General features: G+C 38.6%; 53 protein-coding genes and 1 tRNA gene (1 of these 54 only partly in view). 28 read left to right on the forward strand and 26 right to left on the reverse strand.

Annotation, left to right across the window (positions count from 1 at the left end):
• Positions 1–2216, reverse strand: partial view of a heavy metal translocating P-type ATPase gene (locus ABIB40_RS13795; RefSeq protein WP_354359962.1) — the 5' portion only. Its footprint begins 169 nt before the window's first position; 2216 of the gene's 2385 nt are visible here — the first part of the coding sequence; it begins with the start codon at positions 2214–2216; its stop codon lies off the left edge, out of view.
• A gap of 28 nt (positions 2217–2244) precedes the next feature.
• On the reverse strand, positions 2245–2646 hold the full coding sequence (locus ABIB40_RS13800; RefSeq protein ID WP_354359963.1) for a Rossmann-fold NAD(P)-binding domain-containing protein: 402 nt from the start codon (positions 2644–2646) through the stop codon (positions 2245–2247).
• A gap of 137 nt (positions 2647–2783) precedes the next feature.
• Here ABIB40_RS13800 and ABIB40_RS13805 point away from each other — a divergent pair, with 137 nt between their 5' ends.
• From ABIB40_RS13805 to ABIB40_RS13835, 7 genes are all read left to right on the forward strand, one after another.
• Complete coding sequence (locus ABIB40_RS13805) at positions 2784–3002, forward strand: hypothetical protein (protein WP_354359964.1); 219 nt, start codon at positions 2784–2786, stop codon at positions 3000–3002.
• Positions 3003–3056: 54 nt separating this feature from the next.
• A complete protein-coding gene (locus tag ABIB40_RS13810; RefSeq protein WP_354359965.1) occupies positions 3057–4247 on the forward strand; it encodes a PAS domain-containing sensor histidine kinase in 1191 nt (396 codons plus the stop codon).
• Complete coding sequence (locus ABIB40_RS13815) at positions 4244–5290, forward strand: response regulator (protein ID WP_354359966.1); 1047 nt, start codon at positions 4244–4246, stop codon at positions 5288–5290. The genes ABIB40_RS13810 and ABIB40_RS13815 overlap by 4 nt, the downstream gene beginning before the upstream one ends.
• A gap of 489 nt (positions 5291–5779) precedes the next feature.
• Positions 5780–6157, forward strand: coding sequence for a hypothetical protein (locus tag ABIB40_RS13820; protein WP_354359967.1), 378 nt, complete (start codon positions 5780–5782; stop codon positions 6155–6157).
• A gap of 126 nt (positions 6158–6283) precedes the next feature.
• Positions 6284–6520, forward strand: a complete 237-nt coding sequence (locus ABIB40_RS13825; protein WP_354359968.1) for a hypothetical protein — start codon at positions 6284–6286, stop codon at positions 6518–6520.
• A 135-nt stretch (positions 6521–6655) separates the two neighbouring features.
• On the forward strand, positions 6656–7036 hold the full coding sequence (locus ABIB40_RS13830) for a hypothetical protein (RefSeq protein ID WP_354359969.1): 381 nt from the start codon (positions 6656–6658) through the stop codon (positions 7034–7036).
• 4 nt (positions 7037–7040) lie between these two features.
• Positions 7041–7478 carry a tetratricopeptide repeat protein gene (locus ABIB40_RS13835; protein WP_354359970.1) on the forward strand — a complete coding sequence of 146 codons (438 nt, stop codon included), beginning with the start codon at positions 7041–7043 and terminating at the stop codon, positions 7476–7478.
• 552 nt (positions 7479–8030) lie between these two features.
• Here ABIB40_RS13835 and ABIB40_RS13840 read toward each other — a convergent pair.
• Positions 8031–8104 (reverse strand) — tRNA-Arg (locus ABIB40_RS13840).
• Positions 8105–8172: 68 nt separating this feature from the next.
• Positions 8173–8400, reverse strand: coding sequence for a hypothetical protein (locus ABIB40_RS13845; RefSeq protein ID WP_354359971.1), 228 nt, complete (start codon positions 8398–8400; stop codon positions 8173–8175).
• 221 nt (positions 8401–8621) lie between these two features.
• On the opposite strand from ABIB40_RS13845, the gene ABIB40_RS13850 reads away from it, so the two are divergent.
• Complete coding sequence (locus ABIB40_RS13850) at positions 8622–9443, forward strand: MBL fold metallo-hydrolase (protein ID WP_354359972.1); 822 nt, start codon at positions 8622–8624, stop codon at positions 9441–9443.
• A 916-nt stretch (positions 9444–10359) separates the two neighbouring features.
• Here the strand turns inward: ABIB40_RS13850 and ABIB40_RS13855 are convergent.
• Positions 10360–10872, reverse strand: a complete 513-nt coding sequence (locus ABIB40_RS13855; RefSeq protein ID WP_354359973.1) for a glutathione peroxidase — start codon at positions 10870–10872, stop codon at positions 10360–10362.
• Between the two features lie 243 nt (positions 10873–11115).
• On the opposite strand from ABIB40_RS13855, the gene ABIB40_RS13860 reads away from it, so the two are divergent.
• The 5 genes from ABIB40_RS13860 to ABIB40_RS13880 all read left to right on the forward strand — a co-directional run bounded on the left by ABIB40_RS13860 (position 11116) and on the right by ABIB40_RS13880 (position 15323).
• Complete coding sequence (locus ABIB40_RS13860) at positions 11116–11625, forward strand: GtrA family protein (protein WP_354359974.1); 510 nt, start codon at positions 11116–11118, stop codon at positions 11623–11625.
• A gap of 82 nt (positions 11626–11707) precedes the next feature.
• Positions 11708–13486, forward strand: a complete 1779-nt coding sequence (locus ABIB40_RS13865) for an aromatic amino acid hydroxylase (protein ID WP_354359975.1) — start codon at positions 11708–11710, stop codon at positions 13484–13486.
• Positions 13487–13546: 60 nt separating this feature from the next.
• Positions 13547–14248, forward strand: a complete 702-nt coding sequence (locus ABIB40_RS13870) for an SDR family oxidoreductase (RefSeq protein ID WP_354359976.1) — start codon at positions 13547–13549, stop codon at positions 14246–14248.
• Between the two features lie 69 nt (positions 14249–14317).
• The gene (locus ABIB40_RS13875) at positions 14318–14701 is read left to right on the forward strand and encodes a hypothetical protein (protein ID WP_354359977.1); all 384 of its coding nucleotides are present in this window, start codon (positions 14318–14320) and stop codon (positions 14699–14701) included.
• Positions 14702–14771: 70 nt separating this feature from the next.
• Positions 14772–15323, forward strand: coding sequence for a C40 family peptidase (locus ABIB40_RS13880; protein WP_354359978.1), 552 nt, complete (start codon positions 14772–14774; stop codon positions 15321–15323).
• A gap of 337 nt (positions 15324–15660) precedes the next feature.
• On the opposite strand, the gene ABIB40_RS13885 is transcribed toward ABIB40_RS13880, so the two are convergent.
• The gene (locus tag ABIB40_RS13885) at positions 15661–16200 is read right to left on the reverse strand and encodes a DUF2892 domain-containing protein (RefSeq protein WP_354359979.1); all 540 of its coding nucleotides are present in this window, start codon (positions 16198–16200) and stop codon (positions 15661–15663) included.
• Positions 16201–16298: 98 nt separating this feature from the next.
• Between ABIB40_RS13885 and ABIB40_RS13890 the strand changes: the two genes are divergently transcribed.
• Together ABIB40_RS13890 and ung are read left to right on the forward strand one after the other, a co-directional pair.
• Positions 16299–16820 (forward strand): TlpA family protein disulfide reductase, encoded by a 522-nt coding sequence (locus tag ABIB40_RS13890; RefSeq protein ID WP_354359980.1) that lies wholly within the window; start codon positions 16299–16301, stop codon positions 16818–16820.
• Positions 16821–16833: 13 nt separating this feature from the next.
• Positions 16834–17514, forward strand: a complete 681-nt coding sequence (ung, locus tag ABIB40_RS13895) for a uracil-DNA glycosylase (RefSeq protein ID WP_354359981.1) — start codon at positions 16834–16836, stop codon at positions 17512–17514.
• A gap of 236 nt (positions 17515–17750) precedes the next feature.
• Here the strand turns inward: ung and ABIB40_RS13900 are convergent, their stop codons facing one another.
• From ABIB40_RS13900 to ABIB40_RS13910, 3 genes are all read right to left on the reverse strand, one after another.
• Positions 17751–18221 (reverse strand): Lrp/AsnC family transcriptional regulator, encoded by a 471-nt coding sequence (locus ABIB40_RS13900; RefSeq protein WP_354359982.1) that lies wholly within the window; start codon positions 18219–18221, stop codon positions 17751–17753.
• Positions 18222–18358: 137 nt separating this feature from the next.
• Entirely contained in the window at positions 18359–20158 is a 1800-nt protein-coding gene (locus ABIB40_RS13905) for a metallophosphoesterase family protein (RefSeq protein ID WP_354359983.1), read from the reverse strand.
• Between the two features lie 260 nt (positions 20159–20418).
• Positions 20419–20898, reverse strand: a complete 480-nt coding sequence (locus tag ABIB40_RS13910) for a TlpA family protein disulfide reductase (protein ID WP_354359984.1) — start codon at positions 20896–20898, stop codon at positions 20419–20421.
• A gap of 210 nt (positions 20899–21108) precedes the next feature.
• Here ABIB40_RS13910 and smpB point away from each other — a divergent pair, with 210 nt between their 5' ends.
• Entirely contained in the window at positions 21109–21561 is a 453-nt protein-coding gene (gene smpB / locus ABIB40_RS13915) for an SsrA-binding protein SmpB (RefSeq protein WP_354359985.1), read from the forward strand.
• A 138-nt stretch (positions 21562–21699) separates the two neighbouring features.
• On the opposite strand, the gene ABIB40_RS13920 is transcribed toward smpB, so the two are convergent.
• The 3 genes from ABIB40_RS13920 to ABIB40_RS13930 form a co-directional block, all read right to left on the reverse strand.
• Positions 21700–22356 (reverse strand): protein-L-isoaspartate(D-aspartate) O-methyltransferase, encoded by a 657-nt coding sequence (locus tag ABIB40_RS13920; protein ID WP_354359986.1) that lies wholly within the window; start codon positions 22354–22356, stop codon positions 21700–21702.
• Positions 22357–22473: 117 nt separating this feature from the next.
• A complete protein-coding gene (gene priA / locus ABIB40_RS13925) occupies positions 22474–24954 on the reverse strand; it encodes a replication restart helicase PriA (RefSeq protein ID WP_354359987.1) in 2481 nt (826 codons plus the stop codon).
• On the reverse strand, positions 24954–25340 hold the full coding sequence (locus ABIB40_RS13930) for a DUF423 domain-containing protein (protein WP_354359988.1): 387 nt from the start codon (positions 25338–25340) through the stop codon (positions 24954–24956). The genes priA and ABIB40_RS13930 overlap by 1 nt, the downstream gene beginning before the upstream one ends.
• Before the next feature lie 89 nt (positions 25341–25429).
• Between ABIB40_RS13930 and ABIB40_RS13935 the strand changes: the two genes are divergently transcribed.
• Positions 25430–26995 (forward strand): DUF3352 domain-containing protein, encoded by a 1566-nt coding sequence (locus tag ABIB40_RS13935; protein WP_354359989.1) that lies wholly within the window; start codon positions 25430–25432, stop codon positions 26993–26995.
• 28 nt (positions 26996–27023) lie between these two features.
• Positions 27024–28436 carry a DUF5723 family protein gene (locus ABIB40_RS13940; protein ID WP_354359990.1) on the forward strand — a complete coding sequence of 471 codons (1413 nt, stop codon included), beginning with the start codon at positions 27024–27026 and terminating at the stop codon, positions 28434–28436.
• 48 nt (positions 28437–28484) lie between these two features.
• On the opposite strand, the gene tsaB is transcribed toward ABIB40_RS13940, so the two are convergent.
• The 11 genes from tsaB to ABIB40_RS13995 all read right to left on the reverse strand — a co-directional run bounded on the left by tsaB (position 28485) and on the right by ABIB40_RS13995 (position 40284).
• Positions 28485–29174 carry a tRNA (adenosine(37)-N6)-threonylcarbamoyltransferase complex dimerization subunit type 1 TsaB gene (tsaB, locus tag ABIB40_RS13945; RefSeq protein WP_354359991.1) on the reverse strand — a complete coding sequence of 230 codons (690 nt, stop codon included), beginning with the start codon at positions 29172–29174 and terminating at the stop codon, positions 28485–28487.
• A 155-nt stretch (positions 29175–29329) separates the two neighbouring features.
• A complete protein-coding gene (gene yidD, locus ABIB40_RS13950; RefSeq protein WP_354359992.1) occupies positions 29330–29560 on the reverse strand; it encodes a membrane protein insertion efficiency factor YidD in 231 nt (76 codons plus the stop codon).
• Positions 29547–29936: a ribonuclease P protein component gene (gene rnpA, locus ABIB40_RS13955; protein ID WP_354359993.1), complete on the reverse strand. Its 390-nt coding sequence runs from the start codon at positions 29934–29936 to the stop codon at positions 29547–29549. The genes yidD and rnpA overlap by 14 nt, the downstream gene beginning before the upstream one ends.
• Positions 29937–30003: 67 nt before the next feature.
• A complete protein-coding gene (gene rpmH / locus ABIB40_RS13960; protein WP_354359994.1) occupies positions 30004–30162 on the reverse strand; it encodes a 50S ribosomal protein L34 in 159 nt (52 codons plus the stop codon).
• Between the two features lie 329 nt (positions 30163–30491).
• The gene (locus ABIB40_RS13965) at positions 30492–31226 is read right to left on the reverse strand and encodes a LytR/AlgR family response regulator transcription factor (RefSeq protein WP_354359995.1); all 735 of its coding nucleotides are present in this window, start codon (positions 31224–31226) and stop codon (positions 30492–30494) included.
• Entirely contained in the window at positions 31223–32266 is a 1044-nt protein-coding gene (locus ABIB40_RS13970; RefSeq protein WP_354359996.1) for a sensor histidine kinase, read from the reverse strand. The genes ABIB40_RS13965 and ABIB40_RS13970 overlap by 4 nt, the downstream gene beginning before the upstream one ends.
• Before the next feature lie 103 nt (positions 32267–32369).
• The gene (locus ABIB40_RS13975) at positions 32370–33152 is read right to left on the reverse strand and encodes a LiaF transmembrane domain-containing protein (protein ID WP_354359997.1); all 783 of its coding nucleotides are present in this window, start codon (positions 33150–33152) and stop codon (positions 32370–32372) included.
• A 204-nt stretch (positions 33153–33356) separates the two neighbouring features.
• Positions 33357–35297: an amylo-alpha-1,6-glucosidase gene (locus tag ABIB40_RS13980; protein WP_354359998.1), complete on the reverse strand. Its 1941-nt coding sequence runs from the start codon at positions 35295–35297 to the stop codon at positions 33357–33359.
• Positions 35290–37926, reverse strand: coding sequence for an MGH1-like glycoside hydrolase domain-containing protein (locus ABIB40_RS13985; RefSeq protein ID WP_354359999.1), 2637 nt, complete (start codon positions 37924–37926; stop codon positions 35290–35292). The genes ABIB40_RS13980 and ABIB40_RS13985 overlap by 8 nt, the downstream gene beginning before the upstream one ends.
• Before the next feature lie 12 nt (positions 37927–37938).
• Positions 37939–38757, reverse strand: coding sequence for an SDR family oxidoreductase (locus tag ABIB40_RS13990; protein ID WP_354360000.1), 819 nt, complete (start codon positions 38755–38757; stop codon positions 37939–37941).
• 18 nt (positions 38758–38775) lie between these two features.
• Positions 38776–40284 carry an SDR family oxidoreductase gene (locus tag ABIB40_RS13995; RefSeq protein WP_354360001.1) on the reverse strand — a complete coding sequence of 503 codons (1509 nt, stop codon included), beginning with the start codon at positions 40282–40284 and terminating at the stop codon, positions 38776–38778.
• Between the two features lie 421 nt (positions 40285–40705).
• Between ABIB40_RS13995 and ABIB40_RS14000 the strand changes: the two genes are divergently transcribed.
• Positions 40706–41404 (forward strand): VIT1/CCC1 transporter family protein, encoded by a 699-nt coding sequence (locus ABIB40_RS14000; protein WP_354360002.1) that lies wholly within the window; start codon positions 40706–40708, stop codon positions 41402–41404.
• A 32-nt stretch (positions 41405–41436) separates the two neighbouring features.
• Here ABIB40_RS14000 and ABIB40_RS14005 read toward each other — a convergent pair whose 3' ends face one another.
• Entirely contained in the window at positions 41437–42099 is a 663-nt protein-coding gene (locus tag ABIB40_RS14005) for a metal-dependent transcriptional regulator (protein WP_354360003.1), read from the reverse strand.
• A 558-nt stretch (positions 42100–42657) separates the two neighbouring features.
• Here ABIB40_RS14005 and ABIB40_RS14010 point away from each other — a divergent pair.
• From ABIB40_RS14010 to ABIB40_RS14030, 5 genes are all read left to right on the forward strand, one after another.
• Positions 42658–43242: a 2,3-bisphosphoglycerate-dependent phosphoglycerate mutase gene (locus ABIB40_RS14010; RefSeq protein WP_354360004.1), complete on the forward strand. Its 585-nt coding sequence runs from the start codon at positions 42658–42660 to the stop codon at positions 43240–43242.
• 3 nt (positions 43243–43245) lie between these two features.
• Entirely contained in the window at positions 43246–43557 is a 312-nt protein-coding gene (locus ABIB40_RS14015) for a hypothetical protein (RefSeq protein ID WP_354360005.1), read from the forward strand.
• 23 nt (positions 43558–43580) lie between these two features.
• Complete coding sequence (locus tag ABIB40_RS14020; protein WP_354360006.1) at positions 43581–44012, forward strand: BT0820 family HAD-type phosphatase; 432 nt, start codon at positions 43581–43583, stop codon at positions 44010–44012.
• Between the two features lie 617 nt (positions 44013–44629).
• Positions 44630–45478, forward strand: a complete 849-nt coding sequence (locus ABIB40_RS14025; RefSeq protein ID WP_354360007.1) for a 3-keto-disaccharide hydrolase — start codon at positions 44630–44632, stop codon at positions 45476–45478.
• 16 nt (positions 45479–45494) lie between these two features.
• Positions 45495–48107: a DUF7133 domain-containing protein gene (locus tag ABIB40_RS14030; protein WP_354360008.1), complete on the forward strand. Its 2613-nt coding sequence runs from the start codon at positions 45495–45497 to the stop codon at positions 48105–48107.
• Between the two features lie 578 nt (positions 48108–48685).
• On the opposite strand, the gene ABIB40_RS14035 is transcribed toward ABIB40_RS14030, so the two are convergent.
• On the reverse strand, positions 48686–50104 hold the full coding sequence (locus ABIB40_RS14035) for a DNA/RNA non-specific endonuclease (protein ID WP_354360009.1): 1419 nt from the start codon (positions 50102–50104) through the stop codon (positions 48686–48688).
• Between the two features lie 828 nt (positions 50105–50932).
• On the opposite strand from ABIB40_RS14035, the gene ABIB40_RS14040 reads away from it, so the two are divergent.
• The 4 genes from ABIB40_RS14040 to ABIB40_RS14055 all read left to right on the forward strand — a co-directional run bounded on the left by ABIB40_RS14040 (position 50933) and on the right by ABIB40_RS14055 (position 55658).
• Positions 50933–52594 carry a ribulokinase gene (locus ABIB40_RS14040; RefSeq protein WP_354360010.1) on the forward strand — a complete coding sequence of 554 codons (1662 nt, stop codon included), beginning with the start codon at positions 50933–50935 and terminating at the stop codon, positions 52592–52594.
• A gap of 4 nt (positions 52595–52598) precedes the next feature.
• Complete coding sequence (locus ABIB40_RS14045; protein WP_354360011.1) at positions 52599–53297, forward strand: L-ribulose-5-phosphate 4-epimerase; 699 nt, start codon at positions 52599–52601, stop codon at positions 53295–53297.
• A gap of 13 nt (positions 53298–53310) precedes the next feature.
• Entirely contained in the window at positions 53311–54801 is a 1491-nt protein-coding gene (gene araA / locus ABIB40_RS14050; protein WP_354360012.1) for an L-arabinose isomerase, read from the forward strand.
• Positions 54802–54911: 110 nt separating this feature from the next.
• A complete protein-coding gene (locus ABIB40_RS14055; RefSeq protein ID WP_354360013.1) occupies positions 54912–55658 on the forward strand; it encodes an NUDIX hydrolase in 747 nt (248 codons plus the stop codon).
• 145 nt (positions 55659–55803) lie between these two features.
• On the opposite strand, the gene ABIB40_RS14060 is transcribed toward ABIB40_RS14055, so the two are convergent.
• The gene (locus tag ABIB40_RS14060) at positions 55804–57474 is read right to left on the reverse strand and encodes a sodium/sugar symporter (RefSeq protein ID WP_354360014.1); all 1671 of its coding nucleotides are present in this window, start codon (positions 57472–57474) and stop codon (positions 55804–55806) included.
• Positions 57475–57671 lie beyond the last annotated feature (197 nt).

The raw sequence follows: 57671 nt of genomic DNA on the forward strand, positions 1-57671 counted from the left end.
ATTTTAACCACTTTTAAGCCATCTTTACTCAGCTGAATAAAATTGGGGAGTAGATTGAGCGAGTCGCCTTTTAAAATGGCATCACAACCAGGCGTAAAATTATTTATATTGTCGGTTAACGCTATGCCGAAGTCACTCTGCTTGAGTGCACCCGCATCATTCAGTCCATCGCCAAGCATTAAAACTTTGTTTCCATTTTGTTGAAGTTCTAAAATGGCATCTAGTTTTTGATGTGGATTTTGTCTAAACCTAATTCTTGTGGAATCTAAAAAAATACGCTTAAGCTCTTTATGATCTTTATCTGTATCTCCAGACAACACCTGTAATTTAAATGGCCGAAGTTTTTGAACGAGTTCAGACAAACCGTGTCGCCACTGCTGTTGAATTTCGAAAAAACCTTTATAAACGTTGCCTATTGTTATATGGACACCACTTTCATTACGCGCCTCAACTGATGGGGGCAACATAGAAGAATGGCCGGCGTAAATATGTTGATTTTCTATCAGTGCGCTTAAACCCTTGCCTATTTTCTCTTTATAGTTGGCCAAGGGAAGAAACCCATCTACATTTAACGCTTTTAAAATGTGCCTGCTAAGTGGATGCGTAGAATTTCTCAACAATGAAGCAACCATATTATTTTCTCGGTCGGTTAGGGTTCCGCTAAACTTAATAATCGCATTTTCTGTGGTGGTTAGCGTGCCTGTTTTATCAAAAACAATAAGATTACATTTAGCCAATTGTTCTACCGCGTCTGTGTTTTTAACATAAAACCCTTTCTTATCAAAAATTGATAAAACAGCAGACAACGTAAAAGGCGTGCTTAAAGCCAATACGCATGGGCACGCCACGATAATTACTGCGGTAAATGCCGCCCAAGCTTTATGGCTGTCTTGTTGAGACAACCAATAGGCAGCGGCAGAAAAGGAAATTAAAAAAACAACAATGCTGAAATATTTTGCCATACTGTCGTTGAAATTTTGTTTGTCTGCATTGCTTTTATAATGTTCGTTGTTCCACAGGCCGGTCAAATAGCTTTGAGAAACTGGCTTTACCACTTCCAATTCTATCGCCTCGCCGGTTTGTCTTCCACCTGCGTAAATAATTTCTCCCAATACTTTATGAATGGGCTGAGATTCTCCAGTTACAAAGCTCATGTCCATCCAGGCATCTCCCTTCATTAAAATAGAATCAGCCGGAACAAGCTCGCTATTTCTAATCCATAAACGATCGCCAATACAAAGTTCATTTATGCCAACAGGCTTCTCTTTACCTTCCTGTAGTGTGGTTACCGCTATCGGAAAATATGAACGGTAATCACGATCAAAGGAAATGTGATGGTAAGTTCGCTGTTTTAACCATTTCCCCAATAACAATAAAAATACCAACCCAGTTAAGGTATCTGCAAAACCAGGCCCAGCATTAAAAATAACCTCAAAAGCTGTTCTAAAGAAAAGTACCGCGATAATAAGCGCAAGCGGCGTATCTAAGTTAATGCGTTTGTGTTTTAAACTGGTTATAGCCGACAGAAAATAGTCTTTGCCACAATAAAATGCAACAGGAATAGCAAAAGCCAAATTTAACCAGCCAAACAGCAACTGAAATTGCTTTTCGAAGGTAGAAAGTCCGAAATATTCTGGGAAGCTAAACAACATTACGTTACCCATGCAAAACCCTGCAATGGCAATTTTTAATATTAGTGCCTTATCTACCGAATTGCTGTGGGCCTTAACCACATCTTGCAGGTTTATAGATGGTTCATAACCAATCTGGTTTAAGGTCTCTACCAATTGCCTCAAAGAAATCTGTTCGTGATTGAAACTAATGGTTACTTGTCTTTTTAGAAAGTCGATGCGAGAACTAAATATGGCTGGATTAATTTTGTACAGATGCTCTAACAACCAAATGCAAGAACTACAATGGATTGCCGGAATGTAAAAGGTAATTATACTGGATCCCTCATGCTGGTAATCTAACAACTGACCAATAATTTTAGGCTCGTCTAGATATTCCAAATGATGCTCGCTATTAAATTGTTTCCCCGGATTACTGTTGTAAGTATAATAGTTACATAAATTGTTCTCTGATAGGATTTTAAAAACACCCAAGCAACCCGCACAGCAAAAATCTTTGTCGTAGAGTTGGTATTTAATCTTGGGCAGCGTTTCACCACAGTGGTAACAACCTAATTCAATGTCTATTTTTTTGCTTTCGTCCATAAAAATTTACACCATTATATTTTTAGGCTTAGAGCGAAATTTCTTGACAACATACTTTTTCCATGCATCTGCACGCTGCCCATAAATTTATGTTTGCAATGGTTTGATTAAAGCGATGCTTAGGGTCTAATTCTAAAAACCGCAGATTTGCTACCTCTATCCCCATTCTTGCAGCAGCTTTCAAATCTATATTATTGGTGTTTTCTGCGCTGGTTGCAATATACTTTACGCCAAATAGCGCAAGAATACGTACAATAGAGCTATTGATGACGGAATTATTTAAGTCTAATAAAACATCCATACCTTTAACTGCAGAAAGAGAATTTGGACCAATTTTCTTGGCAATTACTTTAATGTGATGCTTACCTAGGTTGGCAATCGCCAACCAATCTCGTTGCTCTGGACTAATATTAAATGCGATGGCTTTCATAGCTGAAATATCTAAAAACAAAAATATTTAATTAAAACCATTTTAAGCATGAGGTTACTCAAACTACCTAATGACCTAGATCACTTTTTTTTGCAATAGCTAGACCAGGATAATCCCATGTATCATAAATAATATTAATGATAAACATATACTATATAAATAAAAATTATTCAATTAGAACACAAATCCTAAGTATTTCAGAACGTTTTAACGGAAGTACAGAAAATCATAAAAGCAGACTTCTTGAATTAGACCAAGCCAAAAAAATAGTTGCAGACTTACTATTAAACGCCAAAGCCAAAAACGTAATGATAAATATGAACAGCACTATAGAATTGAGCCTACAAAGCGTATAATTTAACAATTTTTTGCATTAGTTGTAAAACAAATTTTACAGTAAGTTTGTAAAGATGGAAAACGCAATTATGCTAAAGGCTGTTATCGAAAACGCCATAGATGGAATAATTACCATAGATACAGATGGTATTGTACAATCTATTAATCCTTCTGCCACACATCTTTTTGGTTATGAGCCAGATGAGGTTATTGGAAATAACATTTCTTTGTTAATGCCAGAGCCCGACAAATCTGCGCATGATGAGTATTTAAAGCGCTACCATAGAACAGGCGTACCGCACATTATTGGTATTGGACGAGAGGTTAAAGGGCTAAAAAAAGATGGCTCTGTTTTTCCGTTTCGCCTAGCGATAAGCGAAGTAGATTTAGAAGACCGTAAAATGTATGCTGGTTTTGTACATGATCTTAGTGAACAAAAAATTGCCGAGAAACAGTTGAAAATATACACCAATCAGCTAGAATTACTGGTAGAAGAACGTACGATCGAACTAAAAAAACTAGTTTTACAAGTACAAGATGCAAGTGCCGAGGTTAGCCTTTCTTTAGAAAAGGAAAAAGAGCTAAACCAAATGAAAAGCCGCTTTGTGTCTATGGCCTCGCATGAGTTTAGAACGCCCCTAAGTGCCATACAACTGTCTGCATCGTTGATTGATAAATATGCAGCAACGTATGAAAACCCAAATATTACGAAACATGTTGGCAAAATAAAAAACTCTATTGGTAGCCTTACCACCATTTTGAACGACTTCTTATCTATAGAGCGATTAGAAACCGGGATAATAACACCACAATTTTTCCATTTCGACCTGGTAAAGCTCGCCGAAGAAATTACCGAAGAAATGCAAATGGTGGCAAAGCAGAACCAGAACATCATCTATCAGCATACTGGCGTAGAGAGCATTATTTTTACGGATGCCAATTTATTAAAACATTGCATCGTCAACCTCATTGCAAACGCAATAAAATATTCTGGCGAAAATACCTTTATAGAATTCAACACAGAAATTAGTGCAGAAGCCTTTAACATAACATTAACCGACAATGGAATTGGTATTCCAAAAAGTGAACAAAAACATCTTTTCGATGCTTTTTTTAGGGCACATAATACGGGCAGTATTCCTGGGACAGGTTTAGGGCTAAACATTGTGAAACGTTATGTAAAGCTGATGAACGGCGAGGTAAAGTTTGAAAGTGCAGAGAATAAAGGCACCACCTTCTCGCTTATATTTAAAAAAGAAGCATGAAAAGTAAGATCCTCGTTATAGAAGACAATAAAGACATTAGAGAAAGTACAGCAGAAATTTTAGAGCTTGCTGGCTACCAAACACTTACAGCAGCAGATGGTAAAGCTGGAGTTGAGCTGGCGCAGACAGCATTGCCTGATTTGATTATTTGCGACATTATGATGCCCGAGCTTGATGGTTATGGAGTATTGTATTTGCTAAGTAAAATGCCAAAAACCGAAAATATTCCTTTTATCTTTCTTACGGCAAAAGCAGATAGAACAGATATGCGCAAAGGCATGGAAATGGGCGCGGACGATTACCTTACTAAACCTTTCGACGATATTGAGCTACTAAATGCCATGGAAAGCCGCTTAAAAAAGAAAGATCAACAAGAAAAATTTTACACCAACGGATTGCAAAAACTACAGGATTTTGCGAGCAAAGAACAAGGTATTCTGGCTTTAAAAGAGTTGGTGGCGCTAAAGAAAATTAGGTCGATTAAGAAAAAGCAAGTTATTTATTATGATGGCGACATTGCGCAAGGTTTATATTTAGTTATCGATGGTCAAGTTAAAACAAGCAAAATGAGCGAAGATGGACGTGACTTTCTTACAGGCATTCATCATGCAGATGAATATTTTGGTCTGCACGATACCTTGATAAGTAATGTACATACAGAAACAGCTACCGCATTAGAAGACAGCAGGATTTGCCTACTTCCAAAAAATCAGGTAGACGAAATTCTATCTAAAAATCCGAGCCTAGCCATGGAGTTTATACATTTGCTGGCCTCTAGTTTGCAACACAAGGAGGAACAACTGGTAGAGCTCGCTTACCACTCGGTTAGGAAACGCCTTGCAAATACTTTGCTTAGGATGGCTGAAATCAACGAAGAAAACCATTTTAAAATTTCGAGAGATGACTTGGCAGCCATGGCCGGTATGGCAACAGAGACGGTAAGTCGTACATTGAGCGATTTTAAAGATGAAAAGCTAATAGAAAAAAAAGGAAGTGAAATACAACTGCTTGATCGAGACAAACTAACAAAAATGAAAAACTAGCTCGGCTAGCTCCTCTCTTTTAACAACATATTTTTTTTTTCAAAACGTAAGCACCTAATGTAGTATTGATAACTATATGATTTTTGCGCTGCGTTTAAAACCTTAATTTTCAAGAAAGACACTCCATCGCTTTTATAAAACTGCTCTCTTCTACATCTGGCCTACAGGTCAAATTGGCAAAATAGAATACTTATTTTTTGTCAGTATTTTAACGAGAAACTTCATTGATATTATTTTCCCTAGTTGTGAGACTAGGTGCCTCTTTAGACGGAGTAAAGGTTACTGTCCTGCGCTTATCGTATTTATAAATCATCGGTTTAGGACTATCGATAAAAAACATTGAGGGTCTTAGCGGTTTATAAAAGAATTCTATCAAATACGGTTTCCCGTAAAAAAGCGAATATTCTTCTACTTATCTTTGGAGCAGTCTTAACTTAATGCAAACTAACATCCGAGTTGAGACTATCGGAAAATAAATTAAAAAATCAGATGAAAAAATCTTTAAGTTTAATGCTCTTAGCAGTAATGCTAACTTTTGCCTCGTGCAAGAAAATAATTAATCCTGAACCTGAAAAGGAACAAACCTGCATTTTAACGGGCGCAAGTGATAGTGACGGAGGAAACATTAAAATTGATTACGACGACAACGGGCGCGTTGTCACTTACGCTTATGTTGACGGAGATTATACTGAAACCACTACCTATACGTATTCAACCACGCAAATATTAGAAAAATATGTGTTAAAAGATGTGAGATATAACAGCTCATATCAAGAGAATTATAAATTGGATGGAAGTGGTCGAATTGTTTCTTCAACTAATGGGACTATTCCAAATCAAACACCGCATTTTAAATACAATAACTAAGGCAATTTAGTCGAGATTAGTTATTCAGATTCGCTAAATAAAATAAAATTAACTTGGTTGGATGGTAACTTATTAATTTACGATACTCCGAGTGGAATTTTGAAATACGAGTATATAAATCAACAAATGTCGGAAAATCTTTATTTTGATGAAAACTTTAGCACAATGCCCGCAGAACTAGTTGGACCACTTCGCAAATTTTTCGGAAAACAAATAAAAAATTTACCTTCAAAAAAACGAAGATCAGACGCGCAAACCATTTATAGATATATAAACAATGCAAATGGAAATTTAGCAAGTTGCATTGAGGATGAAGGAAGCAAAGATCAGTTGACTGCCAATTTTCAATACAATTGCAAATAGATAAATACTATAAAAGCACTTATCTGTTTTAACAAAAAATAGAGCCATAGCAATATGGTTCTTTATCGAAAATTAACTCCAAATTAACACTATCGGAAAAACAAAAAATCAGATCTTATGACAACAATTAATTTTATGACTCAACGGTATGAAATTTTATCAATGGATGATCCAAATATCAATAATGATACAAATTATCTATTAGTTCCAAAAAAATGCAACTTTAACATAGAATTTCAGAATATCTCTGAATATGAGTTACAGAATGGACACATTAGTGGTAATATTAGCTTAAATATAACTGAATTTAATAATATAGAGCCGATACTGCAAGGTGGTTTTTATTATCAAGAGCAAATTCCCGCAACGGAATCACACTTAAAAACACACAGGTATATGACCGTGTTTGACAGAAATTTACATTTTATTACTGTTTGGTCTACAAGACAGAACAACTATTGCGAAATGTTTATAAATGATTATAGTAACAGAACCCTCGAAAGATTTATCCCTTAATAAAATGAGTGAGAACAGAGATGAAAATTTTCACAGTGCAGTTGTTGCATTCAATGAAGGTCAACTTGGCATAGCTTTACAGTATTTTATAGATGCTTTGCAAAGCCCTTTTCTTGGAGGGAATAACAACGATGGACTAATTTTAAATAATATTGCTACAGTATACAATAAGCTTGGAGACTACAACAATGCAGTTAATTATTACGAGAGAGCAATAGCCTGTGGATTACGCAATGAAGACATTTTCTTCAGTTTGGCAATACAGCATGTTCACCTTAGAGATAACCATAAGGCTTTAGTTGTATATGATATGATAGTCTATAATTATCCGATTAGTGGCAAGGCATATTACTTACGAGGTAAACATCATCAACGAATGAAAAATTTTACTAAACAAAACCAAGATTTTGGAATGGCTGCATCGCTAAACTATTATGGGTAAAAATGTGAATATATGGGTTTTCTGATTATACCTTTATTTGTTTTGAACAGCAATACATATCGCTGCATTTTAGTAAAAAACTAAATCGTAAAGAACCATAGCAATATGGTTCTTTTTTTCATTCATTCCTAAACCAAGCCCTTTCACTCAAAAGGCTGCTTAAGGAGTGGAAAGGCTCGCTCTAGTCGTTTTTTTTTGTGCAGGACAGCACTTTTCCTGCTTATTATATGGGACACTGGTAATACTTTTTCAGTCTGTGGTTCTTGGGGCGGGACACTACTAATCCGCTATTCAACACCTTCCGCAGCAACACGTAGAACTTCTGATAAAACGTGATTTGCAACACAGTAGCTATTTTTGGGTAATCCCGATTCAAAAAAATATTATTTTTCTTTCTGCGGATTCAGAAATCCGCTTTTATGAATACTTCGGAATGTGAAAGCTAACCTTCCGAAGAGCTTTGCGCCAAAACATTTTCGATAATACTCAATTTCGCACAAAAAAAAAGCCAAACAAAAAAAGGTCTCGAGCTTTAAACACAAGACCTTTTCGTACCCCGGAAGGGACTCGAACCCCTGACCCTCGGTTTAGAAAACCGACGCTCTATCCAGCTGAGCTACCGAGGCTCATTTTTTAACGAGTTGCAAAGATAGAAGTTCTGATCAGAAAGCGAAAATATATTTTTAAAATCTGTTTAGGCGTCTTCGCCATTCCAAATATCATCGTCGGCACGGGTAATTTTGTTATTGTCTTCGATAATATGATTTACGCCATGATGGTAATTGCGCTCAGGATTTTCGGGCAACACCCGCTTATAATTTTCTTCCCCTGCCAAATGGTTTATTTCTTCTGGTTTGGGAACATCATCATGAATAACACTTGGTTTTAAAATTTTCTTCTTTGGATTTTTGCGATTTTCCATACGATGAATGTTTACTTTTTAGATGTATTAAACAGTTTTTCTGAGAGGCGGCTGGTAAATCTTTTAAACTTACTAAAAACTTAGCACATCAACCTCAACATCTTAAAGAACATTTTGCAAATGCTCTTTTAGTACTGCCCATATAAATGTGATGAATTATAACTCGAGAATAAACCTAATGCAATCTTCCGAAGCAAAACCCGTAACTTTGAAGTATTATTATGGGCTTATATTTTTCCTCCTTAAATTCTGGCAGTAACGGCAATTGTTATTATGTGGGCAACGGTAATGAAGCCATTTTGGTAGATGTTGGCATCAGTTGCAAAGAGATTGAAAAACGAATGGCCAGACAAGGTCTAGATTTAGGAACCCTTAAGGCCATATTTATTTCCCACGAACACTCCGACCATATTAAAGGGTTGGAGGTTTTTGCAAAGAAACATAAGTTGCCAGTTTATATAAGCAAGAAAACGCTACAGCATAGTAAGCTTTCTTTGCATGGTGTGGATGTTTGTTTTTTAGATGGTAAACATCAATTTCGCATAGGAAAGCTCCAAATATCGGCCTTCTCTAAAATTCACGATGCGGCAGACCCTTATAGTTTTGTGGTGGAACATAAAAACTTTAAAGTTGGCGTTTTTACCGACCTAGGTAAAGTTTGCAGCAATTTAATTGCACATTTTAAAGAATGTAACGCTGTGTTTCTAGAAGCGAATTATGATACTGAAATGCTGCAGAATGGCAACTATCCTTTTTTCTTAAAACAACGGATTATGGGCGGGCGTGGTCATTTAAGCAACGTCGAAGCGTTGGAGCTATATTGCCAACACAGGCCAAAATTTATGAGTCATGTGTTGCTTTGCCACTTATCTCAACAAAACAACGACCCTAATTTCGTGCGCGCCTTATTCTGCAAAATATCTAATGTAGTGATGGTAGAAATAGCGTCACGAACTGTAGAGACGCCTGTGTACTTTGTTGGAGATTTACCTAAACAAGAAAGCGCAAAGCACATACAACCAGAACAACTACAATTGTTTTAGATTTTGTAAAAATAAACAGACAAAATATTGTAGTTTTTATTTTTTATTTTTACATTTGACGTGTTAGAATTAAATCATTGGGACGATTTAAATTAGACTATTTCTGGAGGCTGCCTTAAACAAGGCAGCCTCTTTTTTTTTTACGAATTTTTTGAGCTCTCAGAGCCTATTTAAATTTAGAGCAATAAAATTGCTGTAGCCAACTCGGTGGGATTGGCCTAGCAACTGTTTGGAGGAAAAAACGCTCTGAGGGAAATCAGAAGTCGGATGTCAGAAAGCAGAAGACGACGCAATTCATCGTAAGTTAGACTCCCCTCATTGTTTTAAGAGGGGTTGTGGCAATGTCATTAACTGAAGAAAAATTTCTGTCAGTCTGAGCCTGTCGAAGACCTTAAATAAATCTAAGAAACCAACAAAATAGCGGTCCTTCGACGAGCTCAGGATGACACCATTTTATTGGTTTTTTCTTAAGTTAATGACATTGGGGCAGGATGGTTGGCAAAGGCCTCGAATCATCGATATTAAACAGCTTGGCGAATTTTTACCCAAAGAGGTGCCAGCCTTGACTTTTTGATACTTTTTTGTCAAGCAAAAAGTAGGACTCCCGTCCGGACAGGACAGCGTTGGGTAAAGCAGAGGCCGACTCTGGCACGGTTGAAACCCGCAGAGAAAAATGAGATAGAGTGCAATTATCTGGGAAATTAACAATCTACAAAAAAATAAATGATAGCTTTTCTTAGTCTTTTTAGTAAGAAGCCTCAGATAAACAATAGAACAGTAAAATTTAAATAGTCCTAATTTTTCGACTTTGTTGTTCCTAAATCTCAGGAAGTCAACAAAAACCATACAACATAAAAAAAAGGGTTTAACGCGCAGGCGTACCAGCACATTAAACCCTCTTACAAATATTAAAAAACTATAGATATTTCGTGATAGACTCATCTAGAGGTTTTACGGCCGAGCGATATCTGTGTACCAACTCGCCCTTTTCATTGATTAAAAACTTCTCGAAATTCCACTTAATATCTCCCGTTACCTCTCCGCCAGTTTGGGTAGTTAAGTACTTAAACAACGGACTGATTTTTTCGCCAATAACGTCGCTTTTCTCTGCCAACAAAAAAGACACGTTGTATTTGCCTGTACAAAATTCTTTAATCTCTGCATTGGTGCTAAACTCTTGACCGCCAAAATCTCCTTCGGGGAAACCAATAAGTACAACCTTATCGCCATACATTTTGTGCAATTTCTCTAGGTCTTCGTATTGTGGGGTAAATCCGCATTTACTGGCCGTATTTACTATCAAAATCTTTTTCCCCTTAAATTGGGATAGCTTTACCGTTTTTCCGTCGATGGTTTTAAAGCTAAATTGGTAAATACTGGTTGGTGGTGTAACCAACAGGTTTAGAACTAATAATATGGTGCTTAACATAGTTTTGGGTTTTTATTTACGAATATAAGTACTAACAATCTCTTCTTTGTAATGGATGGGTAAAGAATTGGTCGTTTTCTCTTGCCATCTATTAAAGTAGCATTTTATACGTTTTTTACACAAAAGGCGGATGGGCGCATTTAAAAGAGCTGAGCTGTTTAAGGTTATCCATTTACCATTTAAAAATTTATCTTTGTCGAGCCTAATATTCATAAATTTTATACACCGCACCGCCACTAAATTTTGCAAAAAAAACCGACACCAGTTTCCAAAATGCGTAATGCCATTTTAGCTTTTATAGATTTTTTTTATCCGCCATTTAAACGGTTGATATCATTACATAACTTTAGGTACCTAGCCACCGGTGGAAGCGCGGCGGCGGTGGGCATTTTGGCCTATACCATAGCTTTTAAATATATATTTTTAACACCAGAAACCAGTTTTATGGGTATGGTGATTAAGAGAAACACTGCCGCTTTAATTGTAGATTTCGTCATTGCCATACCTTATAGCTTTTTGTTAAATCGCTACGTTATCTTTACACATAGTGAAGTAAGAGGACGCACCCAATTGATACGTTTTTTAAATCTAAACTTTATTAACATACTGTTAACCACAGTATTGATTAAGTTTTTTATAGAGATACTTCACATCTATCCTACGGTTTCTAAAGTGATCGTTACCGTGCTGATTGCAGGATTTAGTTATTTATACCAACATTATGTTACGTTTAGTGTTAAAAAAATAAAGTAAAGGCAAAGGGTTGAGTGAAATGCGACGGGTTGAGAGTTATGGGCCTGACATCTGACTACTGACTACTAAACTCATAACGGTTATGGATTTTTTTAATGATTTTAACAATCGGCAGGTTGCAAAATTGCCAAAGCATTTAAAGCAGTTTATTGTACCGCAAAACTACGCCAAATATACACCTGTAGATCAGGCCGTTTGGCGCTATGTAATGCGACAGAACTACAGCTACCTAAAAAGCGTTGCCTATTATCCATACATAAAGGGGCTGCAAAAAGCGGGCTTAACAATAGAGCACATTCCTAACCTGCAAACCATGAACGATCATTTGGGCAAACTTGGCTGGGGCGCGGTAACGGTAGATGGCTTTATTCCCCCGGCAGCATTTATGGAATACCAGGCTTATAAAGTCTTGGTGATTGCCGCCGATATTAGGAAGCTCGAACACATTGAATACACGCCCGCTCCAGACATTATTCATGAAAGTGCGGGCCATGCACCTATAATTGCCGATGAAGGTTACAACAAATACCTGAGCTATTTTGGCTCTATTGGCGCCAAAGCCATGTTCTCGGCAAAAGATTTTGAACTTTACCAAGCCATTAGAAACCTTTCTATTTTAAAGGAAGACATTAATTCCACCGAAAAACAGATAGCCACGGCAGAGAGAATATTGCGCAATATCAGCGAAAATATGGGCGAACCGTCTGAAATGGCCTTGCTAAGTAGATTGCATTGGTGGACGGTGGAATATGGCCTTATTGGCACCCCAGAAAACCCAAAAATATATGGCGCAGGCTTGCTATCTTCTATCGGCGAAAGTGCAAGCTGTATGCAACAACATGTAAAGAAATTGCCGTATAGTATTGATACCCTCAGCTATGGATACGACATTACCCAGCAACAACCGCAACTATTCGTCACCCCAAATTTCCAGAACCTGATCGATGTACTAGAAGAATTTGCAGACACCATGGCTTTTAGGCATGGTGGTATAGATGGAATAATAAAGGCCATAGATTGTAAGAATATAGCTACCGCAGTATACAGTTCGGGTCTACAAATTAGTGGAATTTTTACCGATGTAGGATTAAGTACTGTCGACAAAATTACATTTATTAAAACTACAGGTAAAACTGCATTAAGTTTTGATTACAAAGAACTTATTTCACACGGAAAAGACAATCACCAAGATGGGTTTTCTTCTCCGGTTGGAAAATTAAAAAATAGTGCCACCGCACTAGAAAATTTTTGCGATACTCAACTTGTATCATCTGGAATTTTCTTAGAAAACCAAGTTACGCTCATGTTCGAAAGTGGCATCTCGGTTTCGGGCACCGTAAAAAACTTGTTGAAAAAGGAAAAGAAATTAATCTTGATAACGTTTGAGGAATGTACAGTTACCGAAGAGAACGGAAACATACTGTTTAAACCAGCATGGGGCGTTTATGACATGGCAGTTGGCGAAGATATTGTGTCTGTTTTTAATGGGGCTGCAGATAAAGATAGATTCGAGGATACAGAATTGACGGCACCAGAGACCTACGTACAGCCCATATACACCAAGAAAACAGAGAAATTACACCATTTATATAAACAAGTAAGAGACATTAGAGAGGAGAATGGAGAGCTAACCGAATTGGAATATATTTTCGAAACATTACGGAGAGACTATAGAACGGATTGGCTTTGCGCTTTAGAGATTTTAGAACTCGTTTTCCATAAAAAGCCCCATCACAGTTTAGAGCGAGACGCGTTAGCTTATTTGGAGCTGAAAGCATCAGCAGACCAAGCGTACACCAAGCTCATTACCGATGGTATATACATAATTAAAAATCCGGTAAACGAGCACCTTACTAACTAAAGTAAAATTGCACTTTAACATCATAAAAACTTAAAAACAAATACCTTAAAATATTATTTAATGAATATCATCATCACAGGAGCAAGCAGCGGAATCGGTTTCGAAACCGCATTAGAGTTTAGTTTACACAATGAAAATAAGGTGGTAGCCATTGCACGGTCGGCAGATAAGTTGCGCAACTTGCATACAATTGCAAAAAAAATCAACCCAGATTGTAACCTATTGCCAGTAGAATTCGACATTGTTAACGATGATTATGCAGCCTTACTGCCATTTTTAAAAGAACGATTGGGCCATGTAGATATTCTCATCAACAATGCTGGCGCCTTAATTAACAAACCGTTTTTAGAAACCACCGAAGAAGATTTAGGAGAAATGCTTCAGAGCAATGTAGTTGGTCATTTTAGGATGATGCAACAAGTTATCCCGCTTATTATCCAAGGCGGTCATATTGTAAACATCGGCAGCATGGGCGGCTTTCAGGGTAGCGTTAAATTTCCGGGCTTGGCGGCCTACTCTGCAAGCAAAGCCGCTTTACATGCGCTTACAGAATGCTTGGCTTTCGAACTCGCTCCGCAAGGAATAAAAGTAAACTGTTTGGCATTGGGTTCGGCACAAACAGAGATGCTAGAAACCGCTTTTCCAGGTTACGAGAGCCCTGTTATGGCTTTCGAAATGGGGAAATATGTGGCCGATTTTGCTAAAACTGGTCAAAAGTTCTTTAACGGAAAAATATTGCCTGTGGCAGTAACTACTCCGTAAGAGGCAAAACGAAGACGTTACTTACTGATATTATTTTCTATCTTAGCATATCTAAAAACAAAAACCGCAATGGAAAACCAAAATACTTTTCAAAGACCAGTTGAGGCTGGCGATGGTAAAATGGTAGGAATAGTAAGCTATCTAACCATTATTGGATGGCTTATCGCTTACTTCGCACTGCATAAGGATAAAGAAACCTCCTTGGGCAGCTATCAACTTCGCCAAACCTTGTTGTTCCACATTGTTAGCATGGTGGTTTCGTGGGGCGCTGGTATCCTTTTTGGATTACTGTTTTTATCCGTATCCGTTACGCTGTCTGTGGCGTTAATTCGTATCGTTCAGTTGGCGTTATTTATTTTATGGATTATTGGCTTTATAGGAGCAGTACAGGGCGAGAAGAAACCCATTCCACTTCTTGGAGAAAAAGCGCAAACTTTGTTTTCTACCATTTAGTTTGATAATTTTTACAGAAATCGCTCAACCAGAAGTGTATTATTTTTATTAACACGTTTGTGCATAATTTATGAGGAAGTTATTTATTGTAGTATTCTTAATTTTTTTATCGGCAAGTGCGGTACATGCACAAATGCAATTGCCTTTTGAGTATCAGCAAGTTGTTAAAAAGCTAATATCAGAATTCGGAAAAAAAAGTACTACACACTACACAGAAGACCCAGCAGAGGTAAGTTCTAGCACCTTGATAGATTTCGCAAAGAAGCTGATCGGAATTCCATACAGGTATGCCACTAGCAATCCAAATGTCGGCTTCGACTGTTCGGGATTTGTAAATTACGTGTTCAGCAACTTTGGTTTCAACGTACCACGCTCTTCTACCGAGTTTGCCAATACCGGAAACGAAACTTCGCTAAAAGAGTGCAAAGTAGGAGATGTACTTGTGTTTACGGGCAGCAATCCAAAAATTAGACAGATTGGCCACGTAGGCATCGTTTATTCGGTAGATGGCGATAAAATCAGCTTTATCCATGCAACTTCGGGCAAAGCCCACGGCGTTACCATTACAGAACTGAATGATTATTACAAAAGTCGTTTTTTAAAGGTAATGCGGATTCTATAACCGTTTATCCTTGTTGGCGCATGCGTGTCGCGTGTGCCTGAGTAGAAATAAGCTTAACTCAACACATAACATTAGTGGCTGACTTAGAAACGCTATACTTGTGTTTTACACCCACTATTTCACATGCGACTCGCGTGCGCTAGCGACGAGGTCTTAGGCAATTCCTGGTAGGATTATTTCCTAGCATAATTATCTATCAAAAAAATTCAGATAACTAAATAGTTCTTTCGAATTATGCTGTTGGCAGGCAATACTTTTTTACTCAAATTAATTTTCTTAAACAAAAAAGCCAAAACTTTTTGAGTTTTGGCTTTTAAAAATTCACAAGGTTAGTATCTTATCTATACCTTACCTGTTGTTGCTTATCCATCTGCACAAGTTGGTCTTTCATCTGCTTAATCTGATCCGCAAGAAGCTTGTTTTTATCAGCTTTTTTAGCCTCGGCAATGTACATGGTAGCTTCGCGTTTATTCCGTTTCGCCATGGCTATGCCAGCTAAACTTAATTTGGCAAGGGCAATGTTATGGTCCATGTGTAACCCCAATATAAGCGCTTTCTTAAAATATTTCTCACTCTGCATTGGTGCCCTCCTACTTTCTATAAGACCAATTAACAGGTTGTAATAACCATGCTGTATCTTAATAAGTTGCTTTTCGTAATTGCTAATGCGTTTTAAAAATAGCTCTGCTTTCGGCATGTTGTCTTTTCTTAAAAACCACTGTGCTAAGAGCATATTCTCATTAAAGAAAAAAGTTACCAGAACAAGTAAACTTAAAATTACTGCCAAGATTCCCCATGGCCAAAATCCAAAAATAAATAGAGCAATCGCACCAACAAACATTGCAATTCCTGCTATTAACCGTATTATATTAGGCATAAACGTACACTTAAATAAAAATTATTTTCTGCAAATATGGTGTTTATATAACAGAAATAACAGTTTAAAACGATAATTTCACCAAAAATTATAAAACTATGAAAATCGTTTTTTGCTTTGCACTAATCTTAACCACCATGAATGTTTCTGCACAAGAGTTAAATAAAAAAATACACGACGAAGCCCATAACAGAGAAATTTTAATCAACACCTGCAGCAGAGAAGGCATGACCAGCTTCCCCGAGTTTAAAGTCATGTTTGACCCCTTGTATGCCTCTTATCTTCCTGATTCTACCACAATAACCCAAATTAAGCCCCTTTTAGATAAAACACATATTAAAATTGTTTTTGGAACTTGGTGTGGAGATAGCAAGGTTTATGTACCTCATTTTTTCAAAATTTTAGATGCTGCGGCCTATGGAGAAAAAAATGTAGACATCATTGCTGTTGATGGAAATAAAAAAGCCGAGAATGGGTTGGTAGATTCTTTAGATATTCAACGAGTGCCTACATTTATTGTTTATAACGATAACAATAAAGAACTTGGTAGAATTGTAGAACACCCAAATACTACGCTAGAAGCCGATTTATTGGAAATTTTAAACACCAAAAAACAATAATTAAAGTTTATTCATGACCGCATCTTTAGAACCAGGCTGGCTGGCTGTATTGCAAAAAGAGTTTGAAAAGGACTACATGCTGCAACTAAAAGCTTTTCTCCAGGCCGAAAAAAATTCGGATAAGAAGATTTTTCCTAAAAATTCTGAGATTTTCAGCGCATTAAACTCAACTGCTTTCGAAAAAGTAAAAGTAATTATTTTAGGCCAGGACCCCTACCATGGCGCAGGTCAAGCACATGGACTGTCTTTTTCGGTAAAAAAAGGAGTGGCTACTCCGCCGTCCCTAAAAAACATTTATAAGGAACTACACAGCGATTTGGGCAATTTTATAGCGCCAAACCATGGTCATCTGCAACAATGGGCAGAGCAGGGCGTATTGCTCTTAAACGCTACGCTTACGGTTAGGGCATCTGAGCCTGGTTCGCATCAAAAATACGGTTGGGAAACATTTACCGATACCATAATCAAAAACTTGTCTGATAAAAAAGAGCACCTTGTTTTCTTGCTTTGGGGTAATTACGCCAAGCAAAAAGCAGCGCTCATCGATCAAACAAAGCATCTTATTATTTCTTCGGCTCACCCGTCTCCTTTTTCTGCCTACAACGGCTTTTTTGGCAGCAAGCCTTTCTCTAAAACGAACAATTGGTTAGTTGAGCATGGTTTAGCAGCTATAAACTGGCATTTGGAAGATTAAATTCCGATATTAAGAAAAATTATTTGGGCGCTTTTACAGGCCATCCATTGTATTTTTTTTGGCATAAGAAGCCAAAAAAAGATGCCATTTCTGTCCTTAGCGCTAACGATTGGCCTAAAATCTACCGCTCTAGTTTAAAAAAACCGAAATTATTTAGTCAAACAACCTGTTTCGTTTGCAACATCACAAACAAAAATATTTCCATAAAAATCAACAAGCATCAACATAAATCTTTGCTAATATTCTAACGGAATTATAGGTTCTTTTTTAGTTGTACTCATAATCATCATGGTTTGAAAAGTTTTAACCACAGAAATTTTACTGATTTTCTCCATAATCAGGCGCTCATAAGCCTTAATATCCTTTACGTAAACCTTTAACATAAAATCACCCTGCCCCGTAACGTGATGGCATTCGGTCACTTCTTTAATCTGGTTTACCTCGTCTAAAAAGGTTTGGATGGTGTTATTTTTATGAAAATCAAGCTGTACTTGGATAAATGTCTTAATGCCTAACCCAAGCTTCTCTTCGTCTACCAATGCATGGTAGCTCTTAATGTAGCCCGCCAGCTCTAGTTTGCGTACGCGCTCTAAAGTAGGCGCAGGAGATAAGCCAATTTCTTGCGAGAGCAACAAGTTGGTAATCCTACCGTTTTCCTGTAAAATTTTTAAAATCTTAAAATCAATCTTATCTAATTCGAAAGCCATTGGGATCCTTTCCTAGTGTATGAAAGCAAACATAACCAAATAATATTCTTTTTTAAGAACGAAATCGATATTTAATTTCTAAATAACAGGAATGTTCCGCTGTAATTGAGTCGAAAAAAAAATTATTAACGCTTTTATTAGTTTTTAGGTATGAAAAACATGCCCGAATTATTATAATCTTCTGGCGAGCCCCATTTAGGTCTCCAAAAAACAACAGAAGGTTTGCTATTGCTCAAATCGTCAATATCTCTATAACTCATATTAAAGCGAAGCTTTTCGATGCTGTCAAGTCCAGACACAGGAATTTTTAGCTGAACTAGCCATTGGTTTTTACCAATCCATTTGGTTTGATGCGCAACCCCCTTCACATTGCTAATCACTTGTTCCTTACCTTGAAGTTTAGGTTTAACTTCAATATTAATGGTCGTCGTCTTTCCTGGCAAGCCTGAAATATAAAAACTTGCTCCATCTTGATCTTTTTCAGAAATCAAAAACTTATCGTCGTAAATCAATGCGTTTACATATAAAAACCGCTTGTCTCGTCGAATTTTAAACTTTAAAAAGGCATCGTTTAGCCCATGCCAATCCCAATCTTCTTGAATGTATTGCGGATGAACAACCTTAATTAGATTGGCCGTATCTAATTGATTTTTAAAGAAAGTACTAGATAAATCTTTATCAAACGCAATAGTTCGTTGCCAATCTATTTTTAAAAGAGAAGATGCGCTCAAAGAATAATCTTGATTATTTAAATGATATGTACCTGTTAAGGCAAAATCGAGATGATCTAATAGATTAAGATCAAGCTTTTTTCCAGCATCTAAAGACGCAAAAGTTACCACTTGATCAACCGTTCCATTTGCCGGCACTGTAACATTTAGTTTTCTAGGCACTATAGACCAAAGTTTCGATTCTGCCAATTGGCCCGAAACCGTTAAAACCGATTTTGTCGGATTTTTGAAAGTTAACGTTACTTGGGCACTATCAACCAATTCGCTTGCTGCAACGAAAGGCTTAGGCTTTAACCACTCCCCCATTCTTAAGCTTTGAATTTCTGGATAAATGGCCTCCGAAACGATGTCGTCTTTGATAATTCCGTCTAACGCTATATTTACCACAGTTGGGGTTTTGTTTAGTGTAACCCAGGTTATGTGTTGAAACTCACCAAACTTTGCCCCTCTGCCGTAAGCACCTCCACCTGTAGTTGCTAAGATGTAATGTTTCTGGCCGTTCCTTTCTCCCGACATATAGTTGTGGTGATGACCAGAGAAAAGCGTATAATCTCTACCTTTCAACGCTGTGCCAATCTGCTCGTAACCTTGTTCGTTTCCGTAGCTCCACAACGGACGATGCATAAACACGAACGTCCATCGTACGTTTTGATGTTCCCTTAGCACTTTTTTAACGTAATCTATTTGCTCTTTGCCAATTCCGTCTGTCTTCCCATCTTCGGTATCCAAAGCTAAAAACAACGTATTCTTATATACAAAATAATAGTAAGTTCTACCAAAGCGCTTTTTCCATTGTTGCTTTAAAAAAGGATTGCTAACATCATGATTTCCTGAGACATAAAAAAATGGCATATCTAATGAGTCAACCATACTATTGAATTGATTCCATTCTTTTTTAACTAACACAGAATCGGTGGTATAGCCATCTATCAAATCTCCGATAGAAAGAACCATTGATGGCTGCAGCTCGTTGAGCTTATTTTTTGCGTCGGAAAACACACCAGGAATGTTACCTCCATTTATGTCGGAAATGATGGCAAACTGCAACTTGTCTGGCGCATCGTTTAAAGGTTTGCTGGATATCGGCAGCTTTCCACCCGAAAAAGAAGCGGTGTCTATTTCAATTTTTCTGTCAGAGGTTTTTTGCTGTGCTCTAATTTGCGAATAACAACAGATTAGAATAAAAATACAGAGGGTATTTTTCATGTGCATCTTTTTGAATATGGCAGATTTAATCTTCTATGGGTATTAATAAAAAAGAGAAATAGTTCGTTCTTTTTATATAATCGCCAACAGAATAGATTTAATAAAGCCTCGACAAATTTAATGCTTCTACGGCTACGAATAACTACTCGATCCACAAAGTTACCGTGATGCGGCATTGTTACTTTAAGAAAGCACAGAAGAGACACAAAAGAATACACTGATTTCTCTCATCACCACACAAAAAACCAAAGCGTTAATCTTTATTTACCTACTTTAGTTAATAGGCGTTTCATAGCGCCATCGCCTTTTTCATAGCTGATCAATTTCCCTTTTGGCGTATATAAGTAGAATGCGGGGTAAATGGAGGGCAAAAAGGTAGGGATAAATATTCCATTTTTGTCTTGCACAACTGTTACATTTGTTTTGGCGTTTAATCCAGGAGCGTACCGGGTAAAAAACTGTTTTATGGCAGATTGCTCATCCAACGTTACCATTACAATATTTACTTTACTTAACTTTTTAAAGTTGGCCGTCATCAACATGGCTTCGTGCTGGCAATGCTCGCAGGTACAATCGAAGAACATAAACAAATTAGGTTTAGTTTGGCTAAGGTTGTTGTTGGTAAACTGCTTACCATCTAAGGCATAAAACTTAAATTGAGGCAAAAATGTAGGTTGTTGTGCCTTCAACTGATTAAAGGTAAAACAAGCGACGAATAAAATAGCAATCTTTAATTTCATGAGTACAAGGTAATAATTTCAAACATAAAAATTTATCCACTCAAAAAAGATTTTTATCTTTTGTTTGACAAACAGATGAGCTTTTTGTCTGTTTACAAGATTTACTACTATTTTTGCATCGGTTACCACCGATTTTAAGATATTTGCCATAACGCTATTAAGGCAAAGCCGACATGAGGACACATTATAGCGCCTAAAGTAACATAAAGTTTGAAAAACGACATCAACATAAAAAATAAAAGAGCTTATTTCGATTACAACCTAATTGATAAATACATTGCTGGCATTGCATTGCTTGGTACTGAGATAAAATCCATCCGCGAAGGCAAGGCTAACATGACTGATGCTTTTTGCATGTTTATAGATGGCAATTTGTTGGTGCGCAACCTCCACATTTCAGAATATAGCCACAGCTCTTTTTTTCATCATGATATAAAACGCGACCGATCGCTTTTGTTGAAAAAAAAGGAATTAAAGAAACTAAAAGTTAAAGGCGAAGAAAAGGGATATACCATTGTGCCTTTAAGAATATTTGTTAACGACCGTGGTTTTGCTAAAATAGAAATCGCTCTTGCCCAAGGTAAAAAAGAATTCGACAAACGCGACAGCATGAAGGAGCGCGATTCGAAAAGAGAAATGGACAGGGCGTTGAAGGACAGATAGTGGTTAGTAGTTAGTGGTTAGTGGTTAGTGGTTAGTGGTTAGTGGTTAGTGGAAAAACGATGCAACTTTAACATTGTTCTTTTTTACAATAAATGTCAGATTTTCAACACTCCAACTTCAACCTTTCAGCCCTTCCAACTACCACGCTTGATCGCCCAATAACGGCACAAATCTAAAGGTGTCTAGCTCAATTCTATCATAATCATTTTCGCTTACGCGGATAACGGTAATCATTTTTTGTGATTTCTCATCGCCAACCGGAATAACCAAAATACCGCCGATACGCAATTGCTTTAGCATAACTTCTGGCACAAATGGAGCGCCGGCTGTTACAATAATCTTATCGTAAGGCGCATAAGTAGGAATTCCTTTTGATCCATCGCCATAGAAAAAATGCGCGGGATAACCCATTCCTGGAAGCACTTTAATGGTTCTATCGTAAATTTTTCTTTGGCGTTCTATGGTAAAAACCTTGGCGCCTAATTCCATTAAAACGCAGGTTTGATATCCCGATCCAGTGCCTATCTCCAAGACTTTATCGCCTTTTTTTATGTGCAACAATTCACTCTGGTAGGCAACGGTATAAGGTTGCGAAATGGTCTGTCCATCGCCGATTGGAAAAGCAATGTCTCTGTAGGATTGATTCCAAAAGGTTTCGTCGAAGAAAAAATGTCGCGGCACTTTCCCTATCGCTTTTAAAACCGCTTTGTCTGAGATACCACGCCCTTCTAAGAGCGCTACAAGTTTCTTTCTCGCTCCTTGCTCTCGGTAATTATCAACAAACTTATAGGCCATATCTGTTCAAAAATACGTTTTTAAACCATTCTGACAATACAAACCGTCGTTAAAAAAGCTAGTAGCTTGATAGTAAAAGAAAAAAAATTTCTGCCTAGGTTTTGCTCGAAAGGAAATTTAATATGGATCTACATCGATGACGATGGAGACGCTTTTAAATTCGGGCTGACTGTTAAACTGCAAAATAGCATCCCGCAAGGCAACCTTAACCTTATTTATGGCGGTGTGTTTATCAGCTTTTATGATGATTTGCTTTAAGTAGAGGTTCCTAATCCTACTTATTAAAGGAATCTCTGGGCCTAATACCCGTTGGCCAAATTTAGCTTTTAGCATTTTCCCAAATCTATCCGCCGCTATTTCCAACACGTTTTGGTCTTTATGTCTTACAGATAGAAATATCATTTTTGAGAATGGCGGATAACCAAATTTTTCCCGCTCGGCAATTTCATCGGCATACATCCCCAAATAATCGTTTTCTACTACCTGTTTAATAATTCTATGTCCTGCATCGTAGGTTTGGATGCAAACTGTTCCCTGTTCAGCTCTCCTACCAGCACGACCCGCCACCTGCGCCAACAACTGATAGCTTCTTTCGTACGCCCTAAAATCTGGGTATCCCAACAAAGTATCGGCATTTATAACGCCAATTAGATTTAAATTTTCGAAATCTAGGCCTTTGGCAACCATTTGGGTGCCGATTAAAATATCTGTCTTCTTGTCTTGAAAATCTGACAATATTTTCTGTAAGCCATTCCGTGTTCTTGTACTATCTAAATCTAGCCTTGCTATACTGACGTTTGGATACAGCAACTTGAGTTCTTCTTCTATGCGTTCGGTTCCAAAGCCCTTTTGCATAATGTGAACGGAACCACACGCCGGGCAAATATTTAAACTACTTTGGTAGTAGCCGCAATAATGGCAATGCAACTTTCCGCTACTTTTATGGTAGGTAAGGCTTACATCGCAGTTAATGCATTTTGGCGTGTACCCACAAGTGGCACAAATTAAAATTGTGGCGTAACCCCTTCTATTTTGAAACAACACAATTTGCTCTTTCTTCTCTAGCGCCAGATCAATTGCTTTAATCAAAACGTTAGAAAAATAAGAAACCATCGTTTTCTTTTTGGTTTCCTCAGAAATGCTTACCACTTCTTGTTTGGGCAATGCCACCCCACCAAATCTTTTTGAAACTTGTACCAAGGCATATTTACCTTGTAAAGCATTATAATAACTTTCTAAAGAAGGTGTTGCAGAGCCTAAAACAACTTTTGCTTTATGTAAATGGGCAAGGTAAATGGCCGCATCTCTGGCTTGGTATCTCGGCGAAGGATCATGTTGTTTATATGAAGACTCGTGTTCTTCATCTACCACAATGAGCTTTAAATTTTGAAAAGGCAAGAAAATAGCAGAGCGCGCACCTAGAATAACTTTAAACGTGCCCTTTCTAACTTTGTTCCAAATTTCTACCCGTTCGCTGTTGTTAAATTTAGAATGGTAAACACCAATAAGGTTGCCAAAGTACAGCTTTATTCTTTCTACAATTTGGGTAGTAAGGGCAATCTCGGGCAATAAAAAAAGTACTTGTGTATCATCAGTTTTAATTATTTCCTCTATCAACTTAATGTAAATCTGTGTTTTGCCAGATGCCGTTACGCCATGTAGAAGCGCTACATCCTTTGTGTCGAAGGCAGTTTTCAACTCGTTAAAAGCGCGGTCTTGATCTTGGGTCAACGTAAAATTTACGCTAAACTCTTCGTCGAATTTGGCAAGCCTACTTACAGGCTTCTTTGATATGACAAAAATCTCCTTTTCGGCAAGTGCTTTTAGCGCGGCGTTTCCACAATTACTTTCTTCTAAAATTTGTTCTTTGGTAATCGGATTTCCGAGTTTCCTTAATTTCAATAATACCAGCAAGGCATCTAACTGCTTCGGCGCCCGCTCTAGAATATTAAATAATTGCTTTAAGTTTTCTTCTTCGCTGTAAAAATCGCTCAGGTTAACAAAAGATTTTAACAAGGGCTTATATTTTTGAGCCACTTCTTCTGCAACCAATATTAGTTCTTTATCCAACAAACTATTAACAATTGGATAAACAGTTTTTTGCCCAAGTAACTTAGAAACTTCGTTAATGGTTAATTTATGTTGTGCTTTTAACGCAACCATTACCAAGGTTTCCTTTTCGGTTAAATCAACGTCCTCAGCGCCTTCTTCTTTTAAAACAATAATGGTTTCACTAGCCAATTTTAAACTCGCCGGCAACGCAGCGGCCATCACATCGCCCTCGTTGCATAAGTAATAATCCTTTATCCAGTCCCAAAAAACCAACTGTGTATCGGTAACAATGCGTTCTTCGTCTACTACATCTATAAGGTATTTTGCTTCATAAACAGTAGGTGCCTCGTTGGTTATTTTGGCAACCAGCGCTGTGTAGATTTTATTTTTACCGAATTGAACAACAACCCGTTTACCTATGGCCACCTGCTCGTTTAGATTCAAAGGGACTCTGTAGGTGTATCTCAATGCCAACGAAAGCGGCAATATCACCTCCACAAAAAGAGTTTCTCTTTCTGTAAACATAGTATTTTGTTGCCAATCCATTATTTATCTTTTACGGCAGCAAAAAACAACATCACCCAGCCAAGAAAAAACAACAATCCGCCGATAGGCGTAATTGGCCCAATGATATTTACAAATGCTATGTTAAACATAGATCTTGTTGCGAGGAGGTATAGCGAACCAGAAAAAAATATAATCCCAAAAGTAAAACAGAAATACGCGATGTTAATAAGCTTGTTTCGATAACGTGCAAAAGTAGCAAGATAGAGGAGCGCAAAAGTATGATAGAATTGATAATCCACTCCTTTTTGCCAGATTTCTATCGAATGCTCATCAACCAAGCCTTTTAAGGAGTGAGCGCCAAAAGCGCCGAGCAAAACTGCTACAGCACCAAAAAAAGAAGCGGTTAGAATTATACGTTTGTTCATAAATATTTGCCTTTGGCAATTGCTAAATTAATAAATTGGCGAAGATTTTAGCACAAATGGATGTAATAATTTAAATTTGTTTCGAACGGATGAAGAAGATTGGAATTATAATTATTGTCTTAGCGCTCTCGGTATTCTATTTGGCATACGTATATTTCTCTAGGTTAGACACAGAAAATAACGCCAAAGATTTTGCTTTGCAAACTGCCTCTACCAATGCGGCCATGGTTTTTGCATTTCAAAACGACAAATCATTTTACGACATTATGAGTGGGCAAACCTTGTTTCAGCAAGTGTTGGGAGCTGACAAAATGAACCATTTAAATGCACTAACAAACAAAATAAGAGCAGATGGTACATTACGCAAGCTTTTGCAAGATGAAACCATGTATGTAAGCCTGTTACCAGATTCGAACAAAACCATTAATTTTCTTTACACACTACAAGTAACCGATAAAAAAAACCTAAAAGCATTAGCCAACTATCTAAAAATCAAGCCCAACCCAGATGGCGCAGCGCAACATACGGTACTAAAATTAAACGACAGCGCCTCTGTATTTGTTAACATTAAAGACAATGTTATTACCGCCAGTACGTCTGCACAACTTGTAGCGCAGGCAAACAAAAACCGTAAGGCAAATGAATTTACCGCCTATATAAAACATGCCAATACCATGAATAAAAACGTACTGGCACAGCTGTATTTAAACTTTAACAATGCCCCCTCGCTTTTAAAAAACATGATTGCTGGTAGGTTAAATGGCGAACTATCTGTTTTGAACAACCAACGCATCTATGCCATTTTAAATTACAATTACAGCAAAGAGCACATTTTGTTTAACGGCAATACCGATGTTATGGAGGCCGAGAATTATCTAAATTTATTCTCTAATGTTAGTCCACAGACTATTGCCATAGCCAATATTTTGCCAGAAAACACAGCTAATTACACCGTGTATGCCACAGACAGTTATGCAAAATGGCTACCGAAGCTGCAAAAATTACAACAAAAAACTAAACAGAAAGATCAAGTTGATAAAATGATTGCCGATGTAAACAAAAAATACCATACAGACTTGCCAAAAATTTTCAACACTTTTATCGGCAATCAGTTTATTACTTTTCAACTATCCACTTCAGAGAAACTGGCTGCGTTTTCTCTCAGCAATGGCGATAAACTAGACCAACTTCTTCTAGAGGCTAGTAGCGATTACAATCCAGATATCCGTGTTTTTAAGACCGCGGGTATTATAAGTGGCTTTTTTGGCGCTCCATTTAACAACTTCTCTAGGCCATACTTTACGGTTGTAGATAATTATTTGGTTGTGGCCAATAATGCAAGCACCGTACAATCTTTTTTAAATAGCTACAAACAGAACCGCTTGCTTAGCAAAACGCCAAAATACTTGGCAGCCCTAAACCAGTTGACAAATACTTGCAACATTAGCTATTACATCAATCCAGAGAACTCTAAAAACATTTTTAGGCACAATGTACTACTTCCATTTTACAGGCATTTACGGGCTGATAGTGGATTACGGAGCTTCGATACCTTTTATTATCAAATGAGTGCCGATAAAGATAGGTTTATAACTAACCTGCTATTAAATAAATATAGCAAGCCAGAAGTACCAGACTCGTTACAAAACCGTTAATAAAAGCGAAAAACAAACCCCTTTCTTAATGAAAAAAATTCTTTGGGCGCTTGTAGCTCTACTTCCTTTTGGCAAAGCGCAGGCTCAACAATATGGTTTATTCGGTACAGAAACCATGTTTGATGCGTTTGAAAATGTTTCTGAAAAATCTTTTAAATTAAACAGCTCCAGACAATTCTCAACAAATTTTTTCTTGCCTTACTTTGGAGCAAATGCTGCCAACAGAGGCCCTGCAGATAATATAATTAGAAATTTGGCACAAACCGGAGAAATTGATACCCGCGGACTGCCATTAGGGCTTAACGAACGCAATCACTTTTTCGAAAACAGCAACATCTATGTAGCTGCATTACGTATTTTTAAATCTTATAAGTACCAAAAAGAAATGGGCTTTTCTTGGCAAATTCGCTCTGATGCAGATCTGCGTTATACCAACGAAACTTTGGCCGTATTCGACTCATATACGCGTTTTCCAAGCAATAAATTGCTGACTGGCATTTTCAACACCGATGGATACGAACAAAGCTATCATCAATTTAGTTTTAGCTACCGCGAAAATTACGATAAGCAACTGGCATTTGGGTTTAAAGCAAGTCTTTTAAGTGGTATTTTATACAATAGCCTAGACATCGCTAATTCTAACTTATTTATAGATAATGCGTCCAACTCGCTAGAGATAGGGCTCGCTGGAAGGTATAGAGCAAATTTTCAAAATTTCGAAGATATCCATACTAAAACATTCATTCCTACCTTTAAAAACCCAGGACTTTCGCTAAGTTTTGGCACCAACTACACCACCAAACAAGGTTTATTTTTGATGGGAAATATAAAAGACCTCGGTTTTATTTGGTGGCGTAGCAATACAATTGGCACCGATATAGCGCAAACAACCGTTATTGATGATCTTGCTTATAACCAAGACAGGACTAACCAAAAGATAAAAGACATTTTTCTAACGTCTGGAACAAACAAGAAGTTTTTGGCCGCCACAAATGCAAAAGCAGATTTCTACCTATCTAAAACTTTTAGTTTTTATAAGCCTGCCCTAGTAATTTCTAAAAATCTACTTTACCAAGGTGGCGATGCAGCCTTTGTAAATACATTTTCTTACCAAGGTATTTCTGCAAGTGTAACTCCAGATTATAATTTTAACAATATTTTTATGCTTGGGTTACAGGGTAAGTACCAAACACCAAATTTTGAGGTATTTTTAGGTACGGACAACTTTTTAGCCTCTGCTTATACTGCAAAAGGGCTAATTAAACAAAACGGAGAAATTGGCTCTGGAACTAACGGAAACGGCGCATCAGTATATTTTGGATTAGGATTTAAGTTTGGCAATGTGGTAAACCATCCGCAATTTGCCGATATAATACCTGGAATAAATGATGGTGGAGACAGCTTTTTTAAACGGCTATTTTCTGGTTTCAAAAAGCACTAGAAAAGTTCTGCAAGAAACCCAAAGGATAAGAAAAATACAATGGCTTAGCTACAGCAAATTCTTTTTAGATTTGGTAACCACAAAATCTTTTAAATAAAAAGGCTCGAAGTAAGCAACATCTTCAAGCTTCTTTTTTAAGAATGCTTCTTCTGCCAACCCCGCCATATTTGCCGCGCAATTAAAATTATCGTTGCAAAACACGGTATTTTCATTGCCGATTGCTCCACTACATTTTGCAGCGCCATCACCAATAAAGGTAATCTGGTTTGCCAACAATAAATCAGAGAAACTTTCTTGGTCGATAATTTTTGCCTCGGTTGGCATTAGGTTGGCAAGATCTTTGTCAAAAATAGCCGTATATACTTCCATCCGCCGTGCGTCAATCATTGGGCAAATTAAACCAGTATAATTTGGGTGTTCGTCGATAAATCCTTTTGCCATCATAACAAGGGTTTCTATTGCAATAAGTGGAATATCTAACGCAAAACACAATCCTTTAGCTGTAGACGTACCGATACGCAAGCCTGTATACGAGCCAGGGCCCTTGCTAATTGATACCGCATCTAAATCTCCATAAACCATTTTTGCCTGTTTCATAGCGTCTTGTATAAACAACGTGAGGTTACTTGCATGAAGATTTTGGCCGATTTCTTCTTTTATAGAAACAACGACCCCGTTGATAGATAGCGCCACAGAACAAACCTGCGTTGCTGTTTCTATAAGTAGTATGTTAGCCATTGTTTAGGGTTTAGGGTTTAGGGTTTAGGGTTTAGGGTTTAGGGTTTAGGGTTTAGGGTTTAGGGTTTAGGGTTTAGGGTTTAGGGTTTAGGGTTTAGGGTAAATTTATTTTTTTTTGGTAAAAAATCCTTGCAAAATTAAAAAATAGCAACTTTTCAAGGCACTGGATCATGCCCATGCTTGCCCCAAGGATGACATCTACCAATACGTTTCAAAGCCATCCATCCGCCTTTAAATGGCCCATACTTTTTAATTGCCTCTACTCCATAAGCAGAACACGTTGGTGTAAACCTACAATTTGCACCAAGCATAGGCGATATCGCGTATTGATAAATCCTTATCAACGCCAAAAAAACCCATTCGAAAATAGATTTAATGAGGCCCATTTGTTAAGGACTTTAATTTAGCAAAAACGAGTAAAAGTCTTACTTGTAAATAAGAAAACGCTGGAATTTCCTTTCCGATAAACTGGATAGAGAGCAATAGATTTTCACCACTATCGGGTAAATTGGGGCAAAGATGTGTCTCTTTATTTAACCGATAAGCTTCGCGGATACGACGCTTTATCAAATTTCGATCTACCGCACGCTTAAACCGTTTTTTTGGAACAGATATAACCACTTGAACCGGAGGAAGGTTAGGGACGGTTACAAAAAGATAGGAAATTCTAAAAGGATATAATAAAAAAGAAGAACCGCCTTTAAACAGCAGATCCAAATGTTTCTTGCTGCATAACCGTTCTTCTTTCTTAAATGTGTACATCTATTTTTGATTGTTCTGGCAAACTTAATGCCGCCTCCTTCTGCATAAACAGAAACGCAACCAAAAATTACGCCTTATGCTTGCGTTCGCTAGAAACGGTTAGTTTGTGTCTGCCTTTAGCTCTACGCGAAGCTAATACTCGTCTGCCGTTAGCTGTTGCCATTCTTTCGCGGAAGCCGTGCTTATTTCTTCTCTTTCTTTGCGAAGGTTGGAATGTTCTTTTCATGACTGTATATCGTTATTTTGTGTGGTTTGCCTTAAAAATTAGGAGGTGCAAATATAAAGCGATTTATGTACAAATGCAAGCGGTGTCGGTTTTATTTTTTTTGTTTAGGATTTCCTTTAATTATACGATTTTAGAGTTACGAACCATCACTAATTCTGACATCCGACTTCTAATTTCCCTGACATTTTTCCCTCCAGACTGCTGCTAGGCCGGCTCTAGCGAGTCGTCTAGCCGAGCAGTTGAAACTTAAAACGTATAGCTTACAACGTACCACTTTTCCAACCTCCTACCTTTAACATTTACTTTATACATCCAACCTCTAGCGCTACTTATAACCCTAAAGCAGCCTTTAATTTTACATAACCGGTTTTGCTGATCGGCAACCAAATATCGGTTTTTAAAAGCACTACATAGCTGTCTTTTTCTTTAAGTTCTATTTTTGTAACCTGCGAAAGGTTGATGATATAGGAGCGATGTATGCGGATAAACTGGGTTGGGTTTAAGGTTTGCTCGAAAAATGCCATGGTCTTATTCTTATGGAAGACACCTTCGCGAGTATTTAGCGTAACATAATCATCATCAGCTTCTAAATAATTTATATCTGCCACAGCGATGATCGAAATGGCACCGTCTTTTTTTACCACTACCCTATTGTTCTGTGCGGGGTCTAATGTTGTGCGTTCTGGCAAGGTTAGTTGGCTGTCAATTTGCTTAATTCGGGTTTTAAATTTTTGCATGGCCGTATCAAACCTGGTCCTTTCTATCGGTTTTAACAAATAATCCATTGCATTGATCTCGAATGCTTTTATCGCATATTCATCAAACGCGGTTGTAAAAATTACATTTGGCTTTTCATCAATCAATTCCAACATTTCGAACCCATTAATTTTAGGCATCTGAATATCCAAAAAAATTAAATCTGGTTTGTGTTTGGCAATGGCCTTTACCCCTTCAAAACCATCAGAACATTCTGCAACCACTTCTACATCAACATAATCAGCAAGATAAAACTTAACAATATCTCTGGCCAAAGGCTCGTCATCTATCAGTATAGTTCTTATCATTTAAGTTGAGGTATTTTTAAAGTGGTAATATAAATATTATTTGCCTCAGTTTCTGTTTGAAGCAAATCTACACTTCCAAATAACAAATAAAGTCTCCGTTTAATTGCCTTTAACCCAAAGCCAGTACCTTTTGCCGCTTTCATTTCTGGATCAAATGGATTCTGAACCCTTATCCTTAACAATCCATCTTGAATGAAAACATTTATCTTTATGGCAACTGCCTTATTGGTATTGTAAAGTCCAAATTTTATGGCGTTTTCTATAATGGGTTGCAGAAGTGTGCCCGGTAAAATATAAGTTAAACTTTCATCAGCAATAGCTACCTGTATGTCTAGTCGATGGCTAAACCGGACTTTCTCTATATCGAGATACAGACCGATATACTCCATTTCTTCTGCTACAGTTACCCAAACCTGGTCTTCTCGTTTTAAGTTTCCCCTTAAAAAAGCAGCTAATTTGGTAATCATTGTCCCCGCTTCTTTTGGGTTAACCATTGTTAATGCAAAGACCGAGTTTAGGCTGTTAAACAAGAAATGTGGCTGTAACTGATGTCTGAGCTTATTCAATTCTGCTTGGTTTGCTAGGTTTTGGGCATCGACCAATCTGGCTTGGGTTTCTGATTGCTCTTCTAACCGATACCATAAAACATTGGCTATTGCTACCCAAAAGAAACACATAAACACAATAAGCGCTCTAAAAACGATGGAGAAGTTGTAAAAATCCTTATAAAAATCTATCGCCCCGAAGAAATAGAGGAGAATAAATTTGGCCAGAAACGTAATGATTAAGGTTAAAGTTATTGCAAGAACAGATAAATAGGTAACCAATTGTGCTTTTGGTTGATAATAACCTAGCATGTTGCTAAGCCCCAAGCAACCGAACGCCAAAAGCAAGTTGTTTACCACCGCATCTACAGCAGAAAGTTGCCAACTTAAATGTAGCAAATAGTGGAGTGCAAGTGCACAAATTATGGCCAGAGCGGCAAACCCTGCCAACGCTGTATATTTTATTCCGGGGATGGAAATTGGTCTAGTTGTCATTAGGATGAGGCTAAGGTGTCAAGGAGCAAAGAACATGGATTAAGGAACAAGGAGAAATGTCTAAATACTTAGTACTAAATACTAAGAACCAAAGTAGTCCTTATTAAAAGCTCCTAATCTCTACGCCACCAAAAGTTACCGAACCTTCTAAAATGAGCAGCTTTTGTTGTTCGCCAGTTTCGGTCAAGGCCATTCTCTTGTCTTCTACATTGCCAAACATAGGGGCAATATTTGTTTTGATGGCCCAATGTGGAGGAACGATAAGTTTAATGCCACCGAATGCCGCATTGATGTCTAGCACAACACTGTCGGTAAAATCTGCCTGTGTAAAGTTTACATCGGCACCGCCAAAAACAGCAGATATTTTACCTCCCTTAAAGTTCTTGGAAAAAACGCCTTGATGTACACTGCCAAAAACTGCAGAAGCATCAATGTAGTCACCTTCCACCGTATCGGCAGCATTTGTTGGCGGTTGATTTTGCGCATCTTGAAAACGATCTCTATGTCCAAATTTATTGGAACGCCGACTGAGCCCATTGTAACCAATTTTTAGAGATTTTGGCTTAACAATTAAATAAGCACCTAAAATAACCAATCCGACACCGAGGGCATATTTGGAAAAATCATAATCGGTTATTTGTAAAAGTAAATTGTAGCTTCCTATCAGAATCAAGACCAGCCAACCTATTCCGCGAAAATTCCTCCTCGCACCTACAAAAATACCGAGCGCAATTAAAAACATTGGCCAATCAAATAGCCAATGTGGCAAACCTAAGTTAAGGTTATCAACAAGAAAAGCTATGCCGACCAAGATGACAAGTAAACCACCGATGTATCGAAATGAAGAAGACCTATTGCTGAAGTTGTTGTTCTGTAAATTTTCCATGATGTTGTTATTTATGATGTAAAAGTAACTAACCTTCAGGAGTGGCGGAATACCATTCTGCTGCACGGTAGCCATTCATCGGTGAACTGCCGAAAAACATCGGTAAAAAAAAGACTTAAATTTTTGCCGGAAGAGTTCGCCAAAAATTTAAGTCAGAAACAACACCTTATTTAAGCACTCTAAAGGCAAAAAAATCTTCTGTCCTTAAATTTCAAACTCAGCCAAGTTAAAATCCTCATATAATTTCAAAATAGCTCCCACAGACCAAGCCTGTTGGATGCAGCCTTTTCCATGCTTTGGATTTAAACCATCAAAAATTTCGGAAATGCAATGAATGCCGGCGTCGCTGTAAAAGTGATCTCTTATTTTTTCTAACGCTTTAAAAACCCTTTTTCTCCTTGCCACAGAAGAGCCGTAAATTCGCAATTCAGCGCTAAAATATTCGTATAACAAAAAAGGCCAAACGGTACCTTGGTGATAGGCATCGTCGCGATGTTGTTGATCTCCAAAATAAACTTCTTTAAAACTCGGATTGTTTATATCCAATGTTCGAATACCATAAGGCGTGTACAGTTTCTCTTTAACTGCTTCGAAAATTTTTTTCTGTTGTGTTTTATTTAAAAGCGTATATGGAAGACTAATCGCAAACAATTGATTTGGCCTAAAACTATCGTCTACAGTTTTTCCGGGCACAATTACATCATATAACGTACCTGCCTGATTACTAAACATTTTAACAAAGTTTCCCTCTAACTTCGAAAGCACACCGGCATATTTAGAATCGAATGGAACATCGAAACGATTGCAGAAGAACTCATATATTTTTAACGCATTGTACCAAAGCGCATTAATTTCAACCGGGCAGCCAATTCTGGGTGTAATTACTTTGCCGTCTACTTTTGCATCCATCCACGTTAATTGCACTCCGTTTTCGCCGCCATATAAAAATCCTTCTTCTGTAACGTGGATATTATACCTTGTTCCGGCCAAATGTTTATCTAAAATGCTTTTTAAAACTTTAAGATGTTTTTTGGCAAAAGCATCGTCTTTAAATTTTTGATGATATTCAAAAAAACTAACGAACAGCCACAACGTTGCATCTATGGTATTGTATTCTACTTCATCGCCACTATAATCGGGAAAGCGATTTGGCAACATTCCCTCGCTTAAACTCCCTAAAAATGCAAGGAGGATGGATTTGGAGATTTCTTTTTTTCCGGTGGCAATGGTTAAGCCCCGCATGGCGATCATGGTATCTCTGCCCCAATCTGCAAACCAATGGTAACCCGCAATAACAGATTCGCTTTTAGTAGAATTTCTATGCACCAAAAACTGCGTTGATGAAGCTAAAAGATTTTTATAGAAACCATTTTTTATTCCTTCGCTTCCTTTCTGCCTTTCGGCGATGATTTTTGCGACCTCAATTTCCAACTGCTTTACTTCGATTGGTTTTTCTAAGGAGAAAGCCAATATAATTTCTTCGCCGGGCGCTAAAGATTGTTCTAAAACTCCTATTTGATAATAATCGCAGAGCGATCCGTAACCCCTATCTTTTTCTTCTGCAAGAACTATATTTTTATACCAAGTTCTTTGTTCGGTAAAAGACCCATTATTCCAAGCGGTAAAGAGCGGCTTTGTTCCATATTGCGCAAAGGTTTTTATGGTGTTCGAATCGATTTCTGAATAGAAATCTGTTTTGGTATTCTCTGTAAATGTAGCCATGAAATTGCTGAACGCATATAGCGGATGCAGGGTTAAGGCAAATAAAGATTTTCCAACGTTTTTATATCTAACCATCACGGTGTTAGATTTTTGCTTCATATAAATAGATTTTTCCAATCTCCAATCATCATTTTTTCCGTAGCTCCAGGTCGGAAAATCTGCTACAGAAAAATAGATAAGATGTGGTGGATTTTCTACCGCGGCCTTGCCAAAATATCGGTTTTCTTGGAGGTAGCAATCTAATCCTCCAATAGTAATCTTTTCTTCAATATCGGCAACCAGCACATACCTATCTGTAGGCGGTTCTAAAGATGCAATTAACAAACCGTGGTAACTCCTAGTATTTGCCCCAGCAACGCTCCCAGAGACATAGCCGCCTAAACCATTTGTAATTAACCATTCTTGTTGCTCAGTATTATTCATTTATATATTCCTCAATTAAATTTGCAACCAAAGCTGTCCAACCAAGTTGATGGGAAGCACCAACACCTCTGCCGTTGTCACCATCAAAATACTCGTAAAACAACACGTAGTCTTTAAAATGTTCATCTCTGTATTGCATTTTATGAAGTGCATTTACAGGCCTATCGCCATTGTCATCTGTAACAAAAATATTTACCAGGCGCTTGCTTAATTCCTCGCTAATGTCTTTTAAACCCAACATATTGTCTGATCCGTGTGGAAACTGAAACTTCGTTCCCGCGTCGCGTAAGTGATAATTTGAAAATTTTCTCAACGCTTGAACAAAAAGATAACTTAACGGAAACCATATTGGACCTCTCCAATTAGAATTGCCGCCAAAAAGTGTGGTCGAAGACTCTGCAGGTTCGTAATTAATTTGGTATTCATGCCCATCTATTGTTAAACAATAGGGTTTGATGTACTCTTTTGAAAGCGACCTAATGCCATATTGGCTTAAAAACTGACCTTCGCTTAACAATGTATTGATCAAAATCTCTTGCCTCTTTTTTGGAACAAGGGAAAATAAGAGCTCGTTATTGTCGTTGAAATCATTTATAACCAAATAGCTTAGCGTTTCTTTTTTATAATCCTTAAACCACTGCACACTCTTTTTAAATTTTGGTAGCTGGTCCAAGGTCTCCCGATCTATAAAAAGCACCGCGGTTAAAGAAAGCATTCCAGAAATAGATTTTACTTCGATTGGGATTTGTGTACCGTCTGAAAGCGTAAGCTTATCATAGAAAAATCCGTCCTTTTCGTTCCAGGCACCAACGGTAGTGTCGCTAATTTTGTTTAAAGCTTCTGCGATGTACACAAAATGCCCGAAAAATTTAACAGACATATCTTCGAACGTATTGTCTACTTTAGAAATTTCCAGACTAATTTCTAGCATGTTTAGGCAGTAGAGCGCCATCCAAGAGGTGCCATCAACCTGCTCCAAATAACCGTCGTCTGGCACACCGTGGCTTCTATCAAATAATCCAATGTTATCAAGCCCCAAAAAACCGCCTTCGAAAACATTGTTGCCAGAACTATCTTCTCTATTTACCCACCAAGAAAAGTTAAGCGATAATTTATTGAAAATTCGCTTTAGAAAATCTACGTCGCTCTTGCCTGTTTTCTTTTTGTCTGTCTTGTAAATTTCTAACGCAGCCCAAGCCTGTACAGGTGGGTTTACATCGCCGAAAGACCATTCATACGCAGGAACTTGGCCGCTTGGCGCCATGTACCATTCTCTAGTGAACAATAACAGCTGTTGTTTTGCAAATTCTGCGTCTATATGGGCAAACGTTGTGCATTGAAAAGCAGAATCCCAAGCGGCATACCATGGGTACTCCCAGCTGTCTGGCATAGACATCACATCATGATTTCTTAAAGTCCTCCAGTCGCTATTTCTTCCACTTCTGCGTTGTTCTGGTGGCGCTGGTTGTTTCGGATCGCCATCTAACCAAGTATCGATTTCATAGTTATAATATTGCTTATTCCATAACAATCCGGCGAAAGCCTGCCTTTTTATTTTGTTCAACTCTTCGTTGTCAGATAGGTTTTTACTTTCGTAAAAATCGTTGCATTCTTTAATACGCTTTTTAAAAATAGCATCAAAATTGCTTGTAAAGGGCGTTTTAAGTTGTTTATTAGTTAAGCGCAATTTAATTGTCTTAGAACCGCCCGCTTTGATTGTTATTTTATACAAAGGCGAGAATTTAGTTCCAGATTTATTTTGGCCGGCCAAGCTATAGTCGTTATTAATTACAGCATTATGAAAAAGGTCTTTTTTAAAGGGATGATCGTTTTCCGTATTAAAAAGTCTCTCAGCATTGGTTTCGTTTTCTGTAAATAGAAGGCGATCGGCTTCCTCAAAATAAAGATTGTAATCGTTTATATGGGTATTGCCGACAGTTACAAATTCTACGTCGCCATTGTGCTGCGCTTTAATAAAAGGTTTTTCCTCCTCTTTAAAGCTCCAAAAATTCCTACACCATAGGGTTGGTAAAACATAGATTTCGGCATCTTCTTCTGCTCGATTGCAAATGGTAATTTTAATTAAAACATCTTCTACATCTGCTTTTGCGTACTCGGTAAAAACATCAAAATATTTGTTATCGTTAAATATGCCTATGTCAAGCAGCTCATACTCCCGATCATCTCTTCCGCGCTGTCCGTTGGTTTCTACTAAATCTTTATACGGATATTCAGCTTGCGGATATTTGTACAAATGTTTCATGTACGAGTGCGAAGGTGTGTTTTCTAAATAGTAATACAGCTCCTTAACATCTTCCCCATGGTTTCCTTCTGGGCCAGTTAACCCAAACATTCTTTCTTTAAGTATTGGGTCTTTACCATTCCAAAGCGTAATAGCAAAACACACATTACAATAATGATCTGATAAACCGGCTATTCCATCCTCGCCCCAACGATAGGTTCTGCTTCGCGCATCATCATGACTTAAATAATCCCAAGCGCTGCCATCTGCACTATAATCTTCTCGTACTGTACCCCATTGCCGTTCACTCAAGTATGGCCCCCATTTCAGCCAATCTTTTTTCTTGCTATAATTCTCAGAAAGTCTTTTTTCCTCTTCGGTTTCCATCGTATCTATATATTATCCGTTTTCTGTAAAACCTGGGTAACAAGTCATTCCTCCATCTACAAAAATTGTTGTACCATTTATGTACTCAGACTCGTCTGAAGCCAACCAAGCAGCAGCGCTGCCAATATCTTCTGGCACGCCTATTCTTTTGTAAGGAATAAGTTTATTTAATTTATCAAGCGCTTCTTCGGTATCCCAGGCGGCTTTATTGATTCCTGTTTTTATGGCGCCCGGCGCGATGCTGTTGCAGCGAATTTTATGTGGCCCATAACCTTGGCAAATGCTTTCCATCAGCATGTGTATTGCACCTTTAGACGATGCGTAATTGGCGTGCCCAGCCCACGGAATAACTTGGTGAACGGAACTCATGTGTATAATTTTACCGAGAGATCTAGAAACTTCAGGGCGCATTCCCCTCTTTAAAAACTCCTTAATTGCCTCACGCACGCATAAAAATTGCCCTGTTAAGTTTATATCAATAACCAGTTGCCAATCTGCCAAGCTCATTTGGTGCAAAGGACTGTCTTTTTGTAAACCAGCGTTTGGAACGCAAATATCTACAGTACCAAACTTATCGATGGTTTGCTTAAACATTGCAATTACTTGATCTTCCTTACTTACATCACATTTTATGGCAATGGCGCTTCCGCTGATGTCACTTTTATTTATTCTATCTACAATTTCCTCTGCCGCTTCTGGATGGATAACATAATTGACTACTACGTTTGCACCATCTCTACCGAGGGCTTCGGCAACCGCCTCTCCTATGCCAGAGTTTGCTCCTGTTACAATTGCTGTTTGGCCAGCTAACCTTTTATTGGGTCTTTGCATTTTATTGTTTTTTATTCTTTAATGTGCATCTCCGGGTGGCAATAAACGAGGCATTTCGGGCTTCGGCAGAGATAAGATTTTATTTTTTTCTTTGTAATTGATAAGTCTTCTTGCCATACCGTTAAAAATGAAAATGTGGAAGGGATACATCAACCACCAATATGCTCTTCCCCATAATCCCACAGGGCGAAAAGTGGCAATTTCGCTAAGATATTTATAAGTGCTCCGTTCTACAATCTTAAATTCTAACCAAGCCTCGCCAGGTAATTTCATCTCGGCATAAAGTAGCAGCCGTCGGTTTTTCTTGTCGGCTAAAATTACACGCCAAAAATCCAAGGCATCACCTGCATAAAGTGTCGCATTGCTACGCCTCCCCCTTCTGGTACCAACTCCGCCTACCATCTGATCTATCAACCCGCGCAAATTCCAAAGCCAATCTAGGTAATACCATCCTCTTCTCCCTCCTATTGACCAAATATTATCCAATACCATATTAGAGTCGATGGTAAATTTATGTTTCACTTTATAGGTTAGTGTTCCGTTTTGGGGCACTTTTACCTGATCCATAAATGTACCATCTAAATAGCCCCGGTTCAGTGCATCACTCCAACTAGAAACGATGGAGTTTTGCTCTATCATTTTAAAAGCCAATTTTAGCGCTTCTTGATAAGTACAGCAAGTTCTAGGAACTACAGCTTTAATCTCATCATCTTTACAAACCACTTCGTTCCGCATACTTTCAACCAAACTACTGGCAATGTTGTAGTTTACAGAAGTAACAATATTTAGCCAAAGTGATGAAAGACGTGGTGATAAAACAGGTACCGTAAATATGTGCCGCTTTAATTTCCTCGCTTTTGCATAGCCCAATAACATTTCTTTATAGGTTAAAATGTCAGGCCCACCAATATCAAAAGTTCTATTTAAAGCTTGGTCGTTTAGTAAAACTCCCTGCAAATAATGCAAAACATCTCTTATGGCAATGGGCTGGCATTTGGTGCGCAACCATTTTGGCGCAATCATTACCGGCAGCTTTTCTGTTAAATCTCTAATAATTTCAAAAGATGCACTGCCAGATCCAATAATAATTGCAGCCCTCAATACCGTATGGGCCACTTTGCTTTTCTTCAATACATTTTCTACGCCAAGTCTAGATTGCAAGTGTTCTGACAAGTCGTCATCGTTTACAATACCTGTAAGATAAATGGTTTGTTTACAACTTGTTTTTTCTATAGCGTTGATAAAATTCTTTGCTGAGGTGGCTTCTAGCGTGCGGAAATCAGTGTGCGCCGTGCCCATAGAATGAACAAGATAATAGGCCGCATCGATATCTTTTGGAATAACATTTAAAGTTTCTTCTTTTAACAAATCGCCAACGATGATATGTGTTTGCTCCCCATCAAAATTTTCTGTGTTTACCCTTCGCTTATCTCTAACTAAACAGTAAATTTCATGACCAGCTTTTTGCAGTAAAGGAAGGAGGCGAGCGCCTATATAACCGTTTGCGCCAGTAAGAAGAATTTTCATACAGGTTTAACAAGGATAGTTGAAAAGAGTTTTCTTGATATTGTCCAAATTTTGATCAGTAATTAATTTTACGGCCCGACAAAAAAATTACTCGAGTACGCTAAATATCATAATTTGAAACACTTAATTTAGAAGTTAATTTCGGTGTTTTTTAGAAGACAGATTTTTTGCGAAAATTAGTTAAGGTTAGCTAAAGTTTTAAAGAACACTTAATCATACTAATTCCGAATACCTCTTTTATAGTAGAAATGTGCCCTTAATTTTATTATTTAGCGCTGGGAAAATACAACATCTCGTAAATTTATGCTTTCCCGAATACGCTTTTGCTAAGGGGTGCAAAATTAAGGGTTGCAAATAGCGTTTCTTGGGTTAGCAAGTAGTAGCAATCAAAAAATATTTAAGTTAATTTTAAGCAGAAGTTTTGGAAAACGACCACCATCATAGCGAAAAACATTTCACTTCCTCAGAAATTGTAAGGGATGTAATTATTGGGATGACAGATGGGCTAACCGTACCATTTGCCCTAACTGCAGGCCTTAGCGGCGTGGTTCATTCTAATGCGCTTATCATTACCGCCGGTATTGCAGAAATTGTTGCTGGATCTATTGCCATGGGTTTGGGTGGTTATCTTTCTGCTAAAACGGAGATAGAACATTATGAAACCGAGCTGGGTAGAGAATACCGGGAAGTGGAAATTGTTCCGGAAAAGGAAAAAGAAGAAGTAATGGAAGTGTTTGCTGACTATGGCCTACCTAAAAGTTTACAGATAGAAATTGCCGATGAATTGAGCAAAGACAAAAAGCAATGGGTAGATTTTATGATGAGGTTTGAACTAGGGATGGAAAAACCCGACCCGAAAAGAGCCAAAAAGAGTGCCTTTAACATTGGTGTTTCTTATATTATTGGTGGCTTCGTGCCACTTTCTGCATACTTTTTTGCCAAAACCCCGTCAGATGGTCTAATTTTCTCTGCCATTATTAGCATTTTTGCGCTATTTATTTTTGGCTATGTAAAAACCAAACTTACTGGCACAAAGCCGATGCAAGGTGCTTTTAAAACAGTGCTGATTGGCGCGTTGGCCGCAGGAGCCGCATTTTTGGTTGCTAGACTAATTTCCTAGCCTTCATCGACATGTAAAAACAAAAGTCCTGTTTATTTCCCTATCTTTTCTACCATTATATTTTGGCACACAACCCCACTGAATGTTTCTGAGGCATGGTTTAAATAGCCAACCATAGTCGAATGATCAAATTCTTCTATGGCCAAGACTATAATCTCTGTACCCAATTTTAGGTCTTTCTTATTCAAAAACTTTAAAAAATCTTTAGATGAATCGGTAACCGATTTAAAAATAACGGTCTCTCCAACTTTGCATTCGTTTAACTTTTTGTAAGTACGTAGCATAATTTTCCCCTCCTTATCGGGAATTGGAGCTCCATGTGGATCAAATTTTGGATGACCTAGTAAGTGATCCATCTTATCAAAAAAAGCTGCAGAGCGCACATGCTCTACCTGTTCGGCAATGTCATGAACTTCTTCCCATCCAAAACCCATTTTCTCTACTAAAAATATCTCGGTAAGTCGGTGTTTTCTAATTACCAGAGCCGCTTCCTTTTTCCCGATGTCGGTAAGTTTTACTGGCTTGTAACTTTCATAATGCACAAAACCCTGCTCAAAAAGTTTTTTCATCATGCTATTAACCGTTGGCATTTTTATATTTAAATGCTTAGAAAGTTCGTTTACATTTACCTCCCCCTTGTCGTTAGATAGGTTAAATAACGCCTTTAAATAATTTTCTACGGTTAAAGAATTCATATCAAATGGATATAGCTGCAATAAAAGCACCGAATTTATCAAAATAAAAGTATTAAAAAAATTATTAGCCTAATCTAACTTATTGCGCTTGCATAAAAAATGAGCTAAAATCTGATTTGGAATTAAAACTTACATTAACAAGTAGCTTTTAGCGAGCTATATGCATAGATTTTACTGGGTAAATATCGAATTCCAAATCACCTCTGCCTTAGGTTAATTACCTTTGGAAACGAATCAGTTAACGCTGCAAGTGTTTAAGTGGGAAAGCTTCAAATTGCCACATCAAAAAATAAATCGGGTGATTATAGTTTAACCATGATTATGCATATACCTTATAAAGTTGTTATTTCTGTAGTTGGCGTTTCCAGAAGGGAGAAAACTGTTAAGTTAAAAAGATTAAGCGTAGAAAATTTTTGCCTAGTCTTGAGATTGACCACAAGTACAAATCTAATTCTTGCAATTTTTGGTTGATGATGGTTGGATTTATAATAATGGAACGATTAATGATATACAAAGAACAGTGGCATTAACCTTAATTAAAAATCAGAGACCAATTTAATGAGCACAAAATTGATACTTGTACGCCATGGCCAATCTAAATTTAATTTAGAAAACAGATTTACAGGTTGGCAAGATATAGACATTACTCCTACCGGGATAAAAGAGGCTGAGGCCGCAGGGGAACAACTTAAATCTGAAAAAATTAACATAATATTTACTTCTAAATTAATACGCGCACAACATACCGTTAAAATTATACAGCAAATTGCGGGTTTAGAAAACATTGTGGTAATTGAAGATAAAGCTTTAAACGAACGCAGTTACGGCCTTTTGGAAGGTTTAAACAAGAGTGATACCGCTGCAAAATACGGCACCGAACAAGTGCATATTTGGCGTAGGTCATTTGATGTTCCTCCGCCAGGAGGCGAAAGTTTAAAAGACACTTATGACCGGGTACTGCCATATTTTGAGGCGCACATAAAACCTGAATTAGACAAAGGATTAAACGTTTTGATTGTGGCCCATGGAAATAGTCTAAGGGCACTTATTATGTTTTTAGAGAGGCTCTCGCCAGCGGAAATGGTAGAGAGAGAAATTGCAACGGGTGTGCCCATTATTTATAATTGGCCAATTAAAACCTAGCTGATGGCCGACCAACTAAGTATTTATGGAGAGGCTGTGGTTTGGTCTTTTGACCTATTGGGATTATCTACACCTGATAAAGACGAAGATGAACAAAGTATAGAGCTTGCTCTGGCAGCCTATTTAAATGAGTTAGTTGCGAATGATTTTAACAAACTGATTGGCATTTTGTATCGGATAGACATCTCTCAAGAAAAAGCTGTAGCCGCTTTGGCAGAGGGTGCGGAAACGGAAACAGCGGGAGAAATATTGGCTAGTTTAATCATCAACAGGCAAAAAGAAAAAATCTATTATAGAAAATTGTACAGTAAATAAATAATATTAATTTTTGCGAAATTATGGATAGCGAGTGCAAATTAATAGCCGTAGATTTTGATGGAACCATCGTAGAACACACCTACCCAGAAATTGGGGACGAAATGCTTTTTGCTTTTTCTACGCTTAAAGAACTACAACGAAAGGGCCACAGATTAATTTTGTGGACTTACCGAGACGGCGAATTCTTACAAAAAGCGGTAGATTATTGCGCAGAAAACGGCATAATATTCTACGCGGTTAATGAGAACTATCCAGGCGAAACCAAAGAAGGAAATTATAGCCGCAAACTGCTTGCAGATATTTTTATAGATGATAGAAACATAGGTGGCTTTTTAGGTTGGGATACCATTTGGCAAATGTTACATCCTGACGGCGAAGAATATCTTGCCGTGTTGAAAAATGAACTCGCACATTTTAATTATAAAAAACCTAAGAAGAATTGGTGGTTTTAGAAGAGTAAAGATAAAGGAGCAAGAATAAACGGAAAGATTAAAGACCAAAGCTGAAAGATTAAAGAGTACTGACTGAATATATAGAAATATTTCAAATCAATATAGAACTCCGACGGAGTTGATCGTTACATTTAATTGATAACCAGTGTGATGCCTCTTTGATTATTCCGATTCGCTGCAGGTTTTGCCAGGTAAGGCAGTTTACATTCAACCATCAAATTTCTGATTACTGACTGCTGACTACTGACATCCTCTTCGATAGTAGCGAAAAGCCCACAGCGAGGAACTGCCTGTCCCGATTTTTATTCGGGAAGCGAGGACTTGCAGCGGATAGCCCGGCCCGCAGGGACACGCCCTTATCAAACCTTTGCTCTTCGGAATTTTAGATTTGCGTATTTCCCAACTTGCCCCAATCCAGGTAAACTTTAGGCTTCTTTCGACCCTAAACGCAGCCAAAAAAACCTTTTTTTTATTTTTTGTTGTTAAGTGGTGTTTACTATTTTAACTTGTCATCAAACCGTAACGATCCGGTTACTCCATTAAAAAAAAGTGAAAATATGGTTATGTTGCGGTAATCATTTAAGAATCACTAACCAATACTTTTTAAAACCGGGCCAATGTTTAAATACACTACACTTCTTAGTGTTCTATTGCTAAGTTCTATTTTCGCTTTTACAGGTAATTCTGATAAAACTACCGCGGCCAATCCAAAATGGCAGCAGTTATTTAATGGTAAAGACCTTAAAGGCTGGCATCCAAAAATTCGATACCACGATTTGGATGATAACTATAAAAATACTTTTCGCGTTGAGAATGGTTTGCTTAGAGTTAGCTATGATCAGTATGATGATTTTAACGAAACTTATGGCCACCTATTCTATAAAAAGCCATACTCCTATTATTTAATAGGGGTAGAATACCGCTTTGTAGGCGAACAGTGTAAAGGCGGGCCGGGATGGGCGATGCGGAACAACGGAATCATGATTCACGGCCAATCGCCAGAGAGCATGAACAAAGACCAGGATTACCCAAATTCAATGGAAGTACAATTACTTGGAGGCTTAGGCGGTGGCGATAGATCTACGGCAAATCTTTGCACACCCGGAACGCAGTATGAAAAAGACGGCGAAATTAGAGCGCAACACTGTACCGATTCGAAATCAAAAACTTACAATGGCGACCAATGGGTACGTGTTGAGACACTTATATTAGGAGATTCTTTAGTGGTGCACTATGTTAATGGAGAAGAAGTGTTCCGCTATCAAAAACCGCAACTCGATCCGGTAATGGGACAAAAACAAGGCAAATTTCTAACAAGCGGCAGCATTTCTATTCAAGGAGAAAGTGCTCCTACAGATTTTAGAAAGATAGAGATTATTGATCTTGAAAAATACGCAAGTAATCCTGCCAAACTTAAAGCAGTAGTTGATAAATTGATGTCACAAAAAAGAATAGCCAAGCAATAATAATATCTATAATCCTATGCTTAAAATAACCATCAGTTTTATCTCAGCTTTATCTATCTTTTTTGGGATAGCTCGGTTTTTTGAAAAACCAAAAGCAGCATTTGTTAATCCACAAGAACTTAAAATCACTCCATATACCGGCCCAGATATTACGCCAAGTCCCGCTTGCTTAACTGTGGCGGCAACCGGCGAAGTATATGTAGGCGTAGATATGATTGGGTCTTTAGGTAAAGACCCCGGCAAAGGGCGCATTGTTAAACTTATTGACAGCGATAACGACGGCAAAGTAGATAAGCATATAGAATTTGCCATGGTTGATAATCCACGCGGCATTATTGTTAACGGCACCAAAGTTTATGTGTTGCACACCGATTTCTCAAAAGAAACAGGCAAAGCAACAGGTATGAGCTTGGTAGTTTTTGAAGATAAAGACGGCGATGGTAAAGCCGATGGCCCAGAGCAACCGCTTATTGAGAACTTTAGCAATACCAAATACATACAAGAGCGCGGCACAGATCATGCAACCAACGGCATAAGGATGGGAATTGATGGCTGGATCTATATTGGTGTGGGCGACTTTGGTTTTCACAATGCGGTTGACCGCAGCGGCAAAAAACTAACCATGTTGGGCGGCGGTATTGTACGCGTACGCCCTGATGGTACCAATATGGAGATCTATACGCATGGCACCCGTAATGTTTACGACGTAGCGATAGACCCTTTGATGAATATTTTTACCCGCGAAAACACCAATGATGGCGGCGGTTGGAATGTTCGTTTCTCGCACAGCATACAATCTGGCGAATATGGCTATCCTTTATTGTTTCAACATTTTACAGACGAGATTATACCAGCGCTAGTTGATGTTGGTGGCGGTTCTGGTACTGGAGCATTGTACATGGACGAGCCAAACTGGCCTAAAAAATACAATAAGGTACCTATGATGGCCGATTGGGGACGCAGCATGCTGTACATCCATCGGGTTAAGCCAGATGGAGCAACATTTACTCAAAAGGATGAAGAATTTATAAAGCTGCCACAGATCACTGATTTAGATGTTGATGGCTCTGGTAGGTTATATTTATCGGCTTGGGATGGCGCTGGCTACAGTGGTAATCCGAGCAAAGGTTATGTGGGTAGGGTTGTACCAAACAACTGGGAGTATAAAGCGTTTCCAGATCTTCCAAAATTGTCTGAGCGGAAATTAGGCGACCTTTTAAAATCGCCAAGTGCAGTTGCTAGGCTTAATGCCTCCCAAGAATTATTAAGACGCCCAGCAAAACAAGCCGCCACTGTTGCACTGAAAATAGCTTCAGATAAAAGCTTAAGTTTAGAAAGCCGTGTTGCTGGCATATACACCTACGCACAGATAGCGGCCGAAAGCGGTATCGCCTCATTAACGGAGTTTACTAAAGAAGCCACCATGCGCGAGTTTGCTTTACGTATCCTTGCCGACAGAAAAGCATGGGCACCTAAAGTATCTATCGAGCCGTTCTTAGCAGGCTTAAAAGATACAAGCTTACGTGTACAGGCCGCTGCAACCATAGGTTTAGGCCGACTAGGAAACCCTGCTGCAATCCCTGCATTGTTGCAAACAAAAGTGCCAGCCTCATTTGTAGCACCGGGCAAAGACGTGCCCGAAGGCCCGCATGCCACACCAAACTCTCCAATTATAATTCCACATTTGGCAGTACGCGCTTTATTGGCGCTCAATGCAGTCGATGATTGTGTGGCTGCCATCGGCACAGATAATTCAACGCTGGCCTTGTGGACGCTGCGTTATATGCATAATGAAAAAGCCGTTAATGGTTTAATAGCTGCCTACAAAAAGGCTAGCGATTCAAAACTAAAAACAGAGATCCTAACTACGGTATCGCGCCTATATCGCGAAGAAGCTCCATACGATGCCACTTGGTGGTGGGGTACTCGTCCAGACGCTCCCGGCCCGTATTATAAGGCAATACTTTGGTCTGGTTCGCCGGCTATCGAAACTTTTTTGAAAGGCGAATGGGACAAGGCAGATGCAAAAGGCAAAGAATACCTTACTTACCTAAACACCCGCAACCGTATGGCAATAGATGCTTTCGGCGTCGAAGAAAAACCTGTTTTGGTTGATAATGAGCCTAAGGTAGATCTAGAGAAAATTAAAAATCAAAAAGGTCAGGTGGGTAAATCATCTATTGAAGATGTAATGTTGGCAATTGCCAAATTAAAAGGCGACCCAGTAAAAGGTAGGGTAATATTTAACCGCCAAGGTTGTAACAATTGCCACTCGCTTAGTAAAAGCGAAAAACTAAAAGGCCCATTTATGGGACAGATTGGATCGATTATGACGCGTGAACAGATTGCCGAGTCGATACTTAAACCAAGTGCCTCTATATCGCAAGGGTTTGCCACCAACTTAATAACGGATAAGACCAAAAAAAGCTATATGGGTTTTATAACTGCAGAAAGTGCCGATCGTTTGGTAATGCGCGACATTACCGGGTCAGTATTCACGGTTAAAACAAACGACATCGTTAGCCGCAAAGAACTAGAAACATCTATGATGCCGGCAGGCTTAGCCAATGCCTTATCTTATGAAGAAATGGCATCGCTGGTAACGTTTTTATCTAAGCAGAAAGAATAAAAAGAACGAGTTAGTAAAATACTAAGCCCGCAGTTGATTTACTTGCGGGGTTTTTTATCTCCATAAAATAGCTAATACTAAGAAGTGCCATCAAAGTAAAGTCTTTCTTTTTGATGTGGCGTTATCCTGAAAAAGGGTCGCGCTTTCCGTTTCAATCTTTTGCTTGTTCCTCGCAAAAAAGCCTGCCAGGAAAGTAGACGGGGATTTTTTCTACAATCCGTAACGCGAGAAAAACAATAGAAAGCTGCATTAAACATTAGCCGAGACAAATGTCCGCACCCTCCAAAAAAAGTATTTGGAAAAAATTCTTTCTGGATGGTAAATCTAGCCTTATCTGAAGTTCTACGGGTTTATAGTCATTTAAACCATTCCGGTTCGGCTTAATCAGCATTTAAGGGCTAATGAGAAAAATTTAGACTTTTTTAACAGCGATGCTATAGATCTATCATTTTATACAGGGTGGATTCAAGTAATAAATTCAACAGAATGCCTATTGTACAACGTGTTGCTAAACCCTTTAAAATGAAAAATCCCCAGCACAAGGCCGAGGATTTTACTTACTACTTTAAATTATCGGATTAATTACCAGAATCCTTTTTTATTTCTATAACATCCTGAACTGATTGAGGCAACGTCGAAAGCAGGTTATACCCTGTTGCCTTTTCGATGTCTCTAACTGTTACAATATATTGTTTCCAGTCTGGATTGATTGTATTGATGTTTGGTGTGTTGATTGCAACAACGCGAGTAGAGGAAGAAACTCTGCTTACATCGCCGTTTCCTGTAGGCAATATTACCGCAACTTTCCAAATATTGCTAGGTACGTTCACTTTACCTCCATTGATAGAGGTAGAAACTCCGCCACTTGACCCAGTGCCGCCCGAGCCATAAGCACCCATAATAATATAAACTTCGTTACCACTTAAAACCTGCCCACGCAAATAACTCTCCAAGCCTTCCCAAGTCTTTTGGTTATTGTTTGGTGCCTGAGGCAGCATATTGGTCATTAAGAAAGTAGAAGAATTGGCATCGGTCGAACTTGTTCTGTCGCCACTTGGACAGTTATGCCCGCGATCAAAACCTGATCCACTGTAAGAATTATTCTGTACCTCGTACCAACCAGTTGGGAGTCCTGTAAAAGCGGCAAAGTCATCTCGACGTTTAACCGCACCAGTGAAATTACTTGCATCGAGGTGCCAGCTTACCCAATTGGGCCCTGCCTTAGACATACTGTAAGATTCGGTGTAATAGTGTTGGTCAATTAAGTAATTGTCGCCCATGACTATAGTTGCCTGTGCGCCACTAGGGTTGCCCATTAAAAGGTCGCTGTTGTCACCGAATTCGGAAGGCGCATCAGCTCCAGCTATTGGTGTCCCTCTTCCTGGCGTAACCATTCCAACCCCTGTTGAATCGGTTGGGTTGGTATCAGGGATACCAACGGTTATTTCTGGGTCGCCAGTACCTTTAAAAGTTATATCATCTAAGTTGACCCTTGTTGTACCTATTTTTTTGATCTGGAAACGGACTTTTCCGGTTACAGTAACCTTAAATGAATCAGTTACCAAAGTTTTACCGGTTTCTGTTATATCAGTCCCCAACTGGACGTAAGTTATTCCAGCGTCAGTTGACATAAGAAGCTGCCAGGTAGAGTTGTCATCATTTCCATATTTGGCGTGTTTGATGTAGAGCATTGTTAAGCCGGCAATGTCAAAGTTCATGGCAATATAACCAGTTCGGAGTCTTACTGATTTGGTACCGTTTTTAGCATCTGGTGCCGTTGCCCCAATTAAAGCATCATTCAGAGCCCATTTACCGGTAGCCAGTTGAATGGTGTCTAATTTATAAGCAGCTTTGCTACCGCTTTCAAAGTCTTCAACTATGGAATAAGGCTTTGGAGGAGTCGGGGGATCAATAGGAATTATTTCATGTGTTTTTTTTGAACAACCTGCAATGGTAATTCCCATCACGCAATAAAGGAGTAAAGATTTCAATTTCATAAAAAAGGGGTTATTTTGTGCCGTAAAGGTAAATGGCCAAAATTAACGGTACGTTAAGAAATTGTTCTGAATTGGTTAAAATGATATCGGCTGTTTCCTGTGATTTAATATTGGTGGAACTCATTTAAATGAACCATTTTATCGCGTTTATTATAATCCCGAAGGGATGTAATGTTTATAGAAATTGTTGTAAGAAATATTTATTCGACCTCGGCGGGGTCGCACGGCGTTTTAAGTCTATCGGTTTTAAACATTTGACCTCTTCGAGGTCGGATGTTGGTAAATTAAACTGGAGTAGCATTTCAATCATTCCGGTTGGCTGTGCTTCTTAAAATTGTCTTATACCATTTAGATTTTAAAGGGATTTGATGCCTGTAGAAATTGGCCTAGGAAATTAGATTCGTCCCGTTTTGGTAATAAGTTGTTTTAACTCTATCGAGCGCAATAAATATTTTAACAGTTAGGGCTCAATTGTGGGCACCATTCATATCCAACAGATTTTGTACTCTTTTTAATCCCGAAGAGATTAAATGTTTATAGAAATTGTTATCCGAGATTAGGTTCGACCCCGTCGGGGTCGCATTTTACAGGAGAGAATTTTATTTTTGACCGGAAAATATCCGACTTCTGACCTCCCGTTTTTGCGTGAGGGATAGTAGTGAAAAGCCCACAGCGAGGAACGAGCGAGGACTAGCAACGAAAAGCCCGACCCGCAGGGGCACGCCAAAAAATTTTTATCTATTCTAGTGAAGAAAGACTAATTCCCAATCTTATTTTTTTTTCGTTGCTTTCAAATAATAAATGTTAATTTGACAAATATAAATTGATATGAGCGACAAAAACTATGTAATCGGTGTAGATTTCGGCACAGATTCGGTCAGGGCGGTAATTTTAGATGCGTCAAATGGGGAGGAATTGAGTGCCGCCGTAGTCCAATATCCAAGATGGAAAGTAGGCCTATACTGCGATGCGTCTATCTCTCAATTTAGGCAACATCCTGCAGACTATGTGGAAGGAATGACGGAAGCCATTACCCAAAGCCTTGGCGCAGTAAATGAGGAAGTGGCAAAAAACATTAGGGCAATTTCTGTAGATACCACTGGCTCTACGCCCGTTGCGGTAAATGAAGAAGGAACTCCCTTGGCTTTGCTGCCTGAATTTAGCGAGAATCCAAATGCCATGTTTATATTGTGGAAAGACCATACTGCAGTTGCAGAGGCGGCGGAGATAAACGCACATGCCAAACTATTCGACAATAACTACCTACAATATGTGGGCGGAATTTATTCTTCTGAATGGTTTTGGGCGAAGTTTTTAAGAACGCTTCGAACAGATGAACAGGTGAAAAATGCTTGCCATTCTTGGGTAGAACATTGCGACTGGATTCCTTTTCTATTAACGGGAGGCAATTGTGCGAGTGACCTTAAAAGAGGTGTTTGCGCCGCCGGCCATAAAGCGTTATGGGCAGAGGAATTTGACGGCCTTCCGCCAAAGCACTTTTTTACTTCTCTAAGTCCATTGTTAAAAAATTACGGTACATTATTCGATAAGGTGTACACATCTTCCATGCCGGCAGGAAATCTTTCTGCAGCATGGGCAGAAACATTGGGTTTAAGCGAAAATGTTAAAGTTGGCATTGGTGCTTTCGATGCGCACATGGGCGCAGTAGGCGGACAAATAGAACCTTATTATTTAAGCAAAGTGATGGGTACTTCTACTTGCGATATGCTTGTTGCCCCTACCGAAGAGGTAAAAGACAAACTTGTTTCGGGCATTTGCGGACAGGTAAATGGTTCAATCATTCCGGGCATGATGGGTATGGAAGCGGGGCAATCTGCTTTTGGCGATGCTTATGCCTGGTTTAAAGAAATGCTGCTTTGGCCAACCAAAAATCTCTTAGGCGATTTCGACGCATCGGGGCAGGAGAAAATACTAGAAAGCTTAAACGCGCATCTCATAGCTACTTTGAGTGAAAAAGCAGCACAATTAGAAGTTAAAGAAAGCGATGAAATTGCCATTGATTGGTTGAATGGTAGGAGAACGCCAAATGCCAACCAAGCACTCACGGGGGCTTTTATGGGATTAAATTTAGGTACGGATGCAGTTAGAATGTTTCGTTCTCTGGTTGAAGCAACTTGCTTTGGGGCAAAAAAAATCATAGATCAATTTGTAAAGGAGGGCGTAGAAGTTAAAGGTCTGATTGGTTTGGGCGGAGTGGCCAAAAAATCGCCTTTCATTATGCAGATGATGGCCGATGTAACCAACATGCCAATAAAAATTCATAAATCAGAACAAACTTGCGCTGTTGGGGCTGGAATGTTTGCCGCCACAGTTGCAGGTATTTACCCAACGGTAGAAGAGGCCATGCTTGCCATGGGCCAAGGTTTCGACAAAGAATACCACCCAAATACAGATGTAGTAGGCGTTTATGCTCGCCGCTATAAAAAATATTGTGAACTGGGCGATTACATAGAAAAATCTATAAATTAAAAAGATGGGGAAATACGAACATATAAGAGAAGAAGCCTTAGATGCCAATTTGATGCTTCCAAAACTAAACCTCGTGCTTTTTACATTCGGAAATGTAAGTGCGGTGGATAGAGATTTTGGGGTTTTTGCCATCAAACCAAGCGGCGTGCCTTACGAAGATTTAGATGTAAACAGTATGGTGATTGTAGATTTTGAGGGTAAAACAGTAGAGGGAAAACTCCGGCCTTCTTCTGATACAAAAACTCACGCAGTTTTGTATAAAAACTGGACAGACATTGGCGGAATTGCACACACACATAGCACCTACGCAACCGCTTGGGCACAAGCGCAAAAAGCAATTCCAATTTACGGAACTACGCATGCCGACCATTTAACGGTAGATGTGCCCTGCGCACCACCGATGGATGATGCGCGTATCGCTGGAAATTACGAACACGAAACGGGTTTCCAGATTTTAGATTATTTTAAATCGCTCGGATTAAGTCACCGCGAGGTGGAAATGATTTTAGTTGGAAACCACGCCCCTTTTACCTGGGGAAAAGATGCAAAAAAAGCTGTTTACAATAGCGCAGTTTTAGAGACGCTTGCGCAGATGGCCTTTTTTACTGAAGGAATTAATCCTTCGGCTAAGCGCATGAAAGACACTTTAATTAAAAAACATTTCGATAGAAAACATGGCAAAGGCGCCTATTACGGGCAATAATTTTTAAATCTACATGAAAAACTTAAAAAAATTTGAAGTTTGGTTCCTTACGGGATCTCAACATTTATATGGCGCAGAAACTTTAGAAAAAGTAGCCAATCATTCTAAAGAGATAGCCGATTTTATGAACCATTCTCCTAAAATTCCAGTCTCTATCGTGTATAAACCAACCGTAAAAACACCCGAGGAAATTTATGAGGTTGTGGCAGAGGCTAATAAAAACCCAAACTGCATTGGCATCATCACTTGGATGCATACCTTTTCTCCAGCCAAAATGTGGATTAGGGGATTAAACGTCTTACAAAAACCATTATTGCATCTTCATACGCAATTCAACAGAGACATTCCTTTTGATCAGATCGACATGGATTTTATGAACCTTAACCAAAGTGCGCACGGCGACAGGGAGTTTGGGTTTATGGTTTCGAGAATGCGCTTAGAAAGAAAAGTGGTAGTTGGTTTTTGGCGCGATGAAGAAGTGTTGGAAGACATTAATGTTTGGTGTAGGGCTGCAGCTGGGTGGAACGATTGGCAAGGTGCAAAATTTGTACGTTTTGGCGACAACATGCGGTACGTGGCCGTAACAGAGGGAGATAAAGTAGAAGCAGAAATGAAACTTGGTTTCTCGGTAAATACCCATGGTGTTGGAGATTTGGTAGCATCTATTGAAACCATTGGGAAAGGCGCATTAGATGCGTTGATACAAGAATATGAACATTCATACCAACTGGCAGATGGCTTAATGGTTAAAGGTGACCAAAGAAACTCTTTGATTGAAGCTGCTAGAATAGAGCTTGGAATAAAAGCTTTTTTAGAACAAGGAAACTTTAAAGGCTTTACAGATACGTTTGAAGATTTACACGGCATTGTACAATTACCAGGCATTGCCGCACAACGATTGATGGAACAAGGATATGGTTTTGCTGGCGAGGGCGACTGGAAAACCTCTGCCTTGGTACGTGCCTGCAAGGTTATGGGAACTGGATTGCCTGGTGGAAATGCTTTTATGGAAGACTACACCTATCATTTAGACCCAAACAACCCGATGGTCTTAGGCTCGCACATGTTAGAAATAGACAGTTCTCTGGCGGCCGAAAAACCAAGATGTGAGGTGCATCCTTTGGGCATTGGCGGAAAGGCAGATCCGGTAAGACTCGTTTTTAACGTCGCGGCTGGTAATGCGTTAAATGCTTCTTTGATAGATATGGGAAACCGATTTAGGTTGTTAGTAAACGAAGTAAAAGCTGTTGATCCAAAAGAAAATATGCCCAAATTACCTGTGGCAAGGGTATTCTGGAAACCACTCCCAAATTTTAAAACAGCATGTGCCGCATGGATTTATGCGGGCGGAGCACACCATACTGTTTACAGTCAGAATTTAAGCACAGCCTATTTTAGAGATTTTGCAAAAATGGCGAAATTAGAACTGTTGACTATTGATGCCGAAACTTCTTTAACACAGTTTGAGAAAGAACTGAAATGGAACGAAGTCTATTATCGGTAGACAACAGTTTTTGATTGCTTCTTTCTGCATACATTGCTCCCTTTCTGCATGAGATGAATTTTTGTTAAGAACTAGCGTTATTCCCAAGGACTGAAAAATAAAATTAAACTATGAGGTATCAGGGCCAGACCCGAATTTTAGTTGCTGTCGATTGTATTGTATTCGGTTTTGACGGCGAAAAAATAAAACTCTTGCTAATTCAGCGAGGTTTCGCCCCACAAAAACGTGAGTGGAGTTTGATGGGAGGCTTTTTACAAGAAAACGAAACATTAAACGATGCGGCCCACCGCGTACTCCACCACCTCACGGGATTAGAAAACGTGTATTTAGAGCAAATGTCGGCATTCGACAAAGTGGAGCGGGATCCGGTAGAGAGGACGTTGTGCTTGGCTTACTTCGCACTAATCGACATCCACAAGTACGAAAAACAACTTACAGGAGAATTTCATGCAGAGTGGTTTGACGCGGGCAATTTACCCGATTTAATCTTTGATCATCTAGATATGGTAAAACAAGCTAAGGTAAAGTTGCGTTACAAAGCCGCCCTCCATCCTATCCTTTTTGAACTACTGCCACCAAAGTTTACCATTCCTTTGCTCCAAAATCTTTATGAACAGATTTATGACACTAAATTCGATAGCCGTAATTTTAGCCGTAAGCTGTTATCTTTAGGGCTTTTGGTCAAGTTGCAAGACAAGGACAAATCATCCTCAAAAAAAGGTGCGTTTTACTACCAATTGGATAAAGAAAAGTATAAGGAAGACTTTCAAGCCTTTTTAAACTTGATTCCAAATCCAGATAAGCTTTTGAAAGAAAACACTTATATAAAGGCTGAAAGCAAAATGCACAAAGCTTAGTGCTAAAACCTGTAGTACAGATATTATACCGCTTATTTGTGATATTTAAATAATGGGGTTTATATAACCCTAAAAAAATCCCTTTTCTATTTGCGTAGAAAAGGGATTTAATTTTTTAATTATGTTATTGGCTACCGCCTTTCTTCTACCAGAAAACAGTGTATAAGGCAACCAATATTCCTACAATCAACACAGAACCCACAATGAAACCTGGTCTTGGCCTGAACATGCTCGAATCTATTTCCAGGCCTTTTGGATTTTGGCTATGCCTGAATTCCAACAAGCTAATTAAAATCATACCAATTACCGAAAAGATGAACACGAAGCCCATTCTATCCAAGAATGGAATTTCGTAAACCCCGTTAACCGGTACTGCGAAACCTGTGGAATATAGGAAGGAAAGATCAGCAAATTGTGGCAGAAACTTAAGAAAGACCGACATCATGAAACCTCCTATCGTTGCAAAAAGTGCAGCAGAAGAAGTGGTGCGCTTCCAAAAGAAACCCAGTAGAAACATAGCAAAGATACCTGGCGAAACAAAACCTGTGTATTCTTGTATGAACTTAAAGCCACCTTTTTCTATCCCTAGAAATGGGGAGATTACTATCGCCAGCAACATCGCCACCACCACCACAATTTTCCCCGTAACCACAAGATTTTTTTCTGACGCGTTTTTATTGAAGACTTTCTTATAAATATCCAATGTGAAAATGGTCGAAATACTGTTCGCCTTGCCGGCGAGCGAGGCCACAACGGCTGCTGTCAACGCGGCAAAGGAAAGCCCTTTAAGTCCACTGGGCAATAAATTTAGCAACACAGGGTAAGCCCTATCTACTTCTAACTTGCCATGCACCAACATTTCTGAGCTGAATACCTCTTGCTTGTAAAGCACGAAAGCGGCAATACCTGGTAACACCACAATTATTGGCATCAACAGCTTTAAAAACGCAGCAAATAAAATTCCGCCCCTTGCTGTTTTTAAATCTGCACCCAAAGCCCTTTGTGTAATGTACTGGTTGCAGCCCCAATAGTTAAGGTTTACGATCCACATACCGCCGAGCAGCACCGTAAGGCCCGGAAGTTCTATATAATTTTTATTCGTTTTGTCAAATATCATGTGGAAGTGGTCGCCGGCCTGCTGCGTCATCAAGTGGAAGCCCGATATAACGCCCGACTGGCCAAAATGGCTAGATACCATATCCAGTGCTAGGTAGGTTGTCGCCAGTCCGCCTAAGATTAGAAAGAACACCTGTATCACATCGGTATAGCCTATTACCTTCATCCCGCCAAGGGTAATAATAATTGCAAAAATGGCCATGCCAAGCATACATACTGTAAAATTTATGCCAGAGATGCTGCTTACCGCAATGGCGCCTAGAAACAAAATAGAGGTAAGGTTTACGATGATGTAGAGCAATAGCCAAAACACCGCCATAATCATCGCAACTGTTTCGTTATACCGTTTGCTCAGAAATTGGGGCATGGTAAAAATTTTATTTTTTAGGTAAACTGGGATAAAGAATACCGCCACAATTACGAGGGTAATCGCCGCCATCCACTCGTAAGTGGCTATGGCAAGCCCCAATTGAAAGCCCGATCCGCTCATGCCGATAAACTGCTCTGCAGAAATATTGGAGGCAATGAGCGAGGCGCCGATGGCCCACCAAGTAAGTGATCCTTCTGCTAGAAAATAATCTTTGGAATCGGAATTGATACTCTTCTTTCGCCTGTAGATATAGAAACCGTAGCCGGCAACAATGATAAAATAACTTAAAAATACGATGTAATCGGCAATTGACAAGGAATCTGCTCTCATTAATTTTTTTGATTAGGTTTGGTTAGTTCTAGTTTTATTCGGTCATCATACCATTAATCTCTTTGTATCGAAATATAAACCGAGACCTATGCTTTTCTACGCCTCACTAGAAAAAAATAAATTTTGTCTCTAAAAATAAATGTAATTCTGACAATAAAAAAATTTTTCCATGTTTTAATTCAAAAATATCACAGTAA

This window comes from Pedobacter sp. UYP30, from assembly GCF_040547165.1.
GTDB lineage: Bacteria > Bacteroidota > Bacteroidia > Sphingobacteriales > Sphingobacteriaceae > Pedobacter.

Excerpts from the sequence above, each read along its gene's own strand:
- ABIB40_RS13985 (WP_354359999.1), bottom strand. The coding sequence starts at position 37,926 with ATGGAAACCGAAGAGGAAAAAAGACTTTCTGAGAATTATAGCAAGAAA.
- ABIB40_RS14025 (WP_354360007.1), top strand. The coding sequence starts at position 44,630 with ATGTTTAAATACACTACACTTCTTAGTGTTCTATTGCTAAGTTCTATT.
- ABIB40_RS14015 (WP_354360005.1), top strand. The coding sequence starts at position 43,246 with ATGGCCGACCAACTAAGTATTTATGGAGAGGCTGTGGTTTGGTCTTTT.
- ABIB40_RS13905 (WP_354359983.1), bottom strand. The coding sequence starts at position 20,158 with ATGAAAAATACCCTCTGTATTTTTATTCTAATCTGTTGTTATTCGCAA.
- ABIB40_RS13910 (WP_354359984.1), bottom strand. The coding sequence starts at position 20,898 with ATGAAATTAAAGATTGCTATTTTATTCGTCGCTTGTTTTACCTTTAAT.
- ABIB40_RS14020 (WP_354360006.1), top strand. The coding sequence starts at position 43,581 with ATGGATAGCGAGTGCAAATTAATAGCCGTAGATTTTGATGGAACCATC.
- ABIB40_RS13820 (WP_354359967.1), top strand. The coding sequence starts at position 5,780 with ATGAAAAAATCTTTAAGTTTAATGCTCTTAGCAGTAATGCTAACTTTT.
- ABIB40_RS14010 (WP_354360004.1), top strand. The coding sequence starts at position 42,658 with ATGAGCACAAAATTGATACTTGTACGCCATGGCCAATCTAAATTTAAT.
- ABIB40_RS13825 (WP_354359968.1), top strand. The coding sequence starts at position 6,284 with ATGTCGGAAAATCTTTATTTTGATGAAAACTTTAGCACAATGCCCGCA.
- ung (WP_354359981.1), top strand. The coding sequence starts at position 16,834 with ATGACCGCATCTTTAGAACCAGGCTGGCTGGCTGTATTGCAAAAAGAG.
- ABIB40_RS13970 (WP_354359996.1), bottom strand. The coding sequence starts at position 32,266 with ATGACAACTAGACCAATTTCCATCCCCGGAATAAAATATACAGCGTTG.
- ABIB40_RS13805 (WP_354359964.1), top strand. The coding sequence starts at position 2,784 with ATGATAAACATATACTATATAAATAAAAATTATTCAATTAGAACACAA.
- ABIB40_RS13865 (WP_354359975.1), top strand. The coding sequence starts at position 11,708 with ATGGATTTTTTTAATGATTTTAACAATCGGCAGGTTGCAAAATTGCCA.
- ABIB40_RS13855 (WP_354359973.1), bottom strand. The coding sequence starts at position 10,872 with ATGTTAAGCACCATATTATTAGTTCTAAACCTGTTGGTTACACCACCA.
- ABIB40_RS13975 (WP_354359997.1), bottom strand. The coding sequence starts at position 33,152 with ATGGAAAATTTACAGAACAACAACTTCAGCAATAGGTCTTCTTCATTT.
- rnpA (WP_354359993.1), bottom strand. The coding sequence starts at position 29,936 with ATGTACACATTTAAGAAAGAAGAACGGTTATGCAGCAAGAAACATTTG.
- ABIB40_RS13870 (WP_354359976.1), top strand. The coding sequence starts at position 13,547 with ATGAATATCATCATCACAGGAGCAAGCAGCGGAATCGGTTTCGAAACC.
- ABIB40_RS14005 (WP_354360003.1), bottom strand. The coding sequence starts at position 42,099 with ATGAATTCTTTAACCGTAGAAAATTATTTAAAGGCGTTATTTAACCTA.
- ABIB40_RS13965 (WP_354359995.1), bottom strand. The coding sequence starts at position 31,226 with ATGATAAGAACTATACTGATAGATGACGAGCCTTTGGCCAGAGATATT.
- ABIB40_RS13835 (WP_354359970.1), top strand. The coding sequence starts at position 7,041 with ATGAGTGAGAACAGAGATGAAAATTTTCACAGTGCAGTTGTTGCATTC.
- ABIB40_RS14030 (WP_354360008.1), top strand. The coding sequence starts at position 45,495 with ATGCTTAAAATAACCATCAGTTTTATCTCAGCTTTATCTATCTTTTTT.
- ABIB40_RS13900 (WP_354359982.1), bottom strand. The coding sequence starts at position 18,221 with ATGGCTTTCGAATTAGATAAGATTGATTTTAAGATTTTAAAAATTTTA.
- ABIB40_RS13815 (WP_354359966.1), top strand. The coding sequence starts at position 4,244 with ATGAAAAGTAAGATCCTCGTTATAGAAGACAATAAAGACATTAGAGAA.
- ABIB40_RS13845 (WP_354359971.1), bottom strand. The coding sequence starts at position 8,400 with ATGGAAAATCGCAAAAATCCAAAGAAGAAAATTTTAAAACCAAGTGTT.
- yidD (WP_354359992.1), bottom strand. The coding sequence starts at position 29,560 with ATGGGCCTCATTAAATCTATTTTCGAATGGGTTTTTTTGGCGTTGATA.
- araA (WP_354360012.1), top strand. The coding sequence starts at position 53,311 with ATGAAAAACTTAAAAAAATTTGAAGTTTGGTTCCTTACGGGATCTCAA.
- ABIB40_RS13810 (WP_354359965.1), top strand. The coding sequence starts at position 3,057 with ATGGAAAACGCAATTATGCTAAAGGCTGTTATCGAAAACGCCATAGAT.
- ABIB40_RS13830 (WP_354359969.1), top strand. The coding sequence starts at position 6,656 with ATGACTCAACGGTATGAAATTTTATCAATGGATGATCCAAATATCAAT.
- priA (WP_354359987.1), bottom strand. The coding sequence starts at position 24,954 with ATGGATTGGCAACAAAATACTATGTTTACAGAAAGAGAAACTCTTTTT.
- ABIB40_RS13920 (WP_354359986.1), bottom strand. The coding sequence starts at position 22,356 with ATGGCCTATAAGTTTGTTGATAATTACCGAGAGCAAGGAGCGAGAAAG.
- ABIB40_RS14060 (WP_354360014.1), bottom strand. The coding sequence starts at position 57,474 with ATGAGAGCAGATTCCTTGTCAATTGCCGATTACATCGTATTTTTAAGT.
- tsaB (WP_354359991.1), bottom strand. The coding sequence starts at position 29,174 with ATGGCTAACATACTACTTATAGAAACAGCAACGCAGGTTTGTTCTGTG.
- ABIB40_RS13890 (WP_354359980.1), top strand. The coding sequence starts at position 16,299 with ATGAAAATCGTTTTTTGCTTTGCACTAATCTTAACCACCATGAATGTT.
- rpmH (WP_354359994.1), bottom strand. The coding sequence starts at position 30,162 with ATGAAAAGAACATTCCAACCTTCGCAAAGAAAGAGAAGAAATAAGCAC.
- ABIB40_RS13990 (WP_354360000.1), bottom strand. The coding sequence starts at position 38,757 with ATGCAAAGACCCAATAAAAGGTTAGCTGGCCAAACAGCAATTGTAACA.
- ABIB40_RS13800 (WP_354359963.1), bottom strand. The coding sequence starts at position 2,646 with ATGAAAGCCATCGCATTTAATATTAGTCCAGAGCAACGAGATTGGTTG.
- ABIB40_RS13935 (WP_354359989.1), top strand. The coding sequence starts at position 25,430 with ATGAAGAAGATTGGAATTATAATTATTGTCTTAGCGCTCTCGGTATTC.
- ABIB40_RS14035 (WP_354360009.1), bottom strand. The coding sequence starts at position 50,104 with ATGAAATTGAAATCTTTACTCCTTTATTGCGTGATGGGAATTACCATT.
- ABIB40_RS13885 (WP_354359979.1), bottom strand. The coding sequence starts at position 16,200 with ATGCCTAATATAATACGGTTAATAGCAGGAATTGCAATGTTTGTTGGT.
- ABIB40_RS13850 (WP_354359972.1), top strand. The coding sequence starts at position 8,622 with ATGGGCTTATATTTTTCCTCCTTAAATTCTGGCAGTAACGGCAATTGT.
- ABIB40_RS14055 (WP_354360013.1), top strand. The coding sequence starts at position 54,912 with ATGAGGTATCAGGGCCAGACCCGAATTTTAGTTGCTGTCGATTGTATT.
- ABIB40_RS13875 (WP_354359977.1), top strand. The coding sequence starts at position 14,318 with ATGGAAAACCAAAATACTTTTCAAAGACCAGTTGAGGCTGGCGATGGT.
- ABIB40_RS14045 (WP_354360011.1), top strand. The coding sequence starts at position 52,599 with ATGGGGAAATACGAACATATAAGAGAAGAAGCCTTAGATGCCAATTTG.
- ABIB40_RS13980 (WP_354359998.1), bottom strand. The coding sequence starts at position 35,297 with ATGAATAATACTGAGCAACAAGAATGGTTAATTACAAATGGTTTAGGC.
- ABIB40_RS13995 (WP_354360001.1), bottom strand. The coding sequence starts at position 40,284 with ATGAAAATTCTTCTTACTGGCGCAAACGGTTATATAGGCGCTCGCCTC.
- ABIB40_RS13940 (WP_354359990.1), top strand. The coding sequence starts at position 27,024 with ATGAAAAAAATTCTTTGGGCGCTTGTAGCTCTACTTCCTTTTGGCAAA.
- ABIB40_RS13880 (WP_354359978.1), top strand. The coding sequence starts at position 14,772 with ATGAGGAAGTTATTTATTGTAGTATTCTTAATTTTTTTATCGGCAAGT.
- ABIB40_RS13930 (WP_354359988.1), bottom strand. The coding sequence starts at position 25,340 with ATGAACAAACGTATAATTCTAACCGCTTCTTTTTTTGGTGCTGTAGCA.
- ABIB40_RS14040 (WP_354360010.1), top strand. The coding sequence starts at position 50,933 with ATGAGCGACAAAAACTATGTAATCGGTGTAGATTTCGGCACAGATTCG.